The 57,671-nt window shown below is 62.5% G+C and carries 47 protein-coding genes and 5 pseudogenes (2 of these 52 running past the window's edge); 28 read left to right on the top strand and 24 right to left on the bottom strand.

From position 1 onward, the window contains the following. The 4 genes from F7Q96_RS18515 to F7Q96_RS18500 all read left to right on the top strand — a co-directional run. A protein-coding gene (locus tag F7Q96_RS18515) for a heavy metal translocating P-type ATPase (RefSeq protein ID WP_151023060.1) crosses the window boundary here: on the top strand, positions 1-799 show its final stretch. It extends 1,643 nt beyond the left edge of the window; only the last 799 of its 2,442 coding nucleotides appear in the window; the start codon falls outside the window, past its left edge; its stop codon occupies positions 797-799. A gap of 64 nt (positions 800-863) precedes the next feature. Continuing rightward, positions 864-1,280, top strand: coding sequence for a DUF411 domain-containing protein (locus F7Q96_RS18510; protein ID WP_053823085.1), 417 nt, complete (start codon positions 864-866; stop codon positions 1,278-1,280). 28 nt (positions 1,281-1,308) lie between these two features. Beyond that, the gene (locus F7Q96_RS18505; protein ID WP_395896956.1) at positions 1,309-1,872 is read left to right on the top strand and encodes a c-type cytochrome; all 564 of its coding nucleotides are present in this window, start codon (positions 1,309-1,311) and stop codon (positions 1,870-1,872) included. Positions 1,873-2,492: 620 nt separating this feature from the next. Beyond that, a complete protein-coding gene (locus tag F7Q96_RS18500) occupies positions 2,493-2,690 on the top strand; it encodes a hypothetical protein (RefSeq protein WP_082371627.1) in 198 nt (65 codons plus the stop codon). Between the two features lie 214 nt (positions 2,691-2,904). On the opposite strand, the gene F7Q96_RS18495 is transcribed toward F7Q96_RS18500, so the two are convergent. The 6 genes from F7Q96_RS18495 to F7Q96_RS18465 all read right to left on the bottom strand — a co-directional run bounded on the left by F7Q96_RS18495 (position 2,905) and on the right by F7Q96_RS18465 (position 8,724). Further along, a complete protein-coding gene (locus F7Q96_RS18495) occupies positions 2,905-3,252 on the bottom strand; it encodes a CzcE family metal-binding protein (protein WP_082371461.1) in 348 nt (115 codons plus the stop codon). Between the two features lie 385 nt (positions 3,253-3,637). Continuing rightward, complete coding sequence (locus F7Q96_RS18490; protein ID WP_053821774.1) at positions 3,638-4,114, bottom strand: cupredoxin domain-containing protein; 477 nt, start codon at positions 4,112-4,114, stop codon at positions 3,638-3,640. Positions 4,115-4,183: 69 nt separating this feature from the next. After that, a complete protein-coding gene (gene copD, locus F7Q96_RS18485; protein WP_053821775.1) occupies positions 4,184-5,101 on the bottom strand; it encodes a copper homeostasis membrane protein CopD in 918 nt (305 codons plus the stop codon). 7 nt (positions 5,102-5,108) lie between these two features. Next, complete coding sequence (gene copC / locus F7Q96_RS18480; protein ID WP_053823086.1) at positions 5,109-5,495, bottom strand: copper homeostasis periplasmic binding protein CopC; 387 nt, start codon at positions 5,493-5,495, stop codon at positions 5,109-5,111. A gap of 38 nt (positions 5,496-5,533) precedes the next feature. After that, complete coding sequence (locus F7Q96_RS18475; RefSeq protein WP_223819834.1) at positions 5,534-6,820, bottom strand: copper resistance protein B; 1,287 nt, start codon at positions 6,818-6,820, stop codon at positions 5,534-5,536. A gap of 17 nt (positions 6,821-6,837) precedes the next feature. Then, on the bottom strand, positions 6,838-8,724 hold the full coding sequence (locus F7Q96_RS18465; RefSeq protein WP_053821776.1) for a copper resistance system multicopper oxidase: 1,887 nt from the start codon (positions 8,722-8,724) through the stop codon (positions 6,838-6,840). Positions 8,725-8,926: 202 nt separating this feature from the next. Here F7Q96_RS18465 and F7Q96_RS18460 point away from each other — a divergent pair, with 202 nt between their 5' ends. Next, complete coding sequence (locus tag F7Q96_RS18460) at positions 8,927-9,613, top strand: heavy metal response regulator transcription factor (protein ID WP_053821777.1); 687 nt, start codon at positions 8,927-8,929, stop codon at positions 9,611-9,613. Then, a complete protein-coding gene (locus tag F7Q96_RS18455; RefSeq protein WP_151023058.1) occupies positions 9,610-11,004 on the top strand; it encodes a heavy metal sensor histidine kinase in 1,395 nt (464 codons plus the stop codon). Before F7Q96_RS18460 ends, F7Q96_RS18455 begins: the two co-directional genes overlap by 4 nt. A gap of 118 nt (positions 11,005-11,122) precedes the next feature. Here the strand turns inward: F7Q96_RS18455 and F7Q96_RS18450 are convergent. The 6 genes and pseudogenes from F7Q96_RS18450 to F7Q96_RS18425 all read right to left on the bottom strand — a co-directional run bounded on the left by F7Q96_RS18450 (position 11,123) and on the right by F7Q96_RS18425 (position 18,147). Further along, a pseudogene (locus tag F7Q96_RS18450) lies at positions 11,123-12,159 on the bottom strand (IS630 family transposase). Between the two features lie 70 nt (positions 12,160-12,229). Continuing rightward, a complete protein-coding gene (locus F7Q96_RS18445) occupies positions 12,230-13,303 on the bottom strand; it encodes a porin (protein ID WP_053821779.1) in 1,074 nt (357 codons plus the stop codon). Positions 13,304-14,221: 918 nt separating this feature from the next. Next, on the bottom strand, positions 14,222-14,506 hold the full coding sequence (gene copK / locus F7Q96_RS18440; RefSeq protein WP_053821780.1) for a periplasmic Cu(I)/Cu(II)-binding protein CopK: 285 nt from the start codon (positions 14,504-14,506) through the stop codon (positions 14,222-14,224). 89 nt (positions 14,507-14,595) lie between these two features. After that, on the bottom strand, positions 14,596-14,982 hold the full coding sequence (locus tag F7Q96_RS18435; RefSeq protein WP_116322066.1) for a hypothetical protein: 387 nt from the start codon (positions 14,980-14,982) through the stop codon (positions 14,596-14,598). 238 nt (positions 14,983-15,220) lie between these two features. Continuing rightward, entirely contained in the window at positions 15,221-16,213 is a 993-nt protein-coding gene (locus F7Q96_RS18430; RefSeq protein ID WP_223819835.1) for a copper resistance protein B, read from the bottom strand. Next, positions 16,210-18,147, bottom strand: a complete 1,938-nt coding sequence (locus F7Q96_RS18425) for a copper resistance system multicopper oxidase (protein ID WP_053821781.1) — start codon at positions 18,145-18,147, stop codon at positions 16,210-16,212. Before F7Q96_RS18425 ends, F7Q96_RS18430 begins: the two co-directional genes overlap by 4 nt. A 265-nt stretch (positions 18,148-18,412) precedes the next feature. Between F7Q96_RS18425 and F7Q96_RS18420 the strand changes: the two genes are divergently transcribed. From F7Q96_RS18420 to F7Q96_RS18405, 4 genes are all read left to right on the top strand, one after another. After that, positions 18,413-18,739, top strand: a complete 327-nt coding sequence (locus F7Q96_RS18420) for a four-helix bundle copper-binding protein (RefSeq protein WP_062799392.1) — start codon at positions 18,413-18,415, stop codon at positions 18,737-18,739. A 197-nt stretch (positions 18,740-18,936) separates the two neighbouring features. Then, complete coding sequence (locus F7Q96_RS18415; protein ID WP_053821782.1) at positions 18,937-20,751, top strand: glycoside hydrolase family 15 protein; 1,815 nt, start codon at positions 18,937-18,939, stop codon at positions 20,749-20,751. Continuing rightward, complete coding sequence (locus F7Q96_RS18410; protein WP_053821783.1) at positions 20,752-21,747, top strand: SDR family oxidoreductase; 996 nt, start codon at positions 20,752-20,754, stop codon at positions 21,745-21,747. Positions 21,748-21,768: 21 nt separating this feature from the next. Further along, positions 21,769-22,743: an NAD-dependent epimerase/dehydratase family protein gene (locus tag F7Q96_RS18405; RefSeq protein ID WP_144425791.1), complete on the top strand. Its 975-nt coding sequence runs from the start codon at positions 21,769-21,771 to the stop codon at positions 22,741-22,743. Here F7Q96_RS18405 and F7Q96_RS18400 read toward each other — a convergent pair. Both F7Q96_RS18400 and F7Q96_RS18395 read right to left on the bottom strand, forming a co-directional pair. Then, on the bottom strand, positions 22,720-25,686 hold the full coding sequence (locus F7Q96_RS18400) for a Tn3 family transposase (RefSeq protein WP_053821785.1): 2,967 nt from the start codon (positions 25,684-25,686) through the stop codon (positions 22,720-22,722). The genes F7Q96_RS18405 and F7Q96_RS18400 overlap by 24 nt on opposite strands. A gap of 2 nt (positions 25,687-25,688) precedes the next feature. Next, positions 25,689-26,249, bottom strand: coding sequence for a recombinase family protein (locus tag F7Q96_RS18395; RefSeq protein WP_053821786.1), 561 nt, complete (start codon positions 26,247-26,249; stop codon positions 25,689-25,691). 239 nt (positions 26,250-26,488) lie between these two features. On the opposite strand from F7Q96_RS18395, the gene F7Q96_RS18390 reads away from it, so the two are divergent. The 4 genes and pseudogenes from F7Q96_RS18390 to F7Q96_RS18375 form a co-directional block, all read left to right on the top strand. Then, positions 26,489-27,031 (top strand): Chromate resistance protein ChrB, encoded by a 543-nt coding sequence (locus F7Q96_RS18390; RefSeq protein WP_053821787.1) that lies wholly within the window; start codon positions 26,489-26,491, stop codon positions 27,029-27,031. 18 nt (positions 27,032-27,049) lie between these two features. Next, positions 27,050-28,693: a phosphoethanolamine--lipid A transferase MCR-5.1 gene (locus F7Q96_RS18385; RefSeq protein ID WP_053821788.1), complete on the top strand. Its 1,644-nt coding sequence runs from the start codon at positions 27,050-27,052 to the stop codon at positions 28,691-28,693. Beyond that, positions 28,690-29,925 carry an MFS transporter gene (locus F7Q96_RS18380; protein ID WP_170265907.1) on the top strand — a complete coding sequence of 412 codons (1,236 nt, stop codon included), beginning with the start codon at positions 28,690-28,692 and terminating at the stop codon, positions 29,923-29,925. The genes F7Q96_RS18385 and F7Q96_RS18380 overlap by 4 nt, the downstream gene beginning before the upstream one ends. Before the next feature lie 102 nt (positions 29,926-30,027). Beyond that, a pseudogene (locus F7Q96_RS18375) lies at positions 30,028-31,680 on the top strand (Tn3 family transposase); the annotation flags it as partial. A 346-nt stretch (positions 31,681-32,026) separates the two neighbouring features. Here the strand turns inward: F7Q96_RS18375 and merR are convergent. After that, positions 32,027-32,434 (bottom strand): Hg(II)-responsive transcriptional regulator, encoded by a 408-nt coding sequence (gene merR / locus F7Q96_RS18370; RefSeq protein WP_062799388.1) that lies wholly within the window; start codon positions 32,432-32,434, stop codon positions 32,027-32,029. Between the two features lie 71 nt (positions 32,435-32,505). On the opposite strand from merR, the gene merT reads away from it, so the two are divergent. From merT to F7Q96_RS18340, 6 genes and pseudogenes are all read left to right on the top strand, one after another. Beyond that, a complete protein-coding gene (gene merT, locus F7Q96_RS18365; RefSeq protein WP_062799386.1) occupies positions 32,506-32,856 on the top strand; it encodes a mercuric ion transporter MerT in 351 nt (116 codons plus the stop codon). A 13-nt stretch (positions 32,857-32,869) separates the two neighbouring features. Continuing rightward, positions 32,870-33,142: a mercury resistance system periplasmic binding protein MerP gene (merP, locus tag F7Q96_RS18360; protein WP_062799383.1), complete on the top strand. Its 273-nt coding sequence runs from the start codon at positions 32,870-32,872 to the stop codon at positions 33,140-33,142. 28 nt (positions 33,143-33,170) lie between these two features. Further along, on the top strand, positions 33,171-33,590 hold the full coding sequence (gene merC, locus F7Q96_RS18355; protein WP_062799381.1) for an organomercurial transporter MerC: 420 nt from the start codon (positions 33,171-33,173) through the stop codon (positions 33,588-33,590). A 40-nt stretch (positions 33,591-33,630) separates the two neighbouring features. Further along, the gene (gene merA, locus F7Q96_RS18350; protein ID WP_062799379.1) at positions 33,631-35,316 is read left to right on the top strand and encodes a mercury(II) reductase; all 1,686 of its coding nucleotides are present in this window, start codon (positions 33,631-33,633) and stop codon (positions 35,314-35,316) included. Beyond that, a pseudogene (locus tag F7Q96_RS18345) lies at positions 35,276-35,539 on the top strand (DoxX family membrane protein); the annotation flags it as partial. The gene merA and the pseudogene F7Q96_RS18345, both read left to right, overlap by 41 nt. 218 nt (positions 35,540-35,757) lie before the next feature. Beyond that, a pseudogene (locus tag F7Q96_RS18340) lies at positions 35,758-38,695 on the top strand (Tn3 family transposase). A 58-nt stretch (positions 38,696-38,753) separates the two neighbouring features. On the opposite strand, the pseudogene dsbD reads toward F7Q96_RS18340, so the two are convergent. Continuing rightward, positions 38,754-40,690 (bottom strand): annotated as a pseudogene (gene dsbD / locus F7Q96_RS18335) (protein-disulfide reductase DsbD). A gap of 232 nt (positions 40,691-40,922) precedes the next feature. On the opposite strand from dsbD, the gene F7Q96_RS26865 reads away from it, so the two are divergent. Beyond that, entirely contained in the window at positions 40,923-41,108 is a 186-nt protein-coding gene (locus tag F7Q96_RS26865; RefSeq protein ID WP_170265909.1) for a hypothetical protein, read from the top strand. Between the two features lie 162 nt (positions 41,109-41,270). Here F7Q96_RS26865 and petA read toward each other — a convergent pair whose 3' ends face one another. The 7 genes from petA to cueR form a co-directional block, all read right to left on the bottom strand. Next, positions 41,271-41,876 (bottom strand): ubiquinol-cytochrome c reductase iron-sulfur subunit, encoded by a 606-nt coding sequence (petA, locus tag F7Q96_RS18325; protein WP_062799377.1) that lies wholly within the window; start codon positions 41,874-41,876, stop codon positions 41,271-41,273. Between the two features lie 494 nt (positions 41,877-42,370). Further along, a complete protein-coding gene (locus F7Q96_RS18315) occupies positions 42,371-42,619 on the bottom strand; it encodes a DUF2933 domain-containing protein (RefSeq protein WP_062799375.1) in 249 nt (82 codons plus the stop codon). 45 nt (positions 42,620-42,664) lie between these two features. Further along, a complete protein-coding gene (locus tag F7Q96_RS18310; RefSeq protein ID WP_062799373.1) occupies positions 42,665-42,967 on the bottom strand; it encodes a hypothetical protein in 303 nt (100 codons plus the stop codon). 155 nt (positions 42,968-43,122) lie between these two features. Then, complete coding sequence (locus F7Q96_RS18305; RefSeq protein WP_116359830.1) at positions 43,123-43,365, bottom strand: hypothetical protein; 243 nt, start codon at positions 43,363-43,365, stop codon at positions 43,123-43,125. Positions 43,366-43,485: 120 nt separating this feature from the next. After that, entirely contained in the window at positions 43,486-43,743 is a 258-nt protein-coding gene (locus tag F7Q96_RS18300; protein ID WP_062799371.1) for a hypothetical protein, read from the bottom strand. A 96-nt stretch (positions 43,744-43,839) separates the two neighbouring features. Continuing rightward, complete coding sequence (locus tag F7Q96_RS18295) at positions 43,840-46,275, bottom strand: heavy metal translocating P-type ATPase (RefSeq protein ID WP_371558780.1); 2,436 nt, start codon at positions 46,273-46,275, stop codon at positions 43,840-43,842. 5 nt (positions 46,276-46,280) lie between these two features. Then, positions 46,281-46,709: a Cu(I)-responsive transcriptional regulator gene (gene cueR / locus F7Q96_RS18290; RefSeq protein WP_062799367.1), complete on the bottom strand. Its 429-nt coding sequence runs from the start codon at positions 46,707-46,709 to the stop codon at positions 46,281-46,283. Positions 46,710-46,947: 238 nt separating this feature from the next. On the opposite strand from cueR, the gene F7Q96_RS18285 reads away from it, so the two are divergent. The 5 genes from F7Q96_RS18285 to F7Q96_RS18265 all read left to right on the top strand — a co-directional run bounded on the left by F7Q96_RS18285 (position 46,948) and on the right by F7Q96_RS18265 (position 53,776). Continuing rightward, positions 46,948-47,349, top strand: a complete 402-nt coding sequence (locus F7Q96_RS18285) for a hypothetical protein (RefSeq protein WP_062799365.1) — start codon at positions 46,948-46,950, stop codon at positions 47,347-47,349. A 70-nt stretch (positions 47,350-47,419) separates the two neighbouring features. Further along, entirely contained in the window at positions 47,420-48,721 is a 1,302-nt protein-coding gene (locus tag F7Q96_RS18280; RefSeq protein ID WP_062799363.1) for a TolC family protein, read from the top strand. Further along, positions 48,718-50,259 (top strand): efflux RND transporter periplasmic adaptor subunit, encoded by a 1,542-nt coding sequence (locus F7Q96_RS18275; protein WP_062799361.1) that lies wholly within the window; start codon positions 48,718-48,720, stop codon positions 50,257-50,259. Before F7Q96_RS18280 ends, F7Q96_RS18275 begins: the two co-directional genes overlap by 4 nt. Further along, entirely contained in the window at positions 50,256-53,426 is a 3,171-nt protein-coding gene (locus F7Q96_RS18270) for an efflux RND transporter permease subunit (RefSeq protein ID WP_062799358.1), read from the top strand. The genes F7Q96_RS18275 and F7Q96_RS18270 overlap by 4 nt, the downstream gene beginning before the upstream one ends. Continuing rightward, on the top strand, positions 53,423-53,776 hold the full coding sequence (locus tag F7Q96_RS18265; RefSeq protein WP_053821791.1) for a copper-binding protein: 354 nt from the start codon (positions 53,423-53,425) through the stop codon (positions 53,774-53,776). Before F7Q96_RS18270 ends, F7Q96_RS18265 begins: the two co-directional genes overlap by 4 nt. Positions 53,777-54,175: 399 nt before the next feature. Here F7Q96_RS18265 and F7Q96_RS18260 read toward each other — a convergent pair whose 3' ends face one another. Then, positions 54,176-55,072: a sterol desaturase family protein gene (locus F7Q96_RS18260; RefSeq protein WP_082371464.1), complete on the bottom strand. Its 897-nt coding sequence runs from the start codon at positions 55,070-55,072 to the stop codon at positions 54,176-54,178. Between the two features lie 160 nt (positions 55,073-55,232). Here F7Q96_RS18260 and F7Q96_RS18255 point away from each other — a divergent pair, with 160 nt between their 5' ends. Then, a complete protein-coding gene (locus F7Q96_RS18255) occupies positions 55,233-55,865 on the top strand; it encodes a cation transporter (protein WP_053821792.1) in 633 nt (210 codons plus the stop codon). Positions 55,866-55,943: 78 nt separating this feature from the next. Further along, positions 55,944-57,671: the 5' portion of a heavy metal translocating P-type ATPase gene (locus tag F7Q96_RS18250; protein WP_170265910.1), read on the top strand. It continues 1,308 nt past the right edge of the window; 1,728 of the gene's 3,036 nt are visible here — the first part of the coding sequence; it begins with the start codon at positions 55,944-55,946; its stop codon lies off the right edge, out of view.

Below are 57,671 nucleotides of genomic sequence, written 5' to 3'. Positions count from 1 at the left end.
GGAGGCGGCCCGCATTCGTGGCTTGGCGCTGGAGAAGCCACAGGACTTTGAATCGAGCACGGGCATCGGTGTGCGCGGTACGGTCGGTGGGAAGACACTCGCCATTGGGAACACGGCGCTGATGCAAGCCGACGGCATCGACACCGAGGCGCTGCGCGCCCAAGCCGATACGCTGCGCGCACAAGGCGCGAGCGTTATGTATCTTGGCGTCGAGGGCCGTCTGGCCGGCCTGCTGGCGGTGTCGGATCCCGTCAAAGGCTCAACGCCCGAAGCGCTGGCGGCCCTGAAGGCCGAGGGCATCCGCGTGGTCATGGCCACCGGCGACGGCGTGGCCACGGCAAAGGCGGTGGCCGCAAGGCTGGACATTGCGGAGTTCCACGGCGAAGTGAAGCCCGCGGACAAGCTTCAACTGGTGAGCCAACTGCAGCAAAGCGGAGCGGTGGTCGCCATGGCCGGTGACGGCATCAATGATGCCCCGGCGCTGGCCAAGTCGGATGTGGGCATCGCCATGGGCACCGGCACCGATGTGGCGATGAACAGTGCGCAGGTGACGTTGGTCAAAGGCGACCTGCGTGGCATTGCGCGCGCACGCGAGCTATCCGAGGCAACCATTCGCAACATGAAACAAAACCTTGGCTTCGCGTTTATCTATAACGCGCTCGGGGTACCGTTAGCGGCAGGGGTGCTGTACCCGTTCACCGGTTTGCTGCTTTCGCCTATGATTGCCGCGTTGGCAATGAGCCTGAGCTCGGCCTCGGTGATCTCCAATGCGCTACGCCTGCGGCAGGCAGAGATTTAAGCTGGCGATGAGGCACTCGACCGGTGCTGACTTGTCTATTGACATGATGTTTTTCGGAGAATCCATGAAGTATTTCTTGGCCACTGCCGCATTGCTCGCGGCCGCCACCGGCGCGCAAGCGGCCTCGCCGACGCTAACGGTGTACAAGGATCCCAGTTGTGGCTGCTGTGCAGAATGGGTCAAACACGTGAACCAGGCCGGCATCCAGACCAAGGTCATTGATTCGTCCGACATGACGGCGGTCAAAGCCAGGCTCGGCGTCCCGACCCAGTTCGGCTCCTGCCATACCGCGGTGATCGATGGCAGCGCGCAGGTGGTGGAGGGGCACGTGCCGGCAGCAGCGGTGCGCAAGCTCGCTGCGAAGCCGACCTTGAAAGGGGTCGCAGTGCCCGGCATGCCGGCAAACTCGCCAGGCATGGGGCAGATGGACGGAAAGCTTGTGACAGTGGATTTTAGCGGCAAGCCATTCTCGAAAGACTAGGACTGCAGCGGGGCTGCGCGGGTAAGCGTTGCCAGAACTTCAGAACTGCCAGACAAAGGACATGGAAGAGTCAACTCAGTCGCGCTGGATCGTGGCCTGCGTGTTGGTGGTGGCCGCCGCGGCGGCCACCGGGGTCGCGCTCAAGGCGAAACGCTATCTGGAGCCACCCTCCGGTGGACCGCAGACGCTCAGGGAAGGGCGCCAACTGCGCATCGATGCCACGGATGCCGCGCAGCTCGGTCGCGGCAGGCAGCTGTACGCACAGGCCTGCGCGTCGTGCCATGGCGTCAAGCTCGAAGGCCAGCCTAACTGGCGCGAGCGGCTCGCAAATGGCCGGATGCCGGCGCCCCCGCATGATGCATCGGGTCATACCTGGCACCATGCGGACGCGGTGCTGTTTGCCATCACCAAGAACGGGCTCGTTGCCGGCGTGACCGCGCCGAGAGGCTATGTCAGTGACATGCCAGCCTTCGGCCAGTCGATGTCGGATGACGACATCATTGCCGTGCTCGCGTACATCAAGAGCACTTGGCCTGAGAAAATGGCAGTAGCGCAGCGCGAAGCGACCGCGCAGTATGCGAGCCCGAAGTAGCGACCCAAGCAAACACCGCAAGCAGGCGCTCCGGTCAGCGATGGCGCCTACGTCCGTTTCGAGCCTAGCCTGGGCTGCTGCAGTGACCCTGCACGAGCTGTCGCGGTGTGTACGCCACAGCTGACGAACATGTCGCGTTGAGCGGCCGGCTTGCTGGTATTCAGGCGCTTGGATCGCGCCTGGTAATTTCTGTCTCTTGCCTGCCTGCCCGCTCGCGCGTGGCACACAGCTGTATGCGAGCAGCGGTCGCGCGCCGTCGAAACGGCTCGAACACGCGTGCCGCTACGCCGATGACTCGTCGTGGGCGAAGATCGGCGAACGCTGCGCCGCACTAATCCCCTTACGTCGTCCAGAAGAGATACAAAAGCCCAAGCACGACCAGCGCCGCCCCAATGATCGAGTAGTAGCGCATGCCATGCAGGGGCTGGTCTGGATGGCCTCGCCGGTGAAAGACGAGTCTCATAGCCGTTATGGAAAGTCGAGCATTGCCATATGGTAGACCCAGCGCCGGTGATTTACCTTGACGTGTCTGCACGGCGGTCATTGAATGAATGCTGAAACGCGTCGCCACGAGAGCGGAACCATCCGCCGATTCACTTCTAGGGGTCCTGGAGACTACGATGCTGACACCACATGAAGTGGCCACCCTTATGCTGATCGACGACGCAGCCCCCAATCTCGCCGACCTCGATCACGCGTCGATCGAGGCATTGATTGAGCGGCAGCTGGTGCATCTGGAAAAATTGGCTTACGGCGATCGTCTGCACATCACGCCGCGGGGCAGTGACTTTTTGCATGCTCTCGCTAAATTGCATTAGGCTGGTCTGCAAACGCACTTGCGCACTGAAGGCTATGCGTTGCGCGTTGCGCAGTATGCCGCGATATGGCTAGACCCGGCGGTGCCCCTCGGGTCTGCAAGCGCCAAGTCAGCGGACCAAGGCGGACGTTCCACCGCCTACTGGTCCGGATGCGGCGTGGGGGAGGGCTGTCGAAGTGGTCGTCTGGCACAGCGTCCAGTAAGCAACCAATACGTCATGAGCTGCCCCGATAGAGCGGGCTTGGCGCGATGATGGCCGTGATGCCTTTGGCTTCCGGCAGATCCGGCAAAAGGAAGTTCAGCGCAACTGCCGATCGTCCACTACTTGTGGTCATAAAGGTCCAAGCCACCGTGCGGTTGGCGCCCCGGAAAGCAACGGTTTCTCCAGAGGTGACATTAACGTATCGCGCACCTGGCCGCAGCGTGATCGACCGAGTCGCCGTCTCGACGGCAGCGACGGTACCATACAAATCGGCCCTAGCAGGTGGCAAAGGCGCACACGCCGACGCCATGCCGAAGGCAGAGAGTGCCAGTGCGATCCGTAAAGCCTGCGTGGTAGTCATAATGAGACTCCCTGTCGATGTGCGGCAAGGTCTAACGGACCCGCCTTTGCGACAACCCGACTTCCACCCGCGCCAAGGACGCACGCAGCTTGGTGCTGCGCTGATCTGTGGGCAACTGGCAAGGCTACCGGCACCCAAACGCGAGTTGCCGCACGATCTAGTCTAATCAGGGCATTCCAACGATAACGTTGCCCAAACGTTACATTCTGGACAGGTAACAATGTGGTCCACGTCATGCCCCACAAGTCAACGCTTCCAAGTGGGGAGGATCACGCGCAAGAAAACGGGTCCGCCACGGCGGCACCATGACCCAACCTACGCTGTCGAACCCTCAGCATCGGTGCGCCGTTTTGTTCGCCGCCGGACGCACCCGTCGTCGCGCTTTTTACTTGACGGCCACCTTGCCGACCATGCCGGCTTCGAAATGGCCCGGCACCAGACAAGCGAAGTCGACGGTCCCAGGACCGTCGAACTGCCACACCAGTGTGCCTTGTTTGCCAGGTGCGAGCATAATCTGGTTCGGGATAGAGTGCTTAGCATCAGGCATGCTGCGCATCATCTGCGCGTGCTCTTTCAACTCAGCGGCGGTACCGATCACCATTTCGTGCTCCACTTTGCCGACATTCCGCACGACAAAACGCACGGTTTCACCGCGCTTGACCTGAATCGAGTCGGGCGCGAACCGCATCGTGTCGCTCATGGTCACGTTAACCGTGCGTGAGACCTTGGCCGGCTTGCCCGGCTGACCGGCAGCGGACTTACTGGCGCTAGCTGGGCTCGCATGGCCCTCCATGCTGCCGGCAGCCCACACCAGCATCGGCGACAGCCCCAACACCAGCAGCAACGACTTGAGCGTCTTCATGGCATCTCCTTGGCGGTTGTTTGAGAGCAAGACAAGCGCAGCCTTGCTGCGCGGTTCGTGAAAACGTGGCTACATGCCCGCGGGGGATAGGATGCCGAGCGAGGCGACAAGAGCTAGAATGAGCGTTGCCGCACTGGTCTCGAACATCAGGCTGCGCCGCAAGGTACGAACGGCGACGGCATGGTCGCCCGTCCGTAGGGCATGCTCCAGGCGCGGGCTCAGATGAAAACGGTTAGCCGCGGCAAGGGCGAGCATGGTACCGAACAGCGCCAGCTTGGACGCCAGCAGTCCACCGTATGAGTTCAGCGACAGTTCTGGCAAGACCGGACCGACAATCAACCAATAGTTCACTGCGCCGGTAATGACCAAGGTTGCGACAACGATCATACCCACCTGAGCGAAGCCGTTTGAGGTGCGGCTCAGTAGGGCAACCTTGGCAGGTGTGGCAGAGGGATGCGACAACAACACGAACGCGAGCAGAGCGCCGACCCATGCGCCGGCGGCCATTAGATGCGCGATATCCGAGGCAAGGTGAATGTAGCGTCGAATGCCATCATCCATGGCGCCATGGCCGCCCCAGGCAAGCGTGGACAGCGCGACGCCGCCCGCTGCAGCCAGAACCCAGAATTGAAGTTCTGGCCGTTTGCGGACAAACAACGCGACCAGCACGCAGAGGACCAGGGCAACGAGTCGCACGACCCAGGCCGCGCCAAACGCGGTGCCTGTCACAATCATTTCGAAGACATGGCCTTGCAGTTCGGCGTAGGATGCGGCACCGGTCATGCCCTTGGCCATGATGGTGATATTGGCCAGCGACAGGACGATGCCCAGGGCCGCGACCGCCGCGCCAAGCGTCAAAAAGCGCGCACCCGTTGGCGACGCCATTTCCTCACGGCGCAGTGCGTACAAGCCAAACAGCGGCAGACCAAACAGTGCAGTCAGGTCGAAATAGAGTGCGAAACGCACTGCAACAGTTGCCCAGTCCATCGGCGGATCACTTCACGGTGAACGCGATGTTGCCATTAATCGGGTGCGTGTCGGACGACACTGCACGCCAATCGACGCGGTAGCTGCCAGGCGCCAGCGTCTGGGCCGGGGTGATCACCATGGTCTTGGGGTCGTCGCTGCCGGCAACCTTGGCGGCAATTTTCATCGGCGCATGGTTGGCCATGCCGGGCATGCTGGTCATGACGAGGCTGGCCCCGGAGAATTGGGTCGCGAGGTTCTCTGAAAACTTCAGCTCGATCTTCTGCGGCGCCGCCACCTCGGCCTTGTCGGCGGGCATGGACGATACCAGCTTTGGATGGGCGAAGGCTGCAGTACTAGCCAGCACAGCGGCGGCTGCCAGAGCGGCACGAATGGTGAAGCGGGGCGCTTGCATGGTGAACTCCAAATATGAGTGTGGATTGAAATACGTGGTTAGAACCACATGCGAACACCCGCTACAAAACGGGTTTCGCCACTTCGGCCGCCGGCGGTGCGAACCATGTCGGCGGTATTGCCAAAGGTTTGGTACCGTTCAATGCCGATATAGGGAGCGAACTGACGGCTGAACTCATAGCGCAGGCGCAGACCCACGGCACCGCTGGAAAGCCCGCTGCCCACGCCGACCTCGGGATCGTTCTTGCCATAAAGATTGGCCTCGATTCGGGGTTGCAGGATCAGGCGCTGGGTAATTAGCAATTCATACTCGGCTGACAGGCGCAGCGCAGTGCGACCTTCGGTGCCGATATAGCCAGTAGCGTCGACCTCGAACCAGTATGGCGCCAGGCCCTGGATACCGAAGGCCAGCCAGTTTCGGGTTGGCCGGCCATAGCCGGCATCGTTGCGGATACCCAGCTGCGTGTCCCAATAGGTGGCAATGGCATGACCCCACAGCAATTCGGTCCGCGCCTCGTGGATCTTGCGCCTCTCGGATTCGCCTTCGGCCTTGATCACGAGGCGGTTAAAGCTGCTGCCAATCCACGCTTGCGCCTCATAGGCAGCGGCATTGCTCTCATTTCCCTTGACCCATTCCAGCCGGTCAACGAGTACCGAGGCAAATAGGTGTTCGTCTGCCATGTGCAGCGAACGGTGCGGACCAATGGCGTATTGACCCACGCCGAGCTGATAGCCCCCTGAGTAACCGTGCGGGTCGCGCGCATCCGCGGGCGCGCTCCCCCCTTGCATCTGCATGTCGCCATGATCCATGCCTTGCATCGAACCCGTGCCTTGCATCTGGCTGTGGTCCATGCCCTGCATCGAACCCATGCCCTGCATCTGGCTGTGGTCCATGCCCTGCATCGAACCCATGCCCTGCATCTGGCTGTGGTCCATGCCCTGCATCGAACCCATGCCCTGCATCTGGCTGTGGTCCATGCCCTGCATCGAGTCCATGCCTTGCATCTGGCTGTGGTCCATGCCCTGCATCGAGTCCATGCCTTGCATCTGGCTGTGGTCCATGCCCTGCATCGAGTCCATGCCTTGCATCTGGCTGTGGTCCATGCCCTGCATCGAGTCCATGCCTTGCATCTGGCCGTCGGTGGCAGCGGTGCCGCCAACCTTGCCCGAAGACTTTGCTTTCGGAATGGACTTCGCCTTTTCCGCGACGGCGGGCGACGAAGTTTGCGTTGGAACCGCTTCGGTGTGGGCGTGCTGGGCCCAAGCTGCGCTCATGCCAGCGGAAGCAAGCACGGCGGCAAGTACTGTTCTTGTTGGTTTTTCCATGTGCATATCGGTTAGGGTCAGGCCACCACCACTTCGCGGAACATCCCGGCGTCCATGTGCAACATCAGGTGGCAATGCCAGGCCCACCGGCCCAAGGCGTCGGCGGTGACGAGGAAGCTGATGCGTTGCGCCGGTTGCACCGCGATCGTGTGTCGACGCGCGAGGAAGGCGCCATCCGGCGATTCGAGTTCGCTCCACATGCCATGCATGTGCATTGGGTGCGTCATCATGGTGTCGTTGTGCAAAATGACGCGCAGCCGCTCGCCATACTTAAAGTGCACCGGCGTCGAATTTCCGAACTCCACCCCGTCGATGGACCACGAGTAACGCTCCATATTACCGGTCAAGTGCAGTTCCACTTCGCGCCCGGGACCGCGTTTGTCCAACGGACCGCCAATGGTGTGCTGATCGGCCAGTGTCAGGACGCGGCGCCCGGTGTCGCGCAAACCGATGCCCGGGTCGTCCAAGTTGGTGCGCGCCATGTCAACGCGCATATCGGTGGTGGCGCCATACTCGGTCTTGGCGTGGCGCGCCTTGGTGCTGGGCACCTTCAGCGACGCATCGGTCGCCATGCCCCCCGACATGCTACCCATGGCATGCTGGCTGTGATCCATGGCCATAGCGCCATGGTTCATGCCTTGCATGCCCATCGAGCCGTGGTCCATGCCTTGCATGGCCATGCCGCCATGGCTCATTCCGCCCATGGCGCTGTGATCCATGCCGCCCATGCCTCCCATACTGCCCATCATGTCGGCCATGGTGAGCCACTGCGGCTTATCCACGGCGGGCACCGGTGCCGCCAGCCCGGCTCGAGTTGCCAGGGTGCCGCGGGCATAGCCGGTGCGATCCATCGACTGCGAGAAAATGGTATAGGCCTCGTCGCGCGGCTCGACCAGCACGTCACAGGTCTCGCCCGGGCCGAAGCGGAACTCATCGACGGTTACCGGTTCGATGTTCTGTCCATCGACTTGGATGACCTTAAGCTTGAGGCCGGGAATGCGCACATCGTAGAACGTGTTGCCTGCGCCGTTGATAAACCGCAGACGAACCTTCTCGCCCGGCTTAAACACGCCGGTCCAGTTGCCGGCCGGTGTGACGCCGTTCATCAAGTAAGTCAGCGTGGCGCCCGAGAGATCCGCCAGATCGGTCGGGCTCATCCGCATCTCGTTCCACATCTTGCGCTTAGCGAGCGCGCTCTTCATCCCTTCACTGGAGACGTCGCGGAAAAAATCGATAACCGTCGGCTGGTTATAGTTGTAGTAGTCGCTCTGAACCTTCAGTTTCGAGAGCACGCGCATCGGATCTTCGTCGGTCCAATCCGAGAGCAGCACGGTATAATCGCGATCGGCTCGCACGCCATCCACGCCGGTGGCTGGATCGATGACAATGCCGCCATACACGCCGGTCATCTCCTGGAAGCCCGAATGCGAGTGATACCAATAGCTACCAATCTGGTCGACCTTGAAGCGGTAGGTGAAGGTCTCGCCCGGCGCAATGCCCGCAAAGCTGATCCCCGGCACGCCGTCCATCTCGAACGGCAGAATGATCCCGTGCCAATGAATCGACGTGTGCTCGCGCAACCGGTTCGTGACCCGAATCGTCACCGTTTCGCCTTGACGCCAGCGCAGCGTCGGCCCCGGCAACATGCCATTGATGGTGGTCGCGACGCGTGGCGTCCCGGTGAAGTTGACCACCGACTCGCCGATCACGAGGTCGAAGTCGGTCCCGCGCAGCACTGGTGCTGTGCCGGATAAGACATCTGCCGGTCGGCCTGACGGCTGAGCCCAGGCCGCACCGCCCAAGCCAGACAGCCCCGCCATCACGCCACCGGCGGCCAGACCCTGTACAAAACGGCGGCGCGGCAGATTAGGCAGCACAAGGCCAGACGGTCGATCACGTCGCATGAAATAGTCCTTTTTGCTTGAATGGCCGCGTCGGAAGGCGGCAGCAAGAGAGTAACGACAGCGAGGCTACCGTCAACTTACCCAAACATTACATTCCGGTAAGGTCTGGGTTACCCACAGAGCGTCTCGGTAGACTACCCCGTATTAGAGCCGGTCCAACAGGCGGGCACATAATCCGAAAGACGAGGGGGAGGGCACGAAGATGAAGCTGCTGGTGGTAGAAGATGAATCCAAGACCGGCGAGTACCTGCGCCAGGGGCTGACCGAGGCAGGATTCGTGGTCGACTTGGTCGCCAACGGGCTGGACGGACAGCACTTGGCGCTTAACGAAGCGTACGACCTGATTATCCTCGACGTCATGCTACCCGATCTCGATGGCTGGCGTATTTTGCAGACGATCCGCGCCGCGGACAACCCGGTTCCGGTGTTATTTCTGACCGCCCGCGACAGCGTGGCCGATCGGGTCAGGGGGTTGGAGTTGGGCGCTGACGACTATCTGGTCAAGCCATTCGCGTTCTCGGAACTACTGGCGCGCGTACGTACGCTATTGCGGCGCGGTACTGTACAGCTAGCGATGGACCGCATTCAGGTGGGCGATCTGGTGCTGGATTTGGGCAGGCGCCGGGCGTCGCGGGCCGGGCGCCGCATCACGCTGACCAGCAAGGAGTTTGCGCTGCTGGAGTTGCTCGCTCGCCGGCGCGGCGAGGTGCTGCCACGCTCGTTGATTGCCTCCCAGGTCTGGGACATGAACTTTGACAGCGATAGCAACGTGATCGATGTGGCCATTCGCCGCTTGCGGGCGAAGATCGACGATGACTTTGATATTAAGCTGATTCAGACCGTGCGCGGCATGGGCTACGTGCTGGAAGCGCCGGAGGAGCAGGCATGACGCATCGCCTGTCCCTGACGATGCGTCTGACCATCCTGTTTTCGCTCTGCTCTGCCGTGGTGCTGCTGGGCTTGGGCGTTCTCATCTGGCTGGCGATGGACCGCCACTTCGCCACCGAGGATTATGTGGTGCTCGGCGACAATATTCGCCTGATCGAAAAGATCGCGCAGGAAACGCCGGCCGAGCGCTTGCCCCAGCGGCTTCGGGAAATGGTCGATCACCATCCTGGCTTCGTCGCGCAGGTGCAGACCGCACAAGGCCACAAGCTGTATGCGACCAAGGACTTCGATTTTGCGATTGCTTTCGAGGCGATTCCGCGCGAATTGGCGCGTGACAATACCTTCGTCTGGCAGCAAGGCGAGCAGGAGTATCGCGGCATGCGCGCGCAGGTTGGTGCGGCTGACCCGCGCATTGCACCTTTGCGCGTCGTGGTCGGCATGGACACGGAAATCCACGCGCACTTCATGCATGCATTTCGTCGTTCGCTGGCCTTCTATACCACATTGGCGGTGCTCGCCAGCGGTCTCTTTGGTTGGTGGGCGGCGCGACGCGGGCTCGCACCCCTGCGCATGATGGTCTCACGCGCCAAGGGCGTCACCGCGAACAAACTGGATGCGCGCATGCCGGTCGAAGCCGTGCCGGTCGAGATGGCAGATCTGGCGATCACGTTAAACGCGATGCTGGAGCGACTGCAGGATGATTTTCGGCGGCTCTCGGAATTCTCCTCCGATTTGGCGCATGAGCTGCGCACGCCCATCACCAACCTGATGACGCAGACGCATGTCGTGCTATCGCAGCCGCGAGATGCCGCCAAATATCGAGAGGTCCTGGCCTCGAATGCCGAGGAATTGCAGCGGCTTGGGCGCATGGTGTCCGATATGCTGTACTTGGCCAAGATGGAGCACGGCATCACACTGCCGAATGAGGAAGCGATCAACGTGGCTGATGAAGTACAGGCGCTGTTCGAATTCTACGACGCGCTGGCAGAGGACAAGGGCGTCAATCTACGGCTTGATGGGCAGGCGAAAATTACCGGCGACCGTCTGATGTTACGCCGAGCGCTCAGCAATCTGCTCTCGAACGCTCTACGCTATACGCCGTCCGGCAAAGAGATCCGGGTCGAGACGCGCGAGCAGGGCGGCAGCACGTCGATCGTAGTCGAGAATGAGGGCGAGGAAATCAGTCCCGAGTTGCTGCCATCGCTATTCGACCGCTTTTTCCGTGCCGACAAATCAAGGACCCGTGCGGAGTCCGAAAGCGTGGGACTGGGTCTCTCCATCACGCAAGCCATCATGTTTGCGCACGGGGGCCAGATTTCGGCGGAATCGTCGGAAGGCACTACGCGCTTCATTTTGACGTTTCCCCGCCAGCGAAACGCCGCCCGGAGCTAGACGGTTGGCCTCCAGCGCGTCGCCGCATAAAAATAGCCACGGCGTTGCGGCGCCGTGGCTAGTGGTCCTTCGGTAAAAGGACCGTTCAACCTATTGATCCGGCATTGTATCTAGAATCTCATGCGGCATCACGAAGCGGTTTGGGCTCGAAACTCGCTTTTGGTCCGCTCGGGCTGTCGTTGACACCTTCACAGGTACATGGACGTCGCCTTGACCAGTTGCAGCTTGGTGCGCGCCGGCGCCAGCGTTGTGACGGCCGGCTTGAGGTCGGCGAAGGCCCTCTCGTCCGGGGTTGAGTTCGGGTCTGTAGCTTGGCCGGTAGAAGACTTCGATTTCGTGCTTGTGCTCGGCCAACCACGCCTTTACGGGCTTGCTGTGATGCACGCGCAGATTGTCCAGGATCAGGTAGACCTTGCGCTTAATACCCTTGACCAGCCGTTTCACGAACTTGATCAGGATGTCGGAATTGAGCGCGCCGTCGAATATCTTCCAGCGCATCGTTCCCTGGTTGGTAACGCTGGAGATGACCGACAAGCCATGGCACTCGTTGTTCGCCCGTACCACCGCCGCCTGGCCTTGCGCAGCATGGCCGCGCATGCGTACGTCGTTGCTGCGCAAGCCGGTCTCATCGCCCCAATGGATCTCGGCGCCTTCTGCCTTGGCGCTCGCTAAAATGACCGGATACTCCTCATCGAGCCACTTCTTCACTGCCGCTGGCGGCTCGTAGGCCTTCTGGATCGGCCTCTGCGGCGTGAAGCCCCAGCGTTCGTGGTAAAGACCTAGGGTGCGTGCAGCGAGTTCGATGCCGTAGCGATCGCGGATCAGTTTTGCCACCGCCTGGCGCTGCCACAGCGGGTACCCCATCTTCATCTGATCGGGCGTACGGTCGCGAATCAGGCGCAGCACTTCACTCTCCTGCTCGGCCGTCAGCGTGCGTCCAATGCCGCGGGGTCGTCCCGGCCGCGTAGTGTCCACCGCCTTCCAGCCGCCCGCTTCATACGCCTTGAATGCCGCACTCACCGTCGCGCGCGTCAGCTCGCACTGCGCCGCCGCCTCGTTCACGCTCACGCCTTGAAGCCGCATTCTCACCGCTCGCCGTCGCCGCTCGTTCAACGCGTCGACCGACAGCGTCCTCGAGTCGATTTTGTCATGCATCATCTGACTAACCCTCTCGAGAACGTCCCCTATTTGTGTGCCGGATCAACAGGTATTCAGGCGGCTTTGCTTAAAACTTATGGCGTAGACCCAGCACGACACCGGTCTGGTTGTCGCCCGGCACGACATTGACCGGCGCGCCACTGCTGGCGTTAAAGCCGTTCAAGCCCAACTGTGAGCCACCTTTGTTACGGACATAGCCGACATTGAAGTACATGTCGGTGCGTTTGGAAAACGCGTAATCGGTCGAGGCCACGAACATCAGCGGATCGGCGCCGGAACCCCGCACATCGGTATAGTACGCTGCGCCGGTGAGCGACAGCGCCGAGGTCAGCTGATAACGCAGGCCTGCCCAATACAAGTTGGAGCGCATTGCGCTTACCGCGCTCGAGATATTTCCGTTGAGCCAACGATATCCGGCATACAGCTTTGCTGGTCCGATCCCATAGCTGATCCCCACTAACGCGCGCCGGTCCTTTTGCCCCTGCGATGCAACGGTTGACCCCTGGTACTCGTCGTACAGGGCGCCCAGGGAAAGCGGTCCAGTCGAATACACCAGACCCGCACTCATCTCCCGGTCCACCTTCAGCTCGCCGGGGACTTCGCCGCCGCCAGTGCGGCCGAAGCTGTACAGTGCCATGGCGGTCACGCCGCCAAACGTGCCCTTGTACTTGACGGAATTGTCCGCGCGACCGGCAATGGTATCGTCGCTCTTGAAAAGCGAGTATCGCGGCGCGAAACCCATCGGATCAAACTGAATGGCGGTGTCGTATAGCACCGTGGTCTGGCGACCAAGGGTCAGCTGACCATATGGGCTGGACAGCCCGACCAGTGCGCCCCGGTCAAATAACCGGCCGGCGCTACTCGACTGCGCGGTATCAAGGGCGAAGCCGCTCTCCAGTTCGAACACCGCTTTGAGGCCACCGCCGAGATCTTCCGTACCCCGCAAGCCCCAACGCGAGGTCGACATATTGCCGGCCGACATGCGCACCTGGTTGGTGCCGCCGCTCGACGATGGCACATTCGATAAATATTCGATGCCGACATCGGCGACGCCGTATAGCGTGACACTCGTCTGCGCATAAGCCCCCAATGACAGCGACCCCAGCAGCATGCCAGCGGCGGTCATCTTTCTTCTTTTCATAGCGTCTCCAGTTCGCCACGTTATTGGTATTCGATAGGCACTGAAGTCTAGTGAGACCAAGCTTACTGCGACATTGCAAGCCGGTTACATTGTTGGGGCGGATGCAACTTGTGCAGCGCGCAGCGGTCGCCCATTCCCACGGAGTTAGCAGGCATGCGCTCGCGCTGGGCTAATGGGAAGTAGACGACAGGAGAGTGCGCGATGGCGGGATGATGTCTTGTCATGTTCTCGTAATCTCTGTGACAGACCGGCCGCCCTAGAATCAATCGCGTTGCCGCCTTGGGTCAACAGGAGCGCCCCGTTCTTTCCAGGTGCCAGGTGGCATGCCGCGTCATGATGCTGGCCGTCAGATCCCACGAAGACAGCCTGCGTCCAGTTCTTTTTTAGGGAGACTTCGATTGAATCTGATCCGAACCGGCTTATCGGCGTTGCTTGTTAGTCTTAGCGCTTCTGCGTTGGCGCACGCCCCCATTTTGGATCTTGATCGGGGTCCTGCCGCTTTCGTGCCCGGTGGCCTGGCCGAGCCGCGCCCTACGGAGTGGCTGATCGACGTCGGGGCGCGGGTCAACGCGACCTGGCGCCGAACACTTGGTGCGGGGGAGGGGTGTGTGCTGGTTTTGGACAATCCCCGCAACGAGCCAGCCGAGGTCACCGTAGTGATTTCCCAGGATGACGCCGGACACGCGATGCCCGGAACGCGCCCGGTATCGCTGCGCATCCCTGCTCATGGTCGCCATGCCCTGACACTGCAGGCCTCTCGGTCGCTTAGCGTGTCCGTGTACGCTGAGAAATAATGCAGCGCTCGCTCATCGCTCGGGCCGCGTGGGTGACGCTGAGCATGGCAAGCGGCCCGGACGGGCTCCGAGCAAGGGCACTGCACGGCGCCCGCTTGCTCAGAGCCCGTGTCAGGTCGCCCGCTTAGCCGCCTTCGCGGTGACCTTTGATGAGGGCGTCGTCCAGACGGAACACCTCATTGCCCTTCATCAGGATCTTGCTACCGTCTTTGGTCTCCATGACCTTGCCTTCTGGCATGCTGACGGACTTGCCGTACTTGTTCTCCATGCCCATCTTGCCGTCTTTGAAAACGTGGACTTTTGATCCGTCTTTGAGCTCATAGGTTTTCACGACCGTGCTCAAATCGGTCGCGGCGGCAGTAAGCGATACCGCGGCAATCAGGCTTGCAACGACAAGTTTGCTTTTCATCTTCGAGATCTCCTTTGGCTCGGTGGCACAGGTTGAGACTGCGTTGGCACACGCGGAAAGCGCGTACCGAAAAAGGGGGAACGTCTAGACTATTGCGGTGGCGCCGGTCGGGGCTGGCCGCAGTCACGGTTTTGTCGCTTCGCCTCTCGCGACGGCTTAGATTTGGCAGTATTCGATGGCGCCGCGGCGCCGTTGCCGTGCTTGAATAAGCGGTGCCGGGGGTTCACGGCAAGCGCATACTGCGGGGTTTCCTTGTCCCGCTGCGCTGTACAGTCCAGCGACCTGCTTTCCCATTCATGGTCCACGGCAGGCCACATCGCGGGCGCGGCAGGAGCCGGCACGCCACCGCACTGCAGCCACCAGTTACTGCTGAGCTCTTGCCTGGGCTCCCAGCCGATTTGAATGGCGCCAATCGCACCGGGCGCGATGCCCATTGCCGCGCCACCGAGCAGGACCAGCAGCTTTCCGACTTTCATGGGTCCTTTCCTGAGTTGGCCGGCGACGTGTGCCACGCGCGCCAGCATGGCACGCGGAGAGGACGCAGACTAATGCCCCATCAAACGGGGCCCCCCTATGGCTGCTTGCACGTGCGTCATAATGACCATTCTATTTTCCCGCGCGCGGCCTTCGCAGGCGTGATACGAAATGTAATCGCACAGTAAGTTGGCGGTTAACCAGCAGCGGGCTTGAACCTGGCCGGCGTCTCAAATGGGTTCAGAACCAGATTCGCACGCCGGCAACGATTTGCTTGTCGGTGGTCCGCTCTCCGGCAGCACGCGCAAAATCCGCGGTATTGCCCAGCTTCTTGCCCCACACCACGCCTAGGTAGGGGGCGAACTGGCGACGGATCTCGTATCGCAGTCGCAAGCCAAGCTTGAACTCGGACACGCCGCTGCCAATGCCTCGCGCCTCATCTGCCTTGCTATAGGCGTTCGCCTCGAACTCCGGCGTCAACAGCAGACGTTGGGTGAAGCGAATATCGTAGGTAGCCCGCACTCGGGCGGCAGCGCGTCCCGACGACCCCAGATAAGCCGTGGCTTCGATATCAAACCAATAAGGCGCCAGGCCTTGCACGCCAAAGGCGCCCCAGGTCCGCGGCGGCCCATTGCCGAAATCCTGGCGCACGCCCAGTTGCCAATCCCAGAACGGCGCAAAGGCGTGTCCCCACAGTGCCTCAGCTCTGGCATCCTCTGTGTTGCCATACAGACGCGTGCCTTCCGACTTGACCCATAACCGGTTCAGATCCCGTCCTACCCAGGCGAGCATGTCCCAGGCCAGTCCAGAGCCGCCGGGTGCCTTGACGTACTCGAGGCGATCGAATAGCACCTGATAGTAGATATCGTTATCGGCCATCGTATCCCCAGGCATGGGAATGCCTCGGTTCGGATCTGCCATCGGCACCGGGGCCTCATTCACCTGGATGATCGCATTCGCGCCGCCGGGCACTGAGGCAGATTCTGTCGGACTGACTGCGGGATGGCTTGGCGCTGGCTTCCCGGCTGGAGCTGCGGTCTTTGGTGGCATCGGGGCATCGTGCGCCATGCCTGGCATCGGCGTATCGTGTGTCATACTTGGCATCGGCGCCATCGTCTGCGCCGCCACGCTGTGGCACTGCACGCTGGCCAAGAGAGCCAGGCTTGCGAGAAGGATGAGACGGTGGTTGGGCACGTCAATCTCCCTGGCGTTGGCGAGGTTCAACCCGCTCATGCGACCACGACCTTGCGGAACATGCCGGCTTCCATGTGGTAAAGCAAGTGACAATGAAAGGCCCATTGTCCCGGCGCATCGGCCGTCACCAGGAAGCTGACTTGTTTGGACGGCTGGACGTTGATCGTGTGCTTTCTGACCAGCGCCTGGCCTTCGTGATTTTCCAGCTCGCTGAACATCCCGTGCAGGTGCATCGGGTGGTTCATCATGGTGTCGTTGATCAGCGTGATGCGCAGGCGCTCCCCGTAGTAGAGCCGGATCGGTTCGGCTTGGGAAAACTTCTTGCCGTCGAGGCCCCAGATGAAACGGCGCATATTGCCGGTCAAGTGCAGTTCCAACTCCCGGCTGGGCGGGCGCTTGTCGATCACCGGGCCGAGCGTTTTAAGGTCCGCGTAGGTCAACACTCGCCTGCCGTTGTTGCGCAGTCTTGGCCCCGGATCCGACAGCGAGCGGGAAGGGTTCATCGAGCGCATGTCGACCTGTGGCCCCATGCCAGGCATATTGCCCATCTTGCCCATGTCATGCCCCATCTCGCCACCGGTTTTCTGCATCCCCGGCTTCGCGTCGGACTTGCCGTGGTCCATGCCGGCCATTCCGGCATGGGCGTCCTTCGCTGGCCCGGACATGGTCGACATGTCATGCCCCCCCATGCCCCCCATGGCGCCCATGCCCGCCTCCGGCGTCATTGGTTGCATCGTGGGTGCGCCACCCATGGACTCCATCCCCATGCGATCCATGGCCATGGATGGTTTCTGATCCATCTTCATGGCCCCCATTTCCATGCTGCCCATATCCATGTCCGCCATGTCGCCCATGCCCATATCGGCCATGGTGAGCCAGGTCTTCGGATCGAGCTTGGGCACGTCGGCTTCCATCCCGACTTCCGGTGCAAGTGTCGCCCTGGCGTAGCCGCTGCGATCGATCGACTGAGCAAAGATGGTGTGCGCCTTATCGTCCGGCATCTGCACCACTACGTCGTAAGTCTCGGCGACGGCAATGCGGATTTCATCCACCGGTACCGGTTCGACATCCTGCCCATCAGCCGATACCACCGTCATCTTCACGCCGGGAATTCGGACGTCAAAGTTGCTGGTCGCCGAGCCGTTGATAAAGCGCAACCGCACGCGCTCCCCGGCTTTAGCGATCGCTGTCCAATTTTTATCTGCGGGCGTGCCGTTGATCAGGTAGGTAAAAGTGGCTCCCGAAACATCGGCCAAATCGGTCGGATTCATTCGCATCTGGTTCCACATCGCGCGCTTAGCCAAGGCCTCGGACAGCCCCATTTCGGACACATCTCGGGCAAAGTCGCCCACCGTCGGCATCTGAAAGTTATAGACGTCGCTCATCTTCTTGAGCTTCGCGAACACCATTTCCGGGTTTTCATCCGTCCATTCGCTGAGCATCACGACATAGTCGCGATCGACCTTGATCGGGTCTGGATGCATTGGCTCGATGACCAGCGGTCCGTACAAGCCGGTCTGCTCCTGAAAACGGGTATGCGCGTGGTACCAATAGGTGCCGGCTTGCCGCACTTGAAAGCGATACACGAACGTCTCGCCCGGCCCGATGCCGGGAAAGGAGATACCGGGCACGCCGTCCATCTGAAACGGCAGCAAGATGCCGTGCCAGTGAATCGATGTTTGGGTATCGAGCAAGTTGGTCACGCGCAGCGTGACCTCGGTGCCTTGCTTCCAATGCAGAATCGGCGCGGGGATGGAGCCGTTCACACTGGTGGTAGGCCGGATACGGCCGGTAAACGACATGGGCGTCGCGCCAATGGCCAGGTCAAACGTGGTCCCTGTCAGCACGACCGGATAGCCTTGGCTCTTCAAGGCCCAAACGGCGCGTGGATACGCGCCCAGGCTCGCCAAGCCGCCTCCGGCGATCAGACTTCCCAGCAGTCGGCGGCGGCTCAGTGAGACGGGGCGAAGCATGGCATCGCTAGGGCGTTCGAACACGTTGTCTCCTCGCGCAATGGTGAAACGTCCACTTAGCATAGTGCGCGCCACGTCGAAGCAAAAGCTCCTTTAGCGTCATCAGCCTGGCCAAAACATGTGCTGTCACCGGTTTCGTCATCGTCGCGTAATGCTCCTGTAAGGCAGTCGCTCCCATGCTGTCGTCTGCTTCCTGTGGCGCGCGAATTGCTCTCAATTTGGCGGCGTCTCGCAACGCTGGTCGAATTTCTTTAGGAGCTTTGCCATGCCACATGAAAACTATCTATCTTGTATTGAAGCCTGTCACGCCTGCACAGTCGCCTGTCATCACTGTGCTGCGTCTTGTCTGCGTGAGCCAGAGGTTGAGGCCATGAAACGCTGCATCGCACTCGACCTGGACTGTGCCGAAACATGTGCCTATGCCGCGGCGATGATGGCGCGCGACAGCCAGTACGCGCGCGCGATATGCGCGCTGTGCGCGAAGGTCTGTGAAGAGTGTGGGACGGAGTGCGCCAAGCACGAAGCGCAGCATTGCCAAGAGTGCGCACGTGCCTGTCAGGAGTGCGCGCAGGTCTGTCGCGCCATGGCGTAGATCCAGGTAGCCCAACGACTCGATCTTGGACGGCAACGCGCGGCTCGGGTGGTGAAGCCATGGCACGCCGCGAACTTGAGCCGTGTAACGGCAGGCATAGCGCGTTGTAGTTCTTTCCCGCGCTAGCGCCAGATGTAAGCCAGGATCCCGACCTCGGCAACGCGTGTTGCCAGCGTGGCGAGGGTCAAGGAGACGGAGTGTTCACCAACCCCAGGTATCCGCCCATTGCCGACTATGCCGTCATTGGCAACACGCATAGCGTGGCGTTGGTGAGCACGTCGGGATCCATCGACTGGTGCTGTATGCCGCACTTTGACGCCGGCGCCGTATTTTGCAGATTGCTCGATGCTAACCGAGGAGGCTACTTTCAAATCCGGCCGACGGGTCGTGCGATCAGTTCGCGCTATTACCGGGTCCCAGGGGGCGTACTGGAAACCATGTTTGAAGCCAGCGGCGGGATCCTTCGCCTGACCGACTTCATGCATAGCGAGCGTCTCGCACGCAGTCGGCTGGACCATGACTCACCCGAGTGCCATCGGCTGTTGCGGCGCATTGAGGCGACCGTTGGCGAGGTGAGGGTGGAACTAGTGTTCAGTCCGAGCTTTGACTATGCGCGCAAGCCCCACCAATGGGAAGTCGGTTCGCATGGCGTGACCGCTGTATGCGAACACCAACGTCTCAGCCTGGTATGTTCGCCGCCGCTGCCGCTGGCGACCGAAGCGCACCGCGCCAAAGGCGTGGCCATCGTGCGGCCCGGCGCGCCGCTGTGGGCGATTGCGTCCTTCCAACAAGACGGGCCGGACCGGCCTGTGCACGACCCCCAGGCGGTCCTTGATGAGACCCTACGACATTGGGGCGAGTGGCAGCAGCAATGCACCTATCGCGGTCCCTTCGAACGAGAAGTGCGCACCAGCGCCTGTGTTCTCAAGTTGCTGACGTTTGGCCCGACCGGAGCACTGGTGGCGGCGCCAACCACCTCGCTGCCGGAGTGGATCGGTAGCAGCCGCAATTGGGACTATCGGTTTTGTTGGCTGCGCGACTCGGCCATGGTGCTGCGCGCGTTGATGGCGCTGGGCCATCACGAGGCCGCAATGGACTTCTTTCGTTGGATCGAGCGATTTTGCGATCTCAAACGACTGCAGATCATGTACCGGATCGATGGCAGCCCGAACCTGCCTGAGCAGGAGCTTCGCCATCTTGACGGGTACCGTGCGTCCCGTCCGGTGCGTATCGGCAATGCGGCGGCGGAACAGGTGCAACTGGATGTCTATGGGCATGTCCTCGACGCGGCCTGGGTGTGCCAACAGGGCATGCCAATGACACTGTCCGCCCCAATGCGGCGCGTGCTCGCCCGGCTAGCCGACGCCGCCGCGGCGCGCTGGCGTGAGCCGGACCAAGGATTCTGGGAAACGCGCGGGGTGCCCCAGCATTTCGTATCATCCAAGCTGATGTGCTGGGTCGCGTTGGACCGTGCCATTGCGCTGGCACAGGCTGGGCAACTCGACGGAAACGTTGCTGTCTGGAAGCTCGAACGGGACGCGCTGCGTCGCGTCATCGAGGGGCAGGGGTTTCACCACGGGACTGGCGCGTTCACGCAAAGTTTCGGATCGCCAGCTTTGGATGCGAGCGCGCTACTGATCCCGCTGACCGGCTTTCTCCCCCCAACTGACGCGCGCGTGAAAGCAACCGTGGCCCGCATTCAGCGGGATCTCACCAAGGATTCGCTGGTCTATCGGTACCGCATCCACGATGGCGTGCCAGGAGAAGAGGCGACCCTCGCCATCTGCAGCTTCTGGCTGGTACAAGTCCTGGCCCGACAAGGCCGGGCCAAGGAGGCGATCAAACTCTTTCGGCACATCTGCTCGTTTGCCAGCGATCTCGGCTTATTCGCGGAAGAGATCGACCCGGATAGCAAGGCGCTGCTGGGCAACTATCCGCAAGGCTATACCCATCTGGCACTGATCCAGGCTGCGCTGGACATTCAGCAAGCGCAGCAACGCGGGGAGGCCTGAATGCATCCGCCCAACGTTGTTGTCGTCACCGGTGGCACCGCAGGCGTGGGGCTCGCTGCCGTGCGGGCCTTTGCGCAGCGCGGGGACTGGATCGCAATCCTGGCAAGAGAGCCGGATCGCCTGGCCCGGGTCTGTAGCGAATTGCGCGACCTGGGGATCCTGGCGCTGGGCATCCCCGTCGATGTCGCCGATGCCCAGCAGGTGGAGGCAGCAGCGTCGCGCATTGAGCTCGAACTGGGACTGATCACGATTTGGGTGAACAATGTCTCGACGACCGTGTTTGCGCCGGTCGCCGAAACAACGGCGGCCGAGTATCGCCGCGTCACGGAAGTGGTCTATCTGGGCGCGGTGCATGGCACGTTGGCCGCGCTGAAACGCATGTCGGCGCGCAATCATGGCTGTATTGTGCAGACCGGCTCGGCGCTGGCCTATCGGTCCATCCCGCTACAGTCAGCATACTGTGGGGCGAAGGCGGCGATCCGTGGCTTTACCGATTCCCTGCGTTCGGAACTCGTTCACGATCATTCGTCGGTGAGACTGACGATGGTGCATTTATCGGCGTTCAATACGCCGCAATTCGATTGGTGCCGCAGCAAGTTGCCACGCCGTGCCCAACCAGTGCCGCCAATATTCCAGCCGGAAATCGCCGGCGAGGCCATTGTCTGGGCAGCCACGCACGGCCCTCGCGAGGTATGGGTGGGCTGGCCAGCCGCCAAAACCATTCTGTCCAGTCGATTTTTCCCAGGCCTGGGTGATCGTGTGGCGGCCAGACAGGCCTATGAGGCACAGCAGACCCAGGAACCCGCCCACCCCGATCGGGCCGATAACCTGTTTGTACCGGTCGTGGGCTTGTTTGCAGCACATGGCCGCTTTGACAATCAAGCGAAGTCAACCAGTGCGCAGTGGTGGATCTGCGTGCATCGCTGGCAAGTGTCCGCAGCGATCGGTGTGGCCGCCGTGGCTGGCCTGCTCGGTCTCTTCATGATAGTCAGATAACACCCCGGCAAGGAGTCGGCGTTGGCACATAGCACGGACACGATTTTGGTAGTGGGGGCAGGATCGCTGCTCGGCCGCGCCGTAGTGGCGCGCCTGTTGCAGCAATACCGTGTGGTCGCGCTCGATGGCGAAGACCTTGCCGCAGCGTTCCCCAGTGCGCTAGCGCTTCGCATCGACGCGACACGTGAAAAAGATATGGCGCAGGCATTCGATGCGGTGATAGCCGGTCACGGCGAGCTTATAACGTCGGTCGTCTATGTGGTCAGCGAGATGGAAGACGCGCCCAATGCGGACGGCAGCGTGCAGCGGATCGCGGCGGAACTCGACCTTGTCGGCAACCTGCAACGCATCATTGTTGAATTGCTGCGGTGCGCGGTGGGTCAATTCGTGCTGGCCGGCACCTTGCTAGTCCATGCCCCGTCGCAACCCGGCAATCCGATCAATGAAGCCTCGCCCATCGATCCCAAATCGCCATTGCGGGCGATGATGATCAGGGCGGAGCACCTGCTCCAGCACGAACTCGGCGCCGTACCGCGGTTGATGCTGCGGCTCGCGCCGCTCTACGACGATCTCGGTCATAACGCTTTCCTGGTGCAGCAGATCGCGGCAAGCTACGAGTCCAGCCTTGTCGCCCGGGCCGACGCACATCCGGACACCGCCCATGTGTTCCTGCACGTCGATGACGCGGCAGCGGCGGTCGCGCACGCTGTCGCAGCGCGCGGCCAGTTGCCTTGCAAGTTGTCGTTAGTGCTTGCCGAGGAGGAGGCAGTGACACCAAGGCAACTGCGGGCAGCAATTTTGCACGCACTGGATGGCCCGGGCGAAGCGATGCGGCCGCAGGCCGGCGTCGGGGCGCGCCTTTACTCACGCTGCCAGCATGCGCGAAATGTCGGTGACGCCTCTGACCCGGAACTGCGATGCCTGGCAAGCGATCATTATGGGGTCGTCTCAGAAAACGGAAAAAATCGTACGCTAAGACCCGGAGAGCGGACGTAGCGGCCTGAACTTCCCCGCGCCGATCTTGGCGCTGCTACGCCAGAGGTAATCGCCGGTCAGGTTGATGTGTTCCCAGCCGAGTGGCGACAGGTACTGCAACAGGCCGTCATCGACGGCTTGACCGTGGCCGCGCAGGGCGTTCGCCGCCCGCTCCAGATAGACCGTGTTCCACAATACGATGGCCGCCGTTACTAGGTTGAGGCCGCTGGCCCGGTAGCGCTGCTGCTCGAAACTGCGGTCGCGGATTTCGCCCAGGCGGTTGAAGAACACGGCACGGGCCAGCGCGTTGCGGGCTTCGCCCTTGTTCAACCCGGCATGCACGCGGCGACGCAGTTCCACGCTTTGTAGCCAGTCCAGAATGAACAGCGTGCGCTCGATGCGTCCCAGCTCGCGCAAGGCGACGGCCAAGCCGTTCTGGCGCGGATAGCTGCCGAGCTTGCGCAACATCAGCGAGGCCGTCACCGTGCCCTGCTTGATCGAGGTAGCCAGCCGCAGGATTTCTTCCCAATGGGCGCGGACGTGCTTGATGTTGAGCGTGCCGCCGATCATCGGCTTCAGCGCGTCATAGGCGGCTTCGCCCTTCGGAATGTAGAGCTTGGTGTCGCCCAGGTCGCGGATGCGCGGCGCGAAGCGGAAGCCCAAGAGGTGCATCAGGGCGAAGACGTGATCGGTGAAGCCCGCCGTATCGGTGTAGTGTTCCTCGATACGCAGGTCGGATTCGTGGTACAGCAGGCCGTCGAGCACATAGGTCGAGTCGCGCACGCCGACGTTGACCACCTTGGTGTGAAACGGCGCGTACTGGTCGGAGATGTGGGTGTAGAAAGTCCGCCCAGGGCTGCTGCCGTACTTCGGGTTGATATGCCCGGTGCTCTCGGCCTTGCTCCCGGTTCGGAAGTTCTGGCCGTCCGATGATGATGTAGTGCCGTCACCCCAATGCCCAGCGAAGGGATGCCGTAATTGGGCGTTGACCAGTTCAGCCAGCGCCGTCGAGTAGGTTTCGTCGCGGGTATGCCAGGCTTGCAGCCACGCCAGCTTGGCGTAGGTCGTGCCGGGACAGGACTCGGCCATCTTGGTCAGGCCAAGGTTGATTGCATCGGCAAGGATGGTGGTCAACAGCAGATTCTTGTCCTTGGCCAAGTCGCCGGATTTCAGGTGCGTGAAGTGCCGGGTGAAGCCCGTCCATTCATCGACTTCAAGCAGCAGTTCGGTGATCTTGACGTGCGGCAGGATCATCGCTGTCTGGTCAATCAGTGCCTGCGCGGTGTCGGGCACTGCCGCATCCAGCGGCGTGATCTTCAGGCCCGACTCGGTGATGATGGCATCCGGCAGGTCGTTGGCTGCCGCCATGCGGTTGACCGTGGCAAGCTGTGTTTCCAGTAACGTCAGCCGCTCATTCAGGTACTGGTCGCAATCGGTAGCCACGGCCAGCGGCAATTCGCTGGCCAGCTTGAGGCTGGCGAACTTCGCGGGCGGCACTAGGTAGTCCTCGAAGTCCTTGAACTGGCGCGACCCCTGTACCCAGATGTCGCCCGAGCGCAGCGAGTTCTTGAGTTCTGACAGTGCGCACAGCTCGTAGTAGCGCCGGTCGATACTGGCGTCGGCCATCACCAACTTCTGCCAGCGCGGCTTGATGAAGCCGGTCGGCGCATCAGCGGGCACCTTGCGAGCGTTATCGCTGTTCATGCCGCGCAGCACGTCGATGGCATCGAGCACGTCCTTGGCGGCGGGCGCGGCCCGCAGCTTGAGCACGGCAAGGAATTCTGGCGCGTAGCGGCGCAACGTGGCGTAGCTCTCGCCGATGCGGTGCAGGAAATCGAAGTCCTCGGGCTGCGCGAGCTTCTGAGCTTCGGTGACGCTCTCGGCGAAGGCGTCCCAGGACATGACGGCCTCGATGGCGGCGAACGGATCGCGGCCAGCTTGCTTGGCCTCGATCAGCGCCTGACCGATGCGGCCGAACAATCGCACCTTGGCATTGATCGCCTTGCCGGACGCTTGGAACTGCTGCTGATGCTTGTTCTTGGCGGCGTTGAACAGCTTGCCCAGGATGCGGTCGTGCAGGTCAATGATCTCGTCGGTGACGGTGGCCATGCCCTCGATGGCGAGCGCCACCAGGGTCGCGTAACGACGCTGCGGCTCGAACTTGGCCAGGTCGGCGGGCGTCATCTGGCCACCCTCGCGGGCGATCTTGAGCAGGCGGTTCTGGTGTACTGACCGCTCGATGCCGGAAGGCAGGTCGAGCGCCTGCCACGCCTTGAGCCGCTCAATGTGTTCGAGCATGTGACGGGAGTTCGGTTTGACAGGCGACTGGCGCAGCCAGGCCAGCCAAGTCGTCTTGCCGTTGTCACGACGTTTCAGCAGATCGTCGAGGCGATGCCGGTGCCCGCTCGACAGCAGCTCGGACAGGGCTTCATAGATGCGCCGGTTGGCGCGGGTGATGGCCTCGGCGCAGACGCGCTCGACGACATCCAGCGTCGGCAAGATGATGTGCCGGTGGCGCAGCGCGTCAAGGACGCTGGCAGCCAACACGATGCCCTTATCCGTCTGCAAGGCCAGCTCGGTCGTTGCTTTGACGGCCTGGCGGTAATGGGCCAAACCGAACGGCACCATGCCCAGGTATGCCCGCAGTTCGAGCAGGTGTTCGCGCCGGGTTTCATCGCGCTCGGCGTACAGCGGCCAGCATGCGGGATCAGTGCGCAGTTGCCGTCCGATCCATTGCAGCAAGGACACAGGCACTGTGGCATCGGGAAGCAGTCCCTGACCAGGAAAGCGCAGCAAGCACAACTGCACCCCTACACCGAGCCGGTTCGCGTCGCCGCGCCGCTGGCGAATCAACGACAGGTCGGCCTCGCTGAAGGTGTAGAGCCGGATCAACTCATCTTCGGTATCGGGTAAGGCCAACAGGCTGGCCCGCTCAGCGACGGACAGGATGGAGCGGCGGGGCATGGTCAGTCGTCCGTTCTTAAGTATTGGTACAAGGTCTCGCGGCTGATGCCGAACTCGCGGGCGAGGTGGGCCTTTTTCTCGCCAGCGGCTGCACGCTGCCGCAACTCGGCCACCCTATCCGGCGAAAGCGCCTTTTTGCGGCCTCGGTACGCTCCGCGTTTCTTGGCGAGCGCGATGCCTTCACGCTGACGCTCACGGATCAAGGCGCGTTCGAACTCGGCGAATGCACCCATCACTGACAGCATAAGGTTTGCCATCGGCGAGTCTTCCCCGGTGAAGGTCAAGTGTTCCTTCGCGAACGCGATGCGCACGCCGCGCTGGGTGAGGCCCTGCACCAAGCGGCGCAGATCGTCCAGGTTGCGTGCAAGACGATCCATGCTGTGCACCACTACGGTGTCGCCCTCACGCACGAAGGCGAGCAGACGGTCCAGCTCGGGACGTTGGGTGTCCTTGCCTGACGCCTTGTCGGTGAACACCTTGTCCACCTGGACGTGTTCAAGCTGCCGTTCCGGGTTCTGATCGAAGCTGCTGACGCGGATGTAACCGATGCGTTGACCGTGCAAGGTGTTTTCCTGATTGGATGTGTCAGGAATAACTCTATGACCTTTGCCGGCTTATGTCAAACAATTGGCAAGGCGACTCTATTCTGACGCTTATGGCTTGGATGGGTTGACGCCAAGTTAGGGTATGCCTCAACCGGACGGCATTGGCCAGCGCGTAGGGTGCTTTGCTTTATGTTTCTATTGAAATGAAACGGCCGTTACGTTATAGTTGTTCACATCTAATGCATGAAGATGTTTGAATGAACGCACAAAACTGGTTATTGCTCACCTACAAGGTGCCACCCGAACCGGCCAAGAAGCGCATCGCGCTGTGGCGCAAGCTCAAAGGCATGGGCGCTGTCTATCTACAAAACGGCGTCTGCTTGCTGCCCAAGACCGACGATCACACCCGGCGACTCAAGATCATCGAGAACGAGATCAACGAAATGGCGGGCGATTCCGTCCTGCTGGAAACGGTTGCGCTTGATCGTGCTCAGGAAGACAAAGTCATTGCCCGCTTCAAGGCAGACCGCGACGAGGAATACAAAGAACTCCTTGGCAAGTGCGCCGACTTCGAGGCCGAGATCGCCCACGAAACCGAAGTTCAGCACTTCACCTACGCCGAGTTGGAAGAAAACGATGTCGATCTGAAGAAGCTCCAGTCCTGGCTGGAAAAAATCGCCAAGCTCGACTTCTACGGTGCCACGCTGGCCGCAGAGGCAGCCGAACGGCTCAAAGGCTGCGAAGCCTTGCTGGACGCCTACGCGCAACGGGTGTTCGACGCTCACGATGAAAACCGTTGAAAGAAGAGGACATATTTCATGCGGTTGTCTGCATTTATCACTTTCTTGAAAATGCGCCCGCAAGTGCGCACTGAATTTTTGACTCTGTTCATCAGCCTTGTGTTCACCCTGCTGTGCAATGGCGTGTTTTGGAATGCCCTTCTTGCTGGACGCGACTCCCTAACTTCTGGAACATGGCTAATGCTCCTTTGCACTGGGTTGCTGATCACCGGGCTGCAATGGTTGTTGCTCCTTCTGGTGGCCACGCGCTGGAGTGTCAAGCCACTACTGATTCTGCTTGCTGTCATGACGCCCGCCGCCGTTTATTTCATGCGCAACTACGGGGTTTATCTCGACAAGGCCATGCTGCGGAATCTGATGGAGACGGACGTCAGGGAAGCCAGTGAGCTGTTGCAATGGAGAATGCTGCCCTACTTGTTGGTTGCAGCCGTATCCGTGTGGTGGATTGCGAGAGTCAGGGTTTTACGAACGGGCTGGAAACAAGCGGTAATGATGCGCAGCGCTTGTCTGGCTGGCGCTCTCGCCATGATTTCCATGGGTCTGTGGCCAGTCATGGATGTGCTGATACCCACGCTTCGTGAAAACAAGCCGCTTCGCTATTTGATCACTCCTGCAAACTACGTCATCTCGGGCATTCGGGTTTTGACTGAACAGGCGTCATCGTCAGCAGACGAAGCAAGGGAAGTCGTTGCAGCCGATGCGCATCGAGGGCCTCAAGAACAAGGCCGCCGTCCTCGTGCTCTCGTACTGGTTGTCGGGGAAACCGTCAGGGCGGCTAATTGGGGGTTGAGCGGCTATGAACGACAAACCACCCCTGAGTTGGCCGCACGCGACGTGATCAATTTTTCCGATGTCACCAGTTGCGGGACGGATACGGCTACATCCCTTCCCTGCATGTTTTCCCTCAATGGTCGGCGCGACTACGACGAACGCCAGATTCGTCGGCGCGAGTCCGTGCTGCACGTTTTAAACCGTAGTGACGTCAACATTCTCTGGCGCGATAACCAGTCGGGCTGTAAAGGCGTCTGTGATGGACTGCCCTTTGAAAACCTGTCTTCGGCAGGCCATCCCACACTGTGCCATGGCGAGCGCTGCCTGGATGAAATTCTGCTCGAAGGGTTGGCCGAGAAGATAACAACAAGCCGCAGCGATATGCTGATCGTTCTGCATATGCTGGGCAATCACGGCCCAGCGTATTTCCAGCGCTATCCCGCAAGCTACCGACGCTGGTCGCCAACCTGCGACACCACCGATCTGGCCAGCTGTTCGCATGAAGCCTTGGTGAACACCTACGACAACGCCGTGCTTTACACCGATCATGTGCTTGCCCGTACCATTGACCTGCTGTCCGGCATCCGCTCACACGACACGGCGCTGCTGTACGTTTCCGATCATGGGGAATCGCTCGGCGAGAAAGGCCTGTATCTCCATGGCATACCTTACGTCATCGCGCCGGATGAGCAGATCAAGGTGCCGATGATCTGGTGGCAGTCGAGTCAGGTTTATGCCGACCAAGCCTGTATGCAAACTCATGCCTCTCGGGCACCGGTAAGTCACGATCACCTGTTTCACACCTTGCTCGGGATGTTCGACGTGAAAACCGCTGCCTACACGCCAGAGTTGGACCTTCTGGCAACATGCAGAAAAGGACAACCACAATGACGACGTCAACGGATGATCCGCCGAAACGCTGGCTCAACCGCACCGTCGCAGGTGCGGGGATCACGAGCTCATTGGGGGATTTCTGCTACGAAACCACCACGGTCATCCTGCCTGGCTTTCTGGCCGTACTCGGCATTCCCGCCGCCGTGCTTGGCCTCATCGAAGGCATTGCCGACGCCATCGCCGCATTCACCAAGATGGTGTCTGGCTACATCGCCGACAAGCTGGGACACCGCAAGCTCTTTGTGATGGTCGGCTACGGACTGACCCCGTTGGGGCAGGTGCTGATCGCGCTGGCGGCTGGCTGGCCCCTCCTGCTGCTGGGGCGCATCGTGTCCTGGTTCGGCAAAGGGCTGCGCGGCCCGCTGCGTGATGCCATCGTTATCCAGGCCGTGTCGCCGGAAACGCGTGGCCGCGCCTTCGGCTTTCACCGGGCTGCCGACACCGTGGGTGCGGTGATCGGCCCCTTGCTGGGCGTCGCGCTGCTGGGTTGGGCGCAAGGCATTCATTGGAGCGACGCGGCTGGACCCTTCCGGCTCGTATTATGGCTGTCGGTGATTCCGGGTGTCTTAGCCGTGCTGGCGTTTCTCACGCTGGTCAAAGACCCGGAGCATTCGCCCAACCCGGCCCTGAAGTTCTTCAGCTCGCTGCGTGGCCTGCCCGCCCGGTTCAAACGCTATCTCGGCGCGGTCGGCATCTTTGGCATCGGTGATTTCTCGCACAGCCTGTTGATCCTGGCGGCCACGACCTTGCTGACCCCCTCGCTGGGCGTTATCCAGGCGGCACAGGTGGCTGGCCTTCTCTATGTGTGGCGCAACCTCGTGCAGGTCGCTGTTTCCTACCCAGTGGGCGTGCTGGCGGATCGTGTCGGCCACTTGCCGGTGCTGATTGCCGGTTATGTGCTGGGCACACTGACGGCGGTGCTGACGGCGCTCGCATTCTGGCTGGGCATAGCCAGCGTGCCGCTGCTGGCCGGGGTGTTCTTCATTGCCGGTCTGTACGTGGCGGTCCAGGAAGCGCTGGAGTCCACCGTGACGGCCGAGATGGTGCAGCCGGACACGCTGGCGATGAGCTATGGCGCGCTGGGCACCGTCAATGGCGCTGCCAAGTTCATTTCCAGCGCCTCGGTCGGCGTGGTGTGGACGGCGGTCTCGCCTGTGGTCGGTTTCGGGCTGGCGGCCGTGTTGATGGCTGCCGGTACGCTGACACTGTTGCGCGTCAAGGGCAACTGAGCAATGGGCAGGCACGACCCGCGACCGTAGCGTGCCTGTCCATCACGAGTTTCTTTGCGGTGCTTAGCGTACGATTTTTTCCGTTTTCTGAGACGACCCCCACTGGTACGCACCAAGAACGGCATCGATCGTCGCTACTATGAGCTGTGCGCGCTGTCCGAACTCAGAAACCGCCTGCGCTCCGGCGACATCTGGGTCCAGGGCTCGCGCCAGTTCAAGGATTTCGATGAGTACCTGCTGCCCGCCGAGAAATTCGTCGCACTCAGACAGAGCCGCTTGCTGCCCCTGCCCATCGCCACCGATTGCGAGCGCTACTTGAGCGAGCGGCGCGGGCTGCTTGAACTGAAGCTGGCCACCGCCAACCGGTTGGCCGCCGCCAACAAGCTGCCGGACGCGATCATCACTCAGTCGGGCCTGAAGATCTCGCCGCTCGATGCGGCCGTCCCGATGGAAGCGCAGACCCTGATCGATCAGACCGCGCTCATGCTGCCGCGCGTCAAGATTACGGAACTGCTGATGGAAGTCGACGGCTGGACCGGCTTTACCCGGCATTTCACGCACCTGAAGACCAGTGAGCCTGCCGCCGACAAGACGCTGCTGCTCACGACCATTCTTGCCGACGCCATTAACCTCGGGCTAACGAAGATGGCGGAATCCTGCCCGGGCACCAGTTACGCCAAGCTCTCCTGGCTGCAGGCCTGGCATATTCGGGACGAGACCTATGCTCAGGGCCTGGCGGATCTGGTCAACGCGCAGTCCGCCCATGCGTTCGCTGCCCATTGGGGCGATGGCAGCACCTCATCGTCGGATGGCCAGCGATTCAAGGCGGGCGGCCGTGCCGAAAGCACCGGCCACGTCAACCCAAAGTATGGCTCGGAGCCCGGCCGGATGATCTACACGCACATCTCGGATCAGTACGCGCCGTATCACTCCAAGCTGGTGAACGTCGGCGTCCGTGACTCCACCTATGTGCTCGACGGCCTGCTGTACCACGAGTCGGACCTGCGGGTCCAGGAGCACTACACGGACACCAACGGCTTCACGGACCACGTCTTCGCCCTGATGCATCTGCTCGGGTTCCGGTTCTCCCCGCGCATTCGCGACCTCGCGGACTCAAGGCTGTACATCCCCGGCAATCCTGACGACTATCCGGCATTGGCCCCTATGATCGGCGGCGCGTACAAAGAGAGACTGATTCGCACGCACTGGGACGAGGTGCTGCGCCTCGCGACGTCGATCCGGCAGGGCACGGTCACCGCCTCGCTGATGCTGCGCAAGCTCGGCAGCTACCCGCGACAGAACGGACTGGCGGTCGCCCTCCGCGAGCTCGGCCGCATCGAGCGGACGATATTCACCTTGGACTGGCTGCAGGACCTGGAACTGCGTCGGCGCTCCCATGCGGGGCTCAACAAGGGGGAAGCGCGCAACGCCTTGGCACGGTCCGTGTTCTTCTACCGGCTTGGCGAGATCCGCGATCGCAACTTCGAACAGCAGCGCTACCGTGCCAGCGGACTGAACCTGGTCACCGCGGCCATCGTCCTGTGGAACACGGTCTACCTTGAACGTGCCGTGCAGGCGCTGGTGGAGCGCGGCATGCCCATCGATCCGTCCCTGTTTTCGTACCTGTCGCCGCTCGGCTGGGAACACATCAACCTGACCGGCGACTACGTGTGGCGTCAGAGCCAAAAGCTCCAAGATGGAAAATTCCGCCCGCTGCGATCGCTTCCGGAGGTGCGTTGGCCTAGCGCTGCCTGAACCCGCAATTCACCGGCGTTACGACTTCACGACCGTTCTCGGGCAGGGCCAACACCGGCATGGCACTTACACGGCGCCACATTGTCGTATCCAACCACTGGGCCGCCCCTCGTTGGCCAAGCCGAGGGCGTCGTAGAGGAATGTACGACTGGATCTTACAGCACAAGCGCGCCTTGCAAGCGCTGCGCCCGCTGGTGCCGCTTTGTCCCCCCGACGATGTCTGACTCGACTAGGTCGCTTGCCCCTCGATACGGGGCATATGAGGCTGGCTGCGCCGAAGCCGTACAAAAGAAGCCGGAACGAACTGGGGCAGCGTAGCCCGCGTCCACTACGTCCTTTGGCGCACTTATCCCGCTTGCAGCGCTGCGATCAGCGGGCAGGATACGTTACCCTGGCTGGCATGACAGGCGCCCACCAGTTCGGACAGCACGGCCTCCATGCGTCTCAGGTCGGCCAGCTTTGCGCGCACGTCATTGAGCTTGCGCTCGGCTAGGCTGCTCGCTTCCTCGCAATGGGTGCCGTCCTCCAGGCGAAGCAGTTCACCGATTTCTTCCAGACTGAATCCCAGCCGCTGCGCCGATTTCATGAAGCGCACCCGGACCACATCCGTTTCGCCATAGCGACGAATCCCGCCGGCGGGCTTATCTGGCTCTGGCAGCAGCCCCTTGCGCTGGTAGAACCGGATCGTTTCCACGTTGACACCAGCCGCCTTGGCGAAGGCGCCGATGGTCAGGCTCTCCAATCCGCTCCGCATATCGCTTGACTCCGTACATAAGTACGGAAGTAAGGTTACGCTATCCCTACCTACTAAGAAAGGAAAAACGCATGTCACGACTGCAAGCCGGGCGCCGTGCGCTCTTTGCCGGTGGCATCGCCGCAATCCTCGCCTCCACCTGCTGCTTGGGGCCGCTGCTCCTGATCGCGCTCGGTTTCAGCGGGGCCTGGATCGGGAATTTAACGGCGCTGGAGCCATATCGGCCGCTGTTTCTCGGCACCGCAGTGCTGGCTCTGTTCGTCGCCTGGCGGCGCGTTTTACGCCCGGCGCAAGTCTGCAAGCCGGGCGAGGCCTGCGCTATCCCGCGGGTACGCGCCACCTACAAGCTCATTTTCTGGGTCGTCGCCCTGCTGGTTCTGGTTGCGCTCGGCTTTCCCTACGTGATGCCATGGTTCTACTGATCAGGAGTTCGCCATGAAGAAGCTGTTTGCCGCCCTCGCTCTCGCCGCCGTTGCTCCGGCGTGGGCCGCCATGCAAGCCGTCACGCTGTCCGTGCCGGGCATGACTTGCGAAACCTGCCCGATCACGGTCAAAAAGGCGCTCTCCAAGGTCGACGGCGTGACCAAGACCGAAGTGAGCTTCGAGAAGCGCCAGGCCGTCGTCACCTTCGACGATGCCAAGACCAGCGTGCAGAAACTGACCAAGGCGACCGAGGACGCGGGCTATCCGTCCAGCGTCAAGCGGTAAGCCCCGGATCGAACATGGGAGTGACCGCATGGGACGGATCACGCGCGTGACCAACAAGGCAGGGGCGCTCGGCGGTATCGTCTCGGCGATGGGTTGCGCGAGTTGCTTTCCCGCCATCGCCGGCTTGGGCGCGGCTATTGGCCTAGGCTTCCTGAGCCAGTACGAAGGGCTGTTCATTAGCGTTCTGCTGCGGGTGTTCGCTGGTATCGCGCTACTCGCCAATGCGACTGCCTGGTTTAGCCATCGGCAGTGGCAACGGACCGCACTCGGCGTGATCGGCCCACTCCTGGTACTGACGGCGGTGTATTTGACGGTTGGCCGGCGCAGCGAGGCGCTGCTCTATGTCGGCCTGAGTTTCATGGTCGGCGTATCGATCTGGGACTTCATCTCGCCGGCAAAGCGCTGCGGGGCACCGAACGCCTGTGAACCCCCGGTCAAGCGCGGCTGACCGCATTGGCCGCTGCCGAAGTGAACATTGGAACTGTGGTATGACCCACTTGAAGATTACTGGAATGACCTGCGACTCGTGCGCCGTCCACGTCAAGGATGCCTTGGAGAAGGTGCCGGGCGTGCGGTCTGCGGTCGTGTCCTACCCGAAGGGGACGGCGCAAATCGCCGCCGAACCCGGCACGTCGCCAGATGCGCTGACTGGCGCCGTGGCCGGACTCGGCTACCGGGCCATGCTCGCCGAGGCCCCGCCGGCGGAAAAGCGCGGCAGCCTGCTCGACAAGGCGTTCGGCTGGCTGGGCCGCGGTGAGAAATCCGCAGGCGAAGGCTGCGGGCTTCGCATCGCCGTCATCGGCAGCGGCGGCGCCGCGATGGCGGCGGCCCTCAAGGCCGTCGAGCAAGGCGCCGAGGTGACCCTGATCGAGCGCGGCACCATCGGCGGCACCTGCGTCAACGTTGGCTGTGTGCCGTCCAAGATCATGATCCGCGCGGCCCACATTGCCCATCTACGCCGCGCAAGCCCGTTCGACGGGGGCATCCAGGCCACGCCACCGGCGATCCTGCGCGAGCGCCTGCTCGCCCAGCAGCAGGGGCGTGTCGATGAGCTGCGCCACGCCAAGTACGAGGGCATCCTCGCGAGCACGCCGGCCATCACGGTGCTGCGCGGCGAGGCCTGCTTCCAGAACGGACACACCTTGAGCGTGCGCCTGGCCGAAGGCGGCGAGCGCGAGGTGGCGTTTGACCGCTGCCTGATCGCTACTGGTGCCAGTCCGGCTGTGCCGCCGATCCCCGGTCTGAAGGACACCCCGTACTGGACCTCGAACGAGGCGCTGGCCAGCAACATCCTTCCTAAGCGGCTGGCCGTGATCGGCTCGTCGGTGGTGGCCGTGGAGCTGGCGCAGGCCTTCGCCCGGCTCGGCAGTCAGGTCACGATCCTGGCCCGCAGCACGCTGTTCTTCCGCGAGGATCCGGCCATCGGCGAGGCCGTCACGGCCGCCTTCCGTGTCGAGGACATCACGGTGCTGGAACACACGCAGGCCAGCCAAGTGGCCTACGCGAACGGCGAATTCGTGCTCACTACCGGGCACGGCGAAATCCGCGCCGACCAGTTGCTGATCGCCACCGGCCGCGCGCCGAACACGCGTGAGCTGGCACTGGAGGCGGCGGGGGTGACGGTCAACGCGCAGGGCGCCATCGTCATCGACAACGGCATGCGAACCACCGCGCAACACATCTACGCCGCCGGCGACTGCACCGACCAGCCGCAGTTCGTTTACGTGGCCGCGGCGGCCGGCACCCGCGCGGCGATTAATATGACCGGAGGCGATGCCGCGCTTGATCTGAGCGCCGTGCCGGCGGTCGTGTTCACCGACCCGCAGGTCGCCACCGTGGGCTACAGCGAGGCGGAAGCGCACCACGACGGCATCGAGACCGATAGCCGCCTGCTCACGCTCGACAATGTGCCGCGCGCGTTGGCCAACTTCGACACGCGCGGCTTCATCAAGCTGGTTGCCGAGGCAGGATCGGACCGCCTGATCGGCGTGCAGGCGGTGGCGCCTGAAGCGGGTGAGCTGATCCAGACGGCGGCGCTGGCGATCCGGGCGCGGATGACCGTGCAAGAGCTGGCCGACCACTTGTTCCCATACCTGACGATGGTCGAGGGGCTGAAGCTCGCGGCGCAGACCTTTGCCAAGGACGTCACGCAACTGTCTTGCTGTGCGGGTTGAGAAAAAGCCAACCGTCTGGAACTCGGCGATGGCCAAGCTGGCCAACTGGAATACCGCCCTCGAACTGTTCCGCGGGGACTACCGGGTGCCGCTGGTGCCCTCGAAGTCTGCGGCCTACCTGGCGGTGTCAATCGAGCTGACCGCCCCAGCTCTGCTGTTGCTGGGACTAGCGACCCGCGCCGTGGGGATGGTCCTGCTCGGCATGACGGCGGTGATCGGCGTCCCCTTGATTTCGGTGCAATTTACCGGGGTAGCCACCCTTAGCATTCACGCGGGTTTCCGGGCGGCGTCCGGGAAAATACCCCAGTAAATCAATAAGTTGCTGTCTACTGTCGCCAGTTGGGCGCGATTGCCTCATAGCGCACTTATTGTGTCGAAACGTTGCGTCCCGGTCTCATTGCCGATAACCTCAGCGGTCCGTCTTACGCTTGGGAGAGCGCGATGGATCACTGGCAACTGGCGTATCTGGGCATGCGGCAGATTCCGCGCGAACTCAGCGAGTTTGAGCTTACCACGTTCTTCACCTTCTCCGCCAAAGAGCGGGCCCTGATCCATGCGCGGCGCAGCCATTTGTACCGCTTGGCCTGTGCCGTTCACATTGGCTTTGTCCGCATGACGGGGCGCACCCTCGATGCCTACAAGCAGGTGCCAAAATTCCTCTGGGCCTTTGTGGGCGCGCAACTCGGCATCACGCCGCCGGACATGGGCACGCTGAGCGCGCTGTATGACGGGCGCACCGATACCTTGGTGGACCATCAGATGCTGGCCTACCAAGCCCTGGGGTTCAGCCCGATGGCAGAGCATCAGCGACGTTACGTGACGCGCTGGCTCAAGGAGCGGCTGGCAGGGCAACCGAGCCGCAGTGACCTGCTGCACGAGTTGAAGCGCTGGCTCTACGAGCATCGCATCCTGATTCCGCATGACCGAGCGCTGAAGCGGCTGATCAGCCAGGCCGGAGAGGCATTCGAGTCGGCCCTGGCTGACGCGCTGGTGCAGGCCTACGGCGAGGTTTCCCTCGATGCGTGGGGTGCCCTGCTACCGCGGCCAGAAAACGACCGGCCGAGCCTACAACAATGGCTGTGGGCTGTCCCGCTACGCAATTCGACCCATCAGATGGGCGAGTTGTTCGACAAGATCGACCGCCTGTACAAGCTGGGCATCCACAGCGGTTGGCCGGCAGCCTGCAATGAGGCGGTGGTGCGGCACTATGCGCGGCGCTGTGCCAACCGCCCGGCGTCGGTCAGCAAGCGGGTCGCGCAACAGTCCCGCCGCCTGGAATCGGCTTGCTTTTTACGCTATGCCTTATGCGCGGCCACGGATCAATTGTCGTCCATGCTGCGGCACTGGATTCGCAAATGCGTCAACGATGCCGGACGCCTAATTGACGCGGGCCGACCGGACCCAGGTACCAAGTTGGGGGAATTCGCTGCCGCCGTCAAAGCGCTGGTCGCAGACGAGACGCAGACAAGGGATGCCCTCTGTCAGCAACTGAGCAATCTGGCTGACGAGGCAGCTGGTCAGCATCTAGCGAGCCGTGCCAGCCTCATCCGCGCGCAACTCCTGTCGCGACACAGGCTATCCCGTGCCTTGCTGGGCAGACTGGTTCATCTGCCATTTGCGGCACAGTCGGCCCACCCGGTGATCGAGGCAATGGAGGTACTGCGCAAGCTCTATGCGCGCAGGGCCGACTGGCTCCCTGATCGGGTGATGGTTCGATTGGGACGCGCCTGGCAGCCAGCACTAGAGGGCTTGGATCGCAAGCGGGCCCTGGCCGCCTTCGAGTGGGGGACGCTGTTTGCCCTGCGGGTGGCGCTGCGCAATGGCTCGGTCTTCCTGGACCACAGCTTCGCCTTCCGCAGTCAGGCGGCCCTACTCATCTCCAAAGAGGATTGGCAAGCCCGGCGTAACCATTTCTACGGTCATCTCAAGCTGCCGCAGGACGCCAAGGCGTTCCTCGATCCTGTGGTGGCGCACCTGGACGCGGGGCTCGCCAGGTTGCGCGATGCAGTCCAGCGTGGGGAGCTGAACATTGATAGCGCCATCCATATCGATCCGCTCACGGCAAAGAAACCGGAAGCCTCTGTGGAGGCGCTGCGACGCGCGCTGTTCGAGCGGCACCCCGGTGGACAATTGCCCGAAATCCTGCTGGAGATTGACAGCAGCACCCACTTCAGCTGGCTCCTGCTGGGTCGGGAACCGCATTCGCGCAGCGAGCTGCTGATGATCTACGCTGCAGTGCTGGCGCACGGCACCTCAATGTCGGCGGCGGACCTCGCACGGATGGTGCCGGAGTTGTCGCCCAGCGCGATCCGGCAAATGATGCATCGCATCGCGGACGAGCGCAAACTGCGCCAGGCCGCCGATGCCGTCCTGATCTTCATGCATCAGCACCCGATCGCCCAGCACTGGGGGCGCGCCGATCTGGCGTCGTCGGACATGATGTCGCTGGAGACCACGCGCACAGTCTGGCGGGCACGGGCTGATCCGCGCCGGCGCACGGCATCGATCGGTATGTACACGCATGTCCGGGACCGCTGGGGCATCTTCTATGACCAGCCGATCCTACTGAACGAGCGGCAGGCCGGTGTCGCCATTGAGGGCGTCATCCGCCAGAGCGGATCGGAAGACGTGGCACAACTAGCGGTCGATACCCATGGCTACACCGATTTCGCCATGAGCCTGTCCCGGCTACTTGGCTTCGATCTCTGCCCGCGGCTTGCCCACCTGCGCGATCGCCGCCTGCATGTGCCCAGGGATCACGAGATACCGGCGGAATTGGCTGCGGTGGCGGACGCGGATGTCCGGCTGGTCTTGATCGAACGTGCCTGGGACGAACTGGTCCGGATCGCGGCATCGGTGCAAAGCGGGGCAATGTACGGCAGTGCAGGCCCTGATGCGTTTCGGTGCAGCGGCGAAAGGTCAACCCATCTATGAGGCTGGCGTGCATCTCGGGCGGCTGTTTCGCACGATCTTCCTCATCGACTATTTCACCAATCCCGCGTTCCGCCATGAGATGCAGCATGCCTTGAACCGCGGCGAGGCGGTCCACACGGTGCAGCGGGCCATCCACTATGGCAAGATTCCGTTGGAATTGACCCGGCACGATGCGTCGCTGGCGGCGGTGTCGTCGGCTCTGACCTTGTTGTCCAATGCCGTGATGGCCTGGAACACGCTGCACATGCAGCGCGCGCTGGACGCGATTGAGGCCATCGGCGGCGAATCCATGCGTGCCGAGGATTTGCGCCAGATTGCGCCGACTCGTCTGGAAGGCATCAATTTGCGTGGTACTTTCGATTTTCCGATTGCACGTTACGCCCATCGGCTGCTGCCGAGTGCGACGAGCACGCCGGACTCACCATCGCAGTGGCGCACTGCATAGCCCATTTTTTTTCGGATTGTGCCGTTATCCTCGCGGGTTGGAGTCGGTGATGTCATCCTTAGGGCCTGCCTTCCTTACCGAAGGCGCGCTCGAGGCTATCAAGGAAACGCGATGCGGATTGATAGCCGATGACCCGCACCGGGCTCTCTCGCCCATCGGCGCCGAACAAGATGATGCCGGGCGGCCCGAATAGGCCGAAGCGCTTTAGCAACGCCTTGTCGTCGGCGTTGTTTTGTGTCACATCAGCTCGAAGTACGACAACCCCGGCCAACTGCGTCTGAACTCCGGGATCGCTGAAAGTCGTCTCCATCTCCTTACAGCTGACACACCAGTCGGCATAGAAATCGAGCAGTACCGGCTTGCGGGCCGCAACGGCCTGCGCCAGACGTGCGTCGAGCTCGGCCACCGAGCGGATCCGCGCGAAGTGCACCACCGCGTGGTCGGCGGCGGTGGCTGGCGACGACTGGCGAGTGCGCAGGTGCGACAGAGGCTGCAGCAGATCCCGCCCGCCCGACGCCAGCCCGACCAACAGGATGGTTCCCGCCAGCGCGGCGATCAGGCCCAGGCCCTTGCCCAGCCGGGCCACGCCATGCGGTTTGGGGCCAAGCGAATCGAAGGCGCCCAGGAAAACTGCGGCGATCAGCAGCAGAGCGGCCCACGTTGCCATCACGGCCCAGGGTGGCAATAGCGGGGTGATCACCCAAGTTCGCCTCGCCCAGCAGCAGAAAGCCAAGGCAACGCTTGGTCACCTCCAGCCAGTGCCCGGCGCGCGGCGGGAGATTGCCGGCGGCGACGCCGGCCAGCACCAGCGACAACCCCATGCCGATCGCCAATGCGAATAACGCACCGCCTCCGGTCATGGCATCACCGGTTCGTGCGAGATAGGCGAGCGTGCTCGATAGCGGCGCCGGCATGATGCGCGCGACGGCCAACGCGGACATCGCCCCCAGTGCTGCGGCAGCCCGACGATCCAGCTGCTGTGCGGATGTCGTCGATCGGGGCTGCCGCAGCAGCGCGCGGAGCCCGAACATCGATAGCGCCAGGGCCACGAGCAACGTGGCGAAGGCCCCGAGCGCCCAGGGCGTCAGCAGCCCTGTCAAGACCCTCTCACCGAGCCACCCGGTGGCCATGCCGACGCCGGCATAGGCTACCGCCGAGCCGAGCACGTAGTCTAGCGAGATGATCAGCGCACGGCTGCGTGTCACGTGCTCGCCCACGACGATGGACCAAAGGATCGGCACCATCGGCAGCACGCTCGACGTGACCGTCAGCAGCAGGCCGAAGCCGAGGAAGAGCAGCGCGATTGCCCCAAGCTGGTGGCTGGTCAGCGCGCGAATGATGCGGTCGCCGTCATCGCCATGTGGCACGATCTCCGGTATCGCATGCCCGCCCTGGTATTCGCCCGCTCCGGGAGAGGTTACTGCAGTCGGTGGCACAAGCATCGCCATTGGCGTGCCACCCTCGCGCTTATCAAATAGGCCCGCCGAGCGGGCTGCCGCCCACCTTGTATACGCTCTCCATCGGTGGATAACAGATTCCCTTGTCGGCGCAGCCTTGCGATGTCACGACCAGCGTCCATTCGCCATCCGCAGGAGTGACCTCCACTGGCACGCGAATCTTGACGCCACCATGGTAGATCTCCATCTCCTTGCCAAACGCCTCGTCGTACTTAACCTGCCCTGGTGGAAGCACAGGTGTACCGAGCTTCACCCCTGCCGGCCGGGCAGCAAAGGCGAATCGCTCACGGTAGAGGTGATAGCCGTCCGCGATGTCGAAGTGCACCTCGATGGCGTGTTCGTCGAGTTGCCGGGCCGCAAAGCGCAAGGCCCGCTCAGGCGGCAGAAGATCTTCCTCGCCCACGGCGCGGGAAACGCCAGCGGCGCCCGCGATACAGAGCCACGTGACGAGGAGCAGCCCCAGGAGGAATTGCCCCGGAGCCAAGCGCCATACTCGCCCGGTGTCGCCCGTACGCGCCACTGCCATGCCAGTTTGCATAGCCCACCTCTGGAACTGAATTACCGGCCACGCAATGCCGCGGCTCGTGCCACTTGCATTCCGACCGGTGCCACGTGCCGCCGCAACTCCGTTCAACGGGCATCGTTATCTGGCCCTGCGGCCGATCTGTGCCTCGCCGCATTCATGGGCGCTCATCCCCGCCGGCACCCAACGCACCAGCCGATTCGGGTCATTCGGCTGTATCCACTGACGCTCCCGGGGGAACGTGTAGATGCAAGAACCTCTCGACGGCGATTACCGCCACAATCCCGGCGCCTGGCACGGTGGATTGTCCTACCTCGATGATCGCTTTGGTGATGGCCTCGACGTCGCTTTCCTCCGCGAAGATCTCGATCTTGGTGTGCACGGGTGGTCAGATCGCTCGAGAAGAAATTCCGATACTCGCCGTACCCCTTGACTTTCGTTGCGGTCAATCCGGGCGCGTGGACGGTTGCGAGGCGCTTCTCCAGCTTCTCCAAAAGCTCAGAGGGCACGATGGCAATAACACATATGGTACTCATGGGCGCCTCCTTGACAACGCAGGGTTGGACGATCAGCAGTGCACTGTCGGGGTAAGTCATCATCCGGTTCCATTGCGATCCTGGCCGATCACCAGACGGGTTTCGCCTTGATACGCGTGCGGTGGGATCTCCAGATTGAGCGGCGCTGGGACGTTGCGGAACACGCGGCCGGCCAGGTCAAACTTGGAACCATGGCAAGGGCAAAAAAAGCCACCAGGCCAGTCATCCCCCAAGTCCGCCGCGCCGACGTCCGGGCGATAGGTCGGTACGCATCCCAGATGGGTACAGATGCCTACCGCCACAAAGAAGTCCGGGCGGAGCGAGCGTGTCGCATTACTCGCATACGCGGGCTGCTGGTCCTTCTGGGACAGGGGATCGCTCAACAGGCGATCGTGCCTGCCCAGACGCGCCAGCATGTCGCGGGTCCGGTGCAGTATCCAGACGGGCTTGCCGCGCCAGGCGACGGTGACGAGTCCCCCTGGCTCCACGGCGCCGAGCCTCACATCGACGGGCGCGCCCCGCGACCTTGCGGCGTCGCTTGGCGCCATGCTGGCCACGAATGGCACCATGGCGCCGACCAGGCCTACGCCTCCCATGGCGCCGGTGGCCAGCAGAAGCAATCGGCGCTGGCGTGCGCTCTGTGTGTCTGCCGTCGGATTGTTCATGGCGATTTACTCCAATCCCGGGGGGGCATGTGGCCAGCAACGTGACTGGCTGCCCAACCGCTCACTCCCAGAGCTTGCCCAATAGCTGCGCCCATTGGCAGCGGCCCGGCAAGAACACGGGCACCCGCTTGCGATACGCCTCATAGTCCGCCGCGAAGCGGTGGGCCAGGTCTTGCTCTTCCTGCCTTGCAAGCATCAATTTCCCACAAGGTTGCCGAGTCCCCTTGCTTCGCCATGGCAGGAGGGCACGCACTTGCCCGTCTACTTCAGGCGCTGCTCCCCAGCTTGCACCCGGGCTAGCAAAGACTGAACCCGCCCATCATGCGTTGATGCATCACGAGCATGCCTACCGCGCCAAAGGATGCAGCACGCCGATGATGGCGAACACGATCAAGAGGACTCTCCATATCAACGATTTGTTCACGTGTTACCTCTCTCTTCGTTGGCGGCCCGGGTACGCGTCCGCCATGCGTGCCAATTGCTCTGCCGTCCTGTCACTCCTTGATTCGAAATGGATGGGGCTTCTGCTTTGGCGCTTGCTCGGTCATTCCGCCCACTTGATCGTCCTGCGCGCTCATGCTCTTCATCATCAGCCACATCGACAATGGGCAGATCAAGAGCAGGAGATACGGCCCAATACCCAGGACAAGCGCTCGGACCGGCGGCAATAGGGCATAGGCGGCTGCCAGCATTGCCGCCAGAGCGATGCCTGCGGTGATCATTGCTTTCGGATTGCATTTCATGGTGGTGGTACTCCTTTTCAAATGGTTCGGATCTGGACAGCGTCCTTACTTCGTCGGTGGCGTCTGGATCTTGTCCGCGTACTTGCGCATGATCTCGCCCATCGCCTGCATCATGTCCGCATGCATCTGCATCGAAAGCTTCTCGTTGCCAGGTGGCAGGCCCATCATCGGGCAGCTTCCCATCATGCCGCCGCCCATCATGTGGTCCATCATCATGTCGTGCCCCTTGTCCTGTGCACCCGTCTTGGCGCTTTCGGCGCCACGGGTTGCACCGGCCGCTGCGGACCAGCCGCTGGCGCCAAGCATCACCACGGCTAGGGTTGCGGCTACTAGTGATTTCGTATTCATGGCGATCTCCTTATCGATCGCGATTCAATGACCACGCGCCAATCCAGTACCAGACAAGTGGGCGGGCAGACAGTCAGTCCGGCTCCCTCAGGGCGGATGCCAGAGGCCGGATTGCACGGATGCATGCTTTGCCTGGTCGGCCGAAGCACCCTCAGTCACTTGGACTCGGAAGGCCCCATCGGGCTGCCGCCGCCGGTCGACTGGGAATCCATTTGTTTCATCATTGCATTGCAGCGCGCCAACATCGATGCCTGAGAGGCTGATGTACTGGAGGTCGCCGCAGGGTGTTGCGCTGCAGTGCGCGCGCGATTGATGACGTCCCAGTCGGGACCCGCGAGCGCCTGCGCGGTCGCGACGGCGAGTGAAATGAGAACGAGAGTCTTGAGAGTGGAATGCATGATGATCTTCCCCAGTATTCGGTTTTGTCTGGCTCAACCGCAACGGGTCAGAGCACCCACGCTCGGGTAGAGCCACCAAAGTCAAGCACGTGGCCGAAGTGGGCCACGCGTAGGGATAGATCAGATGCGCAAGCGGGCCGTTGCGAGATAGACCGGACCAGGCGAGTTGTTCGCGCTGTCAGCCGTGTGGAAGATGCGGAAGGTGTATGGCGTGGGCGGCAGAACGTGTTCAAGCCCAGCCATAGTCGGCAAGACACCGAGATCGGGCCCGTGACCGTTGCTGTCGGCCCAGTGCCGACCGTCCTGTTGATGGTCAGCGCACAAGGCCAACAACAGCAGCGCAAGCAAGCGAGTGAAGGGGCTGCGGCTATGCTTCATGAATCACGCCAGCATTTGTCCTAGTCTAGCCCCCCGATCTGGGCAGCAAGGCAAGGAGACACGGGTTGGTAGAGTCGAATTCACACATGACAATAGCTACGCCACGCGGCGTCTGAGTCGTAGCGCATTGGAGATCACTGAAACGGAACTCAGGCTCATGGCCAATGCCGCGATCATCGGCGACAGCAACCAGCCGGTGAACGGGTACAGCAACCCCGCCGCCAGCGGGATACCCAGCGCGTTATAGATAAAGGCGAAGCCCAGGTTCTGCCGCATGTTGGCGATAGTGGCCTCGGAGAGTTCGCGTGCTCGGGCGATACCGCGCAGATCGCCCTTGACGAGGGTCATCTGGGCGCTGTGCATCGCCACATCTGTGCCGGTTCCCATCGCAACGCCCACATCGGCCTTTGCCAATGCCGGCGCGTCGTTGATGCCGTCGCCCGCCATCGCAACCACGCGGCCTTCCCCTTGCAGCTTCTCGACGAGCGCCAGCTTGTCGGCCGGCTTCACTTCGCCATGAAACTCGTCGATGCCCAGGCGACCGGCTACCGCCTTCGCCGTGACAGCGCCGTCACCTGTCGCCATCACCACGCGGACCCCGGCTTGCCTGAGCGTCATCAGAGCCTCGGGCGTGCTGGCCTTGACGGGGTCGGAGACGGCAAGCAGACCGGCCAATGTTCGATCTGCCGCCAGATACATGACACTGGCGCCTTGCTGCCGCAGGGTATCCGCCTGAGACGCCAGTGGTGCAACGTCGACCTGTTCCTGCTGCATCAGGGCGGTGTTGCCCAGCACGAGCTGGTGGCCACCGACGCGGCCGCGTACCCCCATGCCCGTGTCCGAGGCGAAATCCTCCGCCTTCGCCAGGGCCAGGCCGCGCTCACGCGCGGCGGTGACGAGGGTCGCGGCTAGCGGATGTTCGCTGCCCTGGTCGAGGCTCGCGGCCAAACGAAGCACCTCGGTTTCCGTGAACGGATCGACACGATAGGCCCGTTCAAAACTCGGACGGCCTTCTGTCAGCGTGCCGGTCTTGTCCACGATCAGGGTGTCGACCTTGCGGAATTGCTCGATGGCCGCCGCGTCCCGGAACAGAATGCCCTTGGTCGCGCCATTCCCGCTGGCCACCATGATGGATGGGGTGGCCAATCCCAGCGCGCAGGGACAGGCAATGATCAGTACAGCCACCGCATTGACCAGGCCAAAGACCCAGCTCGGCTCGGGGCCGAAGACGCCCCAGGCGAAGAACGTGAGCAAGGCGATGGTTACGACCACCACCACGAACACGCCGGCGACCCGGTCCGCCATCCGCTGCATCGGCGCCTTGGAGCGCTGTGCCTGGGCCACCATCTGCACGATCTGCGACAGCACCGTCTGGGCGCCGACCTTTTCTGAGCGCATCACCAGGCTGCCCGAGGTGTTGATGGTGGCGCCGATCACGTGGTCGCCGACGCGCTTGGAGACGGGCAGAGGCTCACCGGTGATCATCGATTCGTCGATGGCGCTGGCCCCTTCGTTCACGACGCCATCCGTGGGCACCTTTTCGTCGGGCCGGACCCTCAGGAGATCGCCGACATGCACGTGCGTGAGCGGAATATCGGCCTCGCTGCCGTCCGGATTGAGGCGGCGTGCCGTCTTGGGGGCCAGGCCGAGCAGCGACTTGATGGCTGCCGAGGTCTGCGAGCGCGCCCGCAACTCGAAGATCTGGCCGAGCAACGTCAGCGAAATGATGACGGCCGCGGCTTCGAAGTAGACCGCGATCCGGCCGTGCATGAGAAAGGCGCGGGGAAACAGCTCTGGGGCAACGGTGGCGGCGACGCTGTAGACGAACGCCGTACCCGTACCCAGACCGATCAGCGTCCACATGTTCGGGCTGCGGTTTCGGAACGACTGGAGGCAGCGGACGTAGATGGGCCAGCCTGCCCAGAGGACCACCGGTGCGGACAAGACGAGTTCCACCCAGCTTTGCGTCGCGGGCTCCAGCACCCCGAGGCGGTCCCCAAGCATCACCAGCGACACGACGGCGATCGTCAGCGGCAAGGTCCACCAGAAGCGATGGCGAAACGCCGCGAGTTCGGGATTCTGGTCGTCGTCGAGGCTTGGCATGAGCGGCTCGAGTGCCATGCCGCACTTTGGGCACGTCCCGGGATGGTCCTCGCGGATTTCGGGGTGCATCGGGCACGTATAGGTCGTGCCCGGCGCCGTCTCGCCTTCATCGGGCGCCGAAACGCTTGGTGTCTCGACATAGCGCGTCGGCTCGGCCTCGAACCGCTTCTGGCAGCCGGCACTGCAGAAGAAGTATTGTGCCCCGGCATAGCTTGCCTGGTATGGCACATCCCGCATGACCGTCATTCCACACACAGGATCGCGTGCACTGGCCCCACAGACGGCAGCGCCGTGACTGGTGGAATCATGGTCTCGTCGATTCGGCGCATTTCCGCTGCCGTGCCCTACGTGCTCATCGTCTCGCGCTGCTGCCATCGCGTGATGTGAGGCAGGGTCGAGAGATTGCCGTTGTCGATCGCTCGTGGTCATCGCGCTCACTGCCTGGTTGCACGTACTGCCGCTCGATGTTTCGGCGGTTCGCCGCTGAACTCATCCAGGATCGGGCATTCGGGGCGGTCATCGCCTTCGCAATGTCGCGACAAGTACAGGAGCGTGTCACGCATGCTGGACAGTGAGGCAATGCGGGCGTCCAGCTCCTGGATTCGCTGTTCCGCAATCGCCTTTACCGTTGCACTCGCGCGCCGTTTGTTTTGCCACAACCCGAGCAACTCGCGGATCTGGGCCATCGAGAAGCCCATCGCCCGCGCTCGCCCAATGAAGCGCAGGGTATGAATGTCAGCTTGACCATACACCCGGTAGTTCCCCGCGCTGCGTGCGGCTGAAGTCACAAGACCAACGCTTTCGTAGTAGCGGATCATCTTGGCCGAGACGCCGGATGCGCCGGCGGCTTGTCCAATATTCATGATGTGCTCCTTACCTTCAATCCCTGTTGTCTCGGACACGCAACTTGAGCAAGCTGCGGGGTGGATGGCATCCAGGGTTCGATGACTCAACGATAGACCTTGCCCCGGTGGGAAGGTCAAGGACACGATCCTTCGGAAACTTGGGCCACGTTGCGAGAAGACCCGGGGCGAAAGGTCCGGTTGCATTACCCGCAAAAGACAGTATCCTTGCGACTATCACGCCCACCGCAAAGAACTCTTGCGTCACTCGGTCCGCCGGCATCCCTGGTTCGCCGGCCTCCTTCTCGTTGTGTTTCTGACAGTCCAACTGGCAGCGGCCGCGTACGCCTGTACCGGTAGCCGCTATCAGGTGGAAGGCAGCGGCACGACGGCGGCAATGACCGAATCCTGTGCCGATATGGCGGCTGGCGGTAGCGACCAAGGCACTGACCAGAGTGCGCTCTGCCTGGCGCACTGCCAGGCAGATTCCAAGAGCGCGGACCATGTTTCACCGCAGCTTCCGGCCTTCCTGCCAGTGCTGAAGAGCGTCGTGGAACCCACGCGCGTGGTCACGGCCGAGGTTCGCATCGCGCTGCGCGCCGAGGTCGAGGCGCGCGGCCCGCCGCCCCTGAACATCCTTCACTGCAGTTTTCAAACGTAGCCTCCAGATCGACGCCCATTCGGTGCTGCCCAGCTAGACTCGGGTAGCTGTCGTCGTTCACGGAGGCTTTATGCTTTTTCCTCGTCGCCTGACGCTGGCGCTGCTTTGCGCGCCTGCCTTCAGCATGGCGGTGTCGCATGCCGCGGCTGCGCAATCTGCCCCTTCTCTTTCCCTCGAGGAGACCGTCGCGCTCGCGACCACTCACGCCGGCGATGCCGAATCCTCGCGAGGCGCCGTCGAGGCAGCCGTGCAAATGGCGGTTTCCGCCGGCCAATTGCCGGACCCGGTGCTCAAACTTGGACTCAACAACGTCCCCGTGACCGGGCCGGACCAGTTCTCGCTCACGCGGGATTTCATGACCATGCGGTCCATCAGCGTGATGCAGGAATTCACGCGCTCGGACAAGCGCCGCGCCAAGGCGGCGCGCTTTGAAGCCGAGGCGACTGCCGCCGAGGCGCAGCGCGCGGTCGGACTGGCCAACGTGCAACGGAATGCCGTCGGTGCCTGGCTCGATCGGTGGTATGCCGAGCAGACCGGTGTCCTGCTAGGCCATCACGGCCATCCCCTGGACCTGGCGCTCCAGGCGGCGACCGCCGCCTATCGCAGCGGGCGTGGCACGCGTGCGGATGTCTTGGCGATGGAGCTGGAAGTCCAGAAGCTGCATGACCGCCTCGACGAAAACCGGGCCGCCGTAGCCACCGCCATGCTTAATCTGCAGCGCTGGGTCGGGCCTGCGGCTAACCGCACACTGTCGCAGCGCCCGCCGCTCGACGTACCCCAGAGCATTCAGCAACTGGCGAAAGACGAATTCGACGCGGTTCCCGAGATCGCGGCGGCACGGCGCGACGTGGCCCTGGCCGAGTCGGAGATCCAGGTGGCAACGGAGGCCAGGACACCAGATGTGACGGTCGAGCTGATGTACAGCCAGCGCGGCCCAGCCTTCTCCAACATGGGGTCGATCAACGTCAGCTTCCCGGTGCCCTGGGACCGGGGCAATCGCCAAGACCGCGACGTCGCTGCCCGGCTGGCACAGGCCAATGAAGCGCGTGCCAAGTCCGAAATCATCCGGCGCAATACCCAGGCCATGGTAGGCGCCAAACTTGCCGAGCTGCAGCGCAACCTTGAGCGGCTCCAACGCTACGACGAGAAGACCTTACCGCTCGCCAATCAGCAGGCGGAGGCAGCGCTCACGGCATACCGGGCCAATACCGGATCGCTGCTTGCCGTCGCCGAGGCCAACCATCGCGCCATCGACACAGCGGTGGAGCGGCTGACGCTGGAGGCCAGGACGGCAAAGCTGTGGGCCGACTTGACCTTCCTGATCCCGCTGCCTACCGCGCAGACCGAGCCAGCCACCAAGGAACGCAAATGAAGAAACCAGTCATTGCCGCGGTCGCCGGCGTCGTTGTCATCGGTGCCGCCCTCTATGGCGCCTACCACCTCGGCGTCATGCGCGGCACACAATCTGCGCAGACGGCCGCGCCAGGCGCGGCGTCTGCGCTCAAAGCAGGCGACACCGATCCGAACACTGGCAAGAAGATCCTGTACTGGCACGATCCGATGGTACCCGGCCAGCGTTTCGACAAGCCAGGCAAGTCCCCTTTCATGGACATGCAGCTCGTGCCCGTTTATGCGGATGGGGATGCCGGAGGCAGCGGAGGCAGCGGCGTCACGGTCGACAGCCGTGTCGCGCAGAATTTGGGCATCCGCACGACTGAGGTCAAGGCGAGCCGGATGAGCGCCGTGCTCGAGGCACCTGGCAATGTCGCCATTGACGAGCGCAGTGTCCAGGTGATCCAGGCGCGGACGAATGCCTTCGTCCAGCACGTAGCGGTCAAAGCGACCCTCGACCCGGTCCGGCGCGGCCAAGCACTGGTGACGCTGTACTCGCCCGATTGGGTGGCCGCGCAAGAGGAATATCTTGCCGTGTCCCGCATGGCCGCGGGTGGCCAATCCGACCTGCGCAGCGCGGCCAAGGCCCGCATGCTGCAGGCTGGCATGACCCCCGGCCAGGTCAGCACCGTCGAATCATCCGGCAAGCTCCAGCCTACTCTTGGCATTGTGAGCCCCGTCGACGGCCTTGTGACAGAGGTTGCGGTCCGGGAGGGCATGACTGTGTCTCCTGGCATGACCCTGTTTCGCCTGGCCGACCTGAGCCAGGTCTGGGTGATTGCCGAGGTACCGGAGGGACAAGCCCACGCCATCGCTCCGGGCCGGGCGGTCAAGGTGTCGCCGACCGGCGCAACCGAGTCAATCGTTGGCAAGGTCGATACCGTCCTGCCCGATGTCAATCCGGCCACGCGAACCATCAAGGTGCGCATTGTCCTGCCCAACAAGGGCAGGCACCTGTTGCCGGGGATGTTCGTGACGGTCCGGTTTGACAGCGGTGATCAGAAGGAATTGCTGATGATTCCGCTGGAGTCCGTCATCCGCACCGGCCAGCGCAGCATCGTCATGGTCGATGCGGGCAAGGCCGGCTTTGTGGCAACCGAAGTCAAGACCGGGCGCGAGGCCGCCGGCATGGTCGAGGTGCTGGACGGGCTGAAAGCGGGGCAGAAAGTGGTCACCTCCGGGCAGTTCCTCATCGATTCGGAAGCCAGCTTGCGTGGCACGGCCGAACGCATGAGCGCCACGACAGCGGCTTCCGCGCCGGCTGCGGCTGCGCCCGAGCACGAGGGCGTCGGGCGCATCGAGGCCGTGACGCGCGAAGGCCTGACCATCTCGCACGGGCCGATTCCCTCGGCACAGTGGGGCGCGATGACCATGGATTTCGCCGCGCCGCCTGCCGGCCTGCCGAAGGGGCTCAAGACCGGCGACCGCATCCGGTTCCGCTTCCACCTGGACAAGGATGGCCTGGCGATCCTGTCCGCAGTCGAGCCGGCCGGCACCACCCAGGGGGCCAAGCCATGATCGCCCGGCTCATTCTTGCTTCCATCCGCAACCGTTTCCTGGTCCTGCTGGTCACGGTCATGCTGACCGCCTGGGGACTGTGGGCCGTGCGCAGCACGCCGCTCGACGCGTTGCCGGACTTGTCCGATGTGCAAGTGATCATCCGCACGCCGTTTCCCGGCCAGGCGCCACAGATTGTCGAGAACCAGGTCACCTATCCACTGACCACGACCATGCTGTCGGTCCCGGGCGCCAAGACCGTACGCGGCTACTCGTTCTTCGGTGACTCGTTTGTCTATGTGCTATTCGAGGACGGCACCGACCTGTATTGGGCGCGCTCCCGCGTGCTGGAATATCTGAACCAGGTGCAATCCCGCCTGCCCGGCGCCGCCAAGCCGGCGCTGGGGCCGGACGCCACCGGCGTCGGCTGGATCTACGAGTACACGCTGGTGGACAAGACCGGCCAGCACGACCTCAGTCAACTGCGTGCGCTCCAGGACTGGTTCTTGCGCTTCGAGCTGAAATCGCTGCCCAATGTTGCCGAGGTCGCGTCCCTCGGCGGCATGGTGAAGCAGTTCCAGGTCGTCCTGATGCCGGACCGGCTACGCGCCTACAACCTGTCGCAGGGCAAGGTGCTTACGGCGCTCAAGGGCGCCAACCAGGAAACCGGCGGCTCGGTGCTGGAATTGGGCGAGGCGGAGTACATGGTCCGGGCCAGCGGCTACCTGAAGACGCTCGATGATTTCCGGCAGATCCCGCTGGTGACCAGCGACGCCGGCATCCCGGTGCGGCTGGGCGATGTCGCCACCGTCCAGCTTGGTCCCGAGATGCGGCGCGGCATCGCCGAGCTCGACGGCCAGGGAGAGGTCGCCGGCGGTGTCATCGTGATGCGCTCGGGCAAGAACGCGCTGGAAACCATCGAAGCGGTCAAAGCCAAACTCGCCACGCTGCAGAAGAGCCTGCCGGCAGGCGTCCAGATCGTCACCACGTACGATCGCTCCGCCCTGATCAACCGGGCGGTGGAAAACCTGACCCACAAGCTGATCGAAGAGTTTATCGTCGTCGCGGTGGTCTGCCTGGTTTTCCTGTTCCACCTGCGCTCCGCGCTGGTTGCCATCGTTTCATTGCCGCTGGGTGTGCTGGCCGCGTTTCTGGTCATGCGATACCAGGGTGTCAATGCCAACATCATGTCGCTGGGCGGCATCGCCATTGCCATCGGCGCCATGGTCGATGCCGCGGTCGTCATGATCGAGAACGCGCACAAGCATCTCGAGCATTGGCATGCGGATAAGCCCGGCCTGGATCTCACCGGCCATGAACGCTGGAGCGTGATCGGCGAGTCGGCGGCTGAGGTTGGACCGGCGCTGTTCTTCTCGCTGCTGATCATCACGCTGTCATTCATTCCGGTGTTCACGCTGGAGGCGCAGGAGGGCCGACTGTTTTCGCCGCTGGCCTTTACCAAGACCTACTCCATGGCCGCGGCGGCGGGCCTCTCCGTCACCCTGGTGCCGGTCCTGATGGGCTACATGATCCGTGGCAGGATCCCCACGGAGCAGTCCAATCCCCTCAGTCGGTGGCTGATTCGCGCCTATCAGCCAGTGTTGGCCAAGGTGCTCACCTACCCGAAGACCACTGTAGCGATCGCGGCAATTCTGCTCGTCGCGACCGCCTGGCCGATCATGCGAATTGGCGGCGAGTTCATGCCGCCTCTCGATGAGGGTGACCTACTCTACATGCCGTCGGCGCTCCCGGGGCTGTCCACCGGCAAGGCAGCGCAGTTGCTGCAGCAGACCGACCGCCTAATCAAGACCGTTCCCGAGGTAGCCACCGTGTTTGGCAAGGCCGGCCGCGCCGACACGGCGACCGACCCGGCGCCCATCGAGATGTTCGAAACCACCATCCAGTTCAAGCCGCGCGACCAGTGGCGTTCCGGCATGACGACGGACAAGCTGGTGGAGGAGCTCGACCGCGTGGTGAAGGTGCCCGGCCTGTCCAATATCTGGGTGCCGCCGATCCGCAACCGCATCGACATGCTCGCCACCGGCATCAAGAGCCCGGTCGGCATTAAGGTGGCGGGCACCGACCTGAAGGAAATTGACCGACTGGCCACGAGGATCGAGGATGCTGTCAAGGCGGTGCCGGGCGTCACCTCTGCACTCGCCGAACGCCTGTCCGGCGGGCGCTACGTCGATGTCGACATAGACCGGATGGCCGCCGGGCGATATGGGCTCAACATCGAGGATGTCCAGAGCATCGTGTCCTCGGCCATCGGTGGCGACAACGTCGGGGAAGTGGTCGACGGGCTGGCGCGCTTTCCGATCAATGTGCGTTATCCACGGGACTACCGCGACTCGGTGGAACAACTGCGCAGCCTGCCCATTGTCACCGACCGTGGCCAGCATATCACGCTGTCCGACGTGGCGCGCCTCCAGGTGGTGCAAGGACCGCCGATGCTGCGCAGCGAAAACGCCCGCCTGTCGGGCTGGGTGTACGTCGATATTCGCGGACGTGACCTGCGTTCGGCCGTCCAGGACATGCAGGCCGCCGTGGCCAAGGCGGTCCCGATGCCAGCGGGCTATTCCCTCAGTTGGTCGGGTCAGTTCGAGTATCTGGAGCGGGCCACCGCGAAGCTGAAGGTGGTGGTGCCGTTCACGCTGCTGATCATCTTCGTGTTGCTGTACCTGGTGTTCGGCCGTCTCGATGAAGCGCTACTGATCATGGGCACGCTGCCGCTGGCGCTCATCGGCGGATTCTGGCTGCTTTACTTGCTGGGCTACAACCTTTCGGTAGCGGGGGTTGTCGGCTTTATCGCCCTTGCCGGCGTGGCAGCCGAGTTCGGCGTCATCATGCTGCTCTACCTGAAGCAAGCCTGGAGCGAACGCGAGGGCCGAGGCGAAACCAGCGTGTCCGCATTGCTGGACGCCATTCAGGAAGGGGCAGTGCTGCGGGTCCGCCCCAAGGCCATGACCGTCGCTGTCATTCTTGCCGGCCTGATTCCCATCATGTGGTCGCATGGCACCGGCTCGGAGGTCATGCAGCGCATTGCGGCTCCGATGGTTGGCGGCATGGTCACCGCGCCATTGCTTTCCCTGTTTGTTGTGCCGGCGGTGTACTTGCTGATACGCAGACGGCAGGCCGAATCTGTCTCACTTTCCACCCACCCCTCACTCCCGGAGGAATCACAATGAAATACGTCAAAACTCTTGCCATCATGGCTGCTCTCGCTGCCACACCGGCTGCGTTCGCGGCAGGGTCGATGGACGGCATGGATATGAAGGGCATGGACATGAAGCCGTCAGCCGAAACGAAGCAGGCCCCCCACCCGGTTGCGGCAGAGGTAAAGAAGATCGATGCGAAGGCAGGGAAAGTTACCCTCAAGCACGGCCCGATCGAAAATCTCGGCATGTCCGCCATGACCATGGCGTTCCCGGTCAAGGATCGCGCTTCGTTGAAGGACTTCAAGGAAGGTGATGCGGTTACCGCCGTATTCGACACGGTCGACGGCAAGCCGACAGTCGTGGACATGCAGCGCAAGTAAAACTCAGGCGGCACCACCGCTCGCATCGGGGCAGTGTGCCGCCTGCCATGGCCAAAATCCTCCGTCACGCCGCTTCGGTAGACCTCCGAATGGCGTCGTCGGGATCGAAACCGCTTTCCATGAACGTTCGGCCACAGTGAGCCGCCCACCCTTCGACCTGCCACGTGAAGTCATCGTTGTCATCGTGTTTGCCGTGGCGTTCACGGTGTGTGCTACAGGTTCGCTTGCCTGGCATTTTCGTCGCCAGATGCGCATCAAGCGCGGCCTCGAGAATGACAGATCAGGTTCGTCCACGCGACGTCGCATAACTTCAAGACGGCGCAAATAGTCCTGTCAGATCCCACCTGAGCATTCATGCTGGATGCAGCTTGCGAGCCGGTTTCACCAACGAGAGCGGCTTTAGACATCAGCATCGCGGCCCTGCGAGACGTCTTCGGTGGCCAGACGAACTTGCGGATCCGGTCGTTCAAACGGATAAATCAGTTGCTCGCCGTAGCGGTGCGGCACCGGGTCGCCTTCGATGCCGATTGCGCCCAGTGGCGCCTGCGGTTGATAGAAGGTACCGAAGAGGTGGTCCCATACCAGCCAGAACTCCCCGAAATTGACCTGCGCGTCCGCGAAGCGCTCCCGATGGTGCCAGCGATGGAGTTCTGCCACGCCTAACATATACCGCACCGGCCCCAGGCTATAGTCCAGGTTGGCATGCTGGAATGCCAGATGGACCGCCAGGATTGCGAACCAGCCGGCCACTACCTCGGCCGGCGCGCCTAGTATGCCCAGGACCAGTAAGCCCGGACCCGCCATCAGGGCTGCATGCAGCGGGTGGCGGCGTTCCCCGTTTAGCCAGTAGAGCCGCCGCGACGAATGATGAATGCTGTGCAGCCGCCACAGAAAGCCGTAGTGGTGGCTGAGCCGATGGACGGCATACAGCGACAGGTCCAGTGGCGCCCCTGCGAGTAATACCTGCAACAAGTATGGCCATTCCGCAGGCCACCATAGCTTGGGCCAACCCGTTCCTTCCCGCAGCACCACGAACCCCAGCACGGCACCGTGCATCACGGCCAAATTCACAACGGCATGGGCGACATCCGCCGGAAAGTCGAGATCCCGCTTTTGCCACCGTGCATCGAACGGGACAATGCGCTCCAGCCAAGCAACAAGAAATAGCCCGGCGGCGGCCCACAACGCCAGCCAAGCCAGCGGCGTGCCGTGGGATGGGGCGACCGAAACCCCTGTGATTACCAGGGCCATGATGGTCGGATAGGCGCCGTACCGCACCACAGAACGCGCTGTCATTGCGACTCCAGAGTTCAATTTCCTCCAGTTTCTCCAAGCGACAGACAGCTAGCTTGAATAAACATGCTGTGTGCGGGCGACGTCTTGACTCTATAGCAGGTACGGGGTGTGAAATTACTCAGATCTTCTGTGGAAACAGGCGGGTTAACAAAGGAGTTGCATGAACGACCACTTCCCCGACAAAGAACGCCTTGACCTCGACGCGAGTCAGGCGGCCGACCGCCGGATTCTGTGGCTGGTACTACTGATTAATGTCAGCCAATGTCTGGCAGGTATGGGCGTGGGCCTTTGGGCGGCGTCCACGGCGGTGCTTGGTGCGGCTCTGGACAACCTTGCCGACGCGTTGGTGTATGGCGTCAGCCTGTACGCCGTCGGCCGATCGCGAGCCATCAAGGTGCGGGCAGCGCGGCTATCGGGGTGGCTTTTGATTGGGCTGGCCCTGATGCTATGCGTGGAAGTCCTGCGCCGGTTCTTTGGCGGCGAGGCGCCATTGGGGCCGGCGATGATGGTCATGGCAGCGATCAATGCGGCGCTGAACATTATTTGCTTGCGCTTACTGAAACGCCACCGCGGGGAAGACGTCAACTTCAAGGCTTCCGCCATATTCACCAGCAACGACTCGATTGTGAATCTGGCCATTGTGTTGTCCGGAGCGCTCGTGATGTGGTCGGGCTCCAACCTGCCAGACCTGGTTCTGGGTCTGGTGGTATCTGCGATCGCCGCTAACGGAGGTCGTGAAATCCTGGTTGACGCGACAGAACATGAGGAAAAGGCCCGTTCCGAGGCAACTTAACCTCCGACCAGGAGGCAGAGCCCTTGACTCTGTATCTACTTTAGGGTGTGAAATTCTGACATATACAGAAAGAGGCGAATGATGAAACTCGACCAAGCCCATGCCGAAAGTGATGCGAGATCAACTCAAGAAAGGAAGAAGGCGGAGGACCTGAACGGCGCGACATCCGTCTTCCGCATTCCCAACATGGATTGCCGCAACGAAGAAGCGGCAATCCGTGCACGGCTTGCCAAATTGCCAGCGGTAGAGTCCCTTTCGTTCGACCTTCCCCAGCGCCGCCTCACCGTCCGGCATGGGCTACCGAACCCGGGGCCGTTGCTGGAGGCCCTCCATGAGATCGGCATGCAAGCATCGATGGAGGACGACGGCGAAGCCGCGGGCAACGCCGCTTGCGGATCCGCGTGCGCTGGATCCTGCGCCGGCAGCCAGAGCGCTGCGTTAGAAGAGTCAAAAGACACATTCACGATTCCAAACATGGATTGCCGCTCCGAAGAGGCGGCGATCCGCGCGCGGCTGGAGCCGTTGGCCGGCGTCCGGTCGCTCGAGTTCGACCTACCCGCACGCCAGCTGTCTGTCGTCCACACCTTGTCCTCGGTGGAACCCCTGCTGACGGCGTTGCAATCGATCGGCATGCAGGCAAGGCTGGGCGAAGACACAACTCCTCCGGGCGCGAATTGCGCAGCGACAACGGAGACTGCCTGCGGTCCCTGCGGCACGCCCCCCGTCTCCTTCGTCCCTGCAGCCACGGGCAATACCACGCAGTTCCTGATCACAAACATGGACTGCCCCACCGAGGAAGCTTTGATCCGCAAGCGCCTAGGCAAGGTGGAGGGCATCGAACGCCTCGACTTCGACCTGATGAATCGCCGACTGGAGGTGCAACACCGCCTGCCCGATCCGGCACCGGTCCTCGGCGCACTGCGCGAGATCGGCATGCATGCCACGGTCGAGCGCGAGGCAGGGGCAAGTTCCAAGGGACGAGCCACCTACTTGATCGAAAAGATGGACTGCCCGACCGAAGAGGCGCTGCTGCGCAAGGCGTTGGAAGGCATGCCGGGTGTCAGCAGCCTGCAGTTCAACCTGATGAGCCGGACCCTGACCGTCAGCCATTCGCTGAAGGACGAGGTGCCAATCACAGCGGCCATTGAGCGACTTGGCATGCAGCCGGTGCTGCGCGACCATAGTCGGCCTGCCCCCGCAGTCACGAGGGACTTTGGCACCGGCATTTCGAAGGCGGAGTGGCTGCGCATGGGGGCCGCCGGCGTGCTGGCGGTTGGCGCGGAAGTCCTCACATTCGCCGGGATGGGTGAATCGGCATGGCCGGTGGTGGCCGCGTCGCTGGCGGCCATTGCGTTGGGCGGTATCGAGACCCTGAAGAAAGGCTGGATCGCGCTGCGCACGCTGTCACTGAACATGAACCTCCTGATGACGATTGCCGTCATCGGTGCCGCTTTGATCGGCCAGTGGCCGGAAGCCGCCGTGGTGATCTGGCTGTTCGCCATCGCGGAGATGATCGAAGCGCTAAGCCTGGACCGGGCGCGCAACGCGATTCGCAAGCTGATGGACCTGGCGCCGGAAACCGCACTCGTCCGCCAGGACGACGGTCGCTGGCAAGAGGTCAAGGCCGAGACAGTGCCGCTTGGAGCCGTCGTGCGCGTTCGTCCCGGCGAACGTATCGCCTTGGATGGGGTCGTGGTGTCGGGCGCATCAGCCATCAACCAGGCGCCCATCACCGGCGAAAGCATGCCCGTGGAAAAGAACCCCGGCGACACGGTGTTCGCGGGCACGATCAATGAGCGCGGCACA

The sequence above is a fragment of the Cupriavidus gilardii genome, assembly GCF_008801915.1.
GTDB classification, from domain to species: Bacteria; Pseudomonadota; Gammaproteobacteria; order Burkholderiales; family Burkholderiaceae; genus Cupriavidus; species Cupriavidus gilardii.
The sequence above is the reverse complement of the archived record's forward strand: the minus strand, read 5'-3'. Positions and strand labels throughout refer to the sequence as shown.

Bases quoted from the DNA above. Each gene is read 5' to 3' on its own strand.
- F7Q96_RS18510 (WP_053823085.1), top strand. From the start codon at position 864: ATGAAGTATTTCTTGGCCACTGCCGCATTGCTCGCGGCCGCCACCGGC.
- F7Q96_RS18500 (WP_082371627.1), top strand. From the start codon at position 2,493: ATGCTGACACCACATGAAGTGGCCACCCTTATGCTGATCGACGACGCA.
- F7Q96_RS18495 (WP_082371461.1), bottom strand. From the start codon at position 3,252: ATGACTACCACGCAGGCTTTACGGATCGCACTGGCACTCTCTGCCTTC.
- F7Q96_RS18490 (WP_053821774.1), bottom strand. From the start codon at position 4,114: ATGAAGACGCTCAAGTCGTTGCTGCTGGTGTTGGGGCTGTCGCCGATG.
- copD (WP_053821775.1), bottom strand. From the start codon at position 5,101: ATGGACTGGGCAACTGTTGCAGTGCGTTTCGCACTCTATTTCGACCTG.
- copC (WP_053823086.1), bottom strand. From the start codon at position 5,495: ATGCAAGCGCCCCGCTTCACCATTCGTGCCGCTCTGGCAGCCGCCGCT.
- F7Q96_RS18475 (WP_223819834.1), bottom strand. From the start codon at position 6,820: ATGGAAAAACCAACAAGAACAGTACTTGCCGCCGTGCTTGCTTCCGCT.
- F7Q96_RS18465 (WP_053821776.1), bottom strand. From the start codon at position 8,724: ATGCGACGTGATCGACCGTCTGGCCTTGTGCTGCCTAATCTGCCGCGC.
- F7Q96_RS18460 (WP_053821777.1), top strand. From the start codon at position 8,927: ATGAAGCTGCTGGTGGTAGAAGATGAATCCAAGACCGGCGAGTACCTG.
- F7Q96_RS18455 (WP_151023058.1), top strand. From the start codon at position 9,610: ATGACGCATCGCCTGTCCCTGACGATGCGTCTGACCATCCTGTTTTCG.
- F7Q96_RS18445 (WP_053821779.1), bottom strand. From the start codon at position 13,303: ATGAAAAGAAGAAAGATGACCGCCGCTGGCATGCTGCTGGGGTCGCTG.
- copK (WP_053821780.1), bottom strand. From the start codon at position 14,506: ATGAAAAGCAAACTTGTCGTTGCAAGCCTGATTGCCGCGGTATCGCTT.
- F7Q96_RS18435 (WP_116322066.1), bottom strand. From the start codon at position 14,982: ATGAAAGTCGGAAAGCTGCTGGTCCTGCTCGGTGGCGCGGCAATGGGC.
- F7Q96_RS18430 (WP_223819835.1), bottom strand. From the start codon at position 16,213: ATGAGCGGGTTGAACCTCGCCAACGCCAGGGAGATTGACGTGCCCAAC.
- F7Q96_RS18425 (WP_053821781.1), bottom strand. From the start codon at position 18,147: ATGCTTCGCCCCGTCTCACTGAGCCGCCGCCGACTGCTGGGAAGTCTG.
- F7Q96_RS18420 (WP_062799392.1), top strand. From the start codon at position 18,413: ATGCCACATGAAAACTATCTATCTTGTATTGAAGCCTGTCACGCCTGC.
- F7Q96_RS18410 (WP_053821783.1), top strand. From the start codon at position 20,752: ATGCATCCGCCCAACGTTGTTGTCGTCACCGGTGGCACCGCAGGCGTG.
- F7Q96_RS18400 (WP_053821785.1), bottom strand. From the start codon at position 25,686: ATGCCCCGCCGCTCCATCCTGTCCGTCGCTGAGCGGGCCAGCCTGTTG.
- F7Q96_RS18390 (WP_053821787.1), top strand. From the start codon at position 26,489: ATGAACGCACAAAACTGGTTATTGCTCACCTACAAGGTGCCACCCGAA.
- F7Q96_RS18385 (WP_053821788.1), top strand. From the start codon at position 27,050: ATGCGGTTGTCTGCATTTATCACTTTCTTGAAAATGCGCCCGCAAGTG.
- F7Q96_RS18380 (WP_170265907.1), top strand. From the start codon at position 28,690: ATGACGACGTCAACGGATGATCCGCCGAAACGCTGGCTCAACCGCACC.
- merR (WP_062799388.1), bottom strand. From the start codon at position 32,434: ATGCGGAGCGGATTGGAGAGCCTGACCATCGGCGCCTTCGCCAAGGCG.
- merT (WP_062799386.1), top strand. From the start codon at position 32,506: ATGTCACGACTGCAAGCCGGGCGCCGTGCGCTCTTTGCCGGTGGCATC.
- merP (WP_062799383.1), top strand. From the start codon at position 32,870: ATGAAGAAGCTGTTTGCCGCCCTCGCTCTCGCCGCCGTTGCTCCGGCG.
- merC (WP_062799381.1), top strand. From the start codon at position 33,171: ATGGGACGGATCACGCGCGTGACCAACAAGGCAGGGGCGCTCGGCGGT.
- merA (WP_062799379.1), top strand. From the start codon at position 33,631: ATGACCCACTTGAAGATTACTGGAATGACCTGCGACTCGTGCGCCGTC.
- F7Q96_RS26865 (WP_170265909.1), top strand. From the start codon at position 40,923: ATGCAAGAACCTCTCGACGGCGATTACCGCCACAATCCCGGCGCCTGG.
- petA (WP_062799377.1), bottom strand. From the start codon at position 41,876: ATGAACAATCCGACGGCAGACACACAGAGCGCACGCCAGCGCCGATTG.
- F7Q96_RS18315 (WP_062799375.1), bottom strand. From the start codon at position 42,619: ATGAAATGCAATCCGAAAGCAATGATCACCGCAGGCATCGCTCTGGCG.
- F7Q96_RS18310 (WP_062799373.1), bottom strand. From the start codon at position 42,967: ATGAATACGAAATCACTAGTAGCCGCAACCCTAGCCGTGGTGATGCTT.
- F7Q96_RS18305 (WP_116359830.1), bottom strand. From the start codon at position 43,365: ATGCATTCCACTCTCAAGACTCTCGTTCTCATTTCACTCGCCGTCGCG.
- F7Q96_RS18300 (WP_062799371.1), bottom strand. From the start codon at position 43,743: ATGAAGCATAGCCGCAGCCCCTTCACTCGCTTGCTTGCGCTGCTGTTG.
- F7Q96_RS18295 (WP_371558780.1), bottom strand. From the start codon at position 46,275: ATGACCACGAGCGATCGACAACGGCAATCTCTCGACCCTGCCTCACAT.
- cueR (WP_062799367.1), bottom strand. From the start codon at position 46,709: ATGAATATTGGACAAGCCGCCGGCGCATCCGGCGTCTCGGCCAAGATG.
- F7Q96_RS18280 (WP_062799363.1), top strand. From the start codon at position 47,420: ATGCTTTTTCCTCGTCGCCTGACGCTGGCGCTGCTTTGCGCGCCTGCC.
- F7Q96_RS18275 (WP_062799361.1), top strand. From the start codon at position 48,718: ATGAAGAAACCAGTCATTGCCGCGGTCGCCGGCGTCGTTGTCATCGGT.
- F7Q96_RS18270 (WP_062799358.1), top strand. From the start codon at position 50,256: ATGATCGCCCGGCTCATTCTTGCTTCCATCCGCAACCGTTTCCTGGTC.
- F7Q96_RS18265 (WP_053821791.1), top strand. From the start codon at position 53,423: ATGAAATACGTCAAAACTCTTGCCATCATGGCTGCTCTCGCTGCCACA.
- F7Q96_RS18260 (WP_082371464.1), bottom strand. From the start codon at position 55,072: ATGACAGCGCGTTCTGTGGTGCGGTACGGCGCCTATCCGACCATCATG.
- F7Q96_RS18255 (WP_053821792.1), top strand. From the start codon at position 55,233: ATGAACGACCACTTCCCCGACAAAGAACGCCTTGACCTCGACGCGAGT.